General features: G+C 73.5%; 54 protein-coding genes and 1 tRNA gene (1 of these 55 running past the window's edge). 18 read left to right on the forward strand and 37 right to left on the reverse strand.

The features are described 5' to 3' along the window. Both GSY69_RS02655 and GSY69_RS02660 read left to right on the forward strand, forming a co-directional pair. Positions 1–796: endonuclease/exonuclease/phosphatase family protein (locus tag GSY69_RS02655; RefSeq protein ID WP_160952353.1), on the forward strand; the 796-nt coding region annotated here is incomplete at its 5' end. 12 nt (positions 797–808) lie between these two features. After that, positions 809–1,543 (forward strand): class I SAM-dependent methyltransferase, encoded by a 735-nt coding sequence (locus GSY69_RS02660; protein ID WP_160952354.1) that lies wholly within the window; start codon positions 809–811, stop codon positions 1,541–1,543. Between the two features lie 290 nt (positions 1,544–1,833). Here GSY69_RS02660 and GSY69_RS02665 read toward each other — a convergent pair whose 3' ends face one another. Next, positions 1,834–2,307: an Hsp20/alpha crystallin family protein gene (locus GSY69_RS02665; protein ID WP_160952355.1), complete on the reverse strand. Its 474-nt coding sequence runs from the start codon at positions 2,305–2,307 to the stop codon at positions 1,834–1,836. Positions 2,308–2,663: 356 nt separating this feature from the next. Here GSY69_RS02665 and GSY69_RS02670 point away from each other — a divergent pair, with 356 nt between their 5' ends. The 3 genes from GSY69_RS02670 (at position 2,664) to GSY69_RS02680 (ending at position 6,060) form a co-directional block, all read left to right on the forward strand. Further along, on the forward strand, positions 2,664–3,947 hold the full coding sequence (locus GSY69_RS02670) for a Zn-dependent hydrolase (RefSeq protein ID WP_160952356.1): 1,284 nt from the start codon (positions 2,664–2,666) through the stop codon (positions 3,945–3,947). After that, entirely contained in the window at positions 3,944–5,113 is a 1,170-nt protein-coding gene (locus GSY69_RS02675) for a pyridoxal-phosphate dependent enzyme (protein ID WP_160952357.1), read from the forward strand. Before GSY69_RS02670 ends, GSY69_RS02675 begins: the two co-directional genes overlap by 4 nt. 431 nt (positions 5,114–5,544) lie before the next feature. Continuing rightward, complete coding sequence (locus tag GSY69_RS02680; protein ID WP_160952358.1) at positions 5,545–6,060, forward strand: ferritin; 516 nt, start codon at positions 5,545–5,547, stop codon at positions 6,058–6,060. Positions 6,061–6,191: 131 nt separating this feature from the next. Here the strand turns inward: GSY69_RS02680 and GSY69_RS02685 are convergent, their stop codons facing one another. The 3 genes from GSY69_RS02685 to GSY69_RS02695 form a co-directional block, all read right to left on the reverse strand. Then, the gene (locus GSY69_RS02685; RefSeq protein ID WP_328698733.1) at positions 6,192–7,037 is read right to left on the reverse strand and encodes a septal ring lytic transglycosylase RlpA family protein; all 846 of its coding nucleotides are present in this window, start codon (positions 7,035–7,037) and stop codon (positions 6,192–6,194) included. 284 nt (positions 7,038–7,321) lie between these two features. Then, positions 7,322–8,071: a septal ring lytic transglycosylase RlpA family protein gene (locus GSY69_RS15095; protein WP_202410760.1), complete on the reverse strand. Its 750-nt coding sequence runs from the start codon at positions 8,069–8,071 to the stop codon at positions 7,322–7,324. A gap of 493 nt (positions 8,072–8,564) precedes the next feature. Further along, positions 8,565–8,942: a hypothetical protein gene (locus GSY69_RS02695; RefSeq protein ID WP_160952359.1), complete on the reverse strand. Its 378-nt coding sequence runs from the start codon at positions 8,940–8,942 to the stop codon at positions 8,565–8,567. Between the two features lie 82 nt (positions 8,943–9,024). On the opposite strand from GSY69_RS02695, the gene GSY69_RS02700 reads away from it, so the two are divergent. Together GSY69_RS02700 and GSY69_RS02705 are read left to right on the forward strand one after the other, a co-directional pair. After that, complete coding sequence (locus GSY69_RS02700; protein WP_160952360.1) at positions 9,025–9,768, forward strand: glycerophosphodiester phosphodiesterase family protein; 744 nt, start codon at positions 9,025–9,027, stop codon at positions 9,766–9,768. Positions 9,769–10,521: 753 nt separating this feature from the next. Beyond that, complete coding sequence (locus GSY69_RS02705) at positions 10,522–10,863, forward strand: RNA polymerase-binding protein RbpA (protein ID WP_160952361.1); 342 nt, start codon at positions 10,522–10,524, stop codon at positions 10,861–10,863. Between the two features lie 416 nt (positions 10,864–11,279). Here GSY69_RS02705 and GSY69_RS02710 read toward each other — a convergent pair whose 3' ends face one another. Further along, entirely contained in the window at positions 11,280–12,026 is a 747-nt protein-coding gene (locus GSY69_RS02710) for a polyprenol monophosphomannose synthase (protein WP_328698734.1), read from the reverse strand. Between the two features lie 294 nt (positions 12,027–12,320). Beyond that, a complete protein-coding gene (locus GSY69_RS02715; protein WP_202410761.1) occupies positions 12,321–13,310 on the reverse strand; it encodes an amidohydrolase family protein in 990 nt (329 codons plus the stop codon). A gap of 167 nt (positions 13,311–13,477) precedes the next feature. Here GSY69_RS02715 and GSY69_RS02720 point away from each other — a divergent pair, with 167 nt between their 5' ends. Both GSY69_RS02720 and secA2 read left to right on the forward strand, forming a co-directional pair. Next, positions 13,478–15,616 carry an exonuclease domain-containing protein gene (locus tag GSY69_RS02720; RefSeq protein WP_160952362.1) on the forward strand — a complete coding sequence of 713 codons (2,139 nt, stop codon included), beginning with the start codon at positions 13,478–13,480 and terminating at the stop codon, positions 15,614–15,616. Between the two features lie 171 nt (positions 15,617–15,787). Then, positions 15,788–18,049, forward strand: a complete 2,262-nt coding sequence (gene secA2 / locus GSY69_RS02725) for an accessory Sec system translocase SecA2 (protein ID WP_160952363.1) — start codon at positions 15,788–15,790, stop codon at positions 18,047–18,049. Between the two features lie 30 nt (positions 18,050–18,079). On the opposite strand, the gene GSY69_RS02730 is transcribed toward secA2, so the two are convergent. From GSY69_RS02730 to dop, 10 genes are all read right to left on the reverse strand, one after another. After that, the gene (locus GSY69_RS02730) at positions 18,080–20,764 is read right to left on the reverse strand and encodes a DEAD/DEAH box helicase (RefSeq protein ID WP_160952364.1); all 2,685 of its coding nucleotides are present in this window, start codon (positions 20,762–20,764) and stop codon (positions 18,080–18,082) included. Positions 20,765–20,792: 28 nt separating this feature from the next. Beyond that, the gene (gene tatC, locus GSY69_RS02735; protein WP_328698735.1) at positions 20,793–21,629 is read right to left on the reverse strand and encodes a twin-arginine translocase subunit TatC; all 837 of its coding nucleotides are present in this window, start codon (positions 21,627–21,629) and stop codon (positions 20,793–20,795) included. A gap of 6 nt (positions 21,630–21,635) precedes the next feature. Beyond that, positions 21,636–21,917, reverse strand: a complete 282-nt coding sequence (gene tatA, locus GSY69_RS02740) for a twin-arginine translocase TatA/TatE family subunit (protein WP_235936233.1) — start codon at positions 21,915–21,917, stop codon at positions 21,636–21,638. Between the two features lie 26 nt (positions 21,918–21,943). Continuing rightward, positions 21,944–22,873 carry a WYL domain-containing transcriptional regulator gene (locus GSY69_RS15100; protein ID WP_160952365.1) on the reverse strand — a complete coding sequence of 310 codons (930 nt, stop codon included), beginning with the start codon at positions 22,871–22,873 and terminating at the stop codon, positions 21,944–21,946. Next, entirely contained in the window at positions 22,866–23,912 is a 1,047-nt protein-coding gene (locus GSY69_RS15105; protein WP_160952366.1) for a helix-turn-helix transcriptional regulator, read from the reverse strand. The genes GSY69_RS15100 and GSY69_RS15105 overlap by 8 nt, the downstream gene beginning before the upstream one ends. 25 nt (positions 23,913–23,937) lie before the next feature. Next, positions 23,938–24,312: an FKBP-type peptidyl-prolyl cis-trans isomerase gene (locus GSY69_RS02755; protein ID WP_160952367.1), complete on the reverse strand. Its 375-nt coding sequence runs from the start codon at positions 24,310–24,312 to the stop codon at positions 23,938–23,940. A 53-nt stretch (positions 24,313–24,365) separates the two neighbouring features. Beyond that, positions 24,366–25,325 carry an FKBP-type peptidyl-prolyl cis-trans isomerase gene (locus GSY69_RS15110; protein WP_328698736.1) on the reverse strand — a complete coding sequence of 320 codons (960 nt, stop codon included), beginning with the start codon at positions 25,323–25,325 and terminating at the stop codon, positions 24,366–24,368. 89 nt (positions 25,326–25,414) lie between these two features. Next, complete coding sequence (pafA, locus tag GSY69_RS02765; RefSeq protein WP_160952368.1) at positions 25,415–26,893, reverse strand: Pup--protein ligase; 1,479 nt, start codon at positions 26,891–26,893, stop codon at positions 25,415–25,417. Further along, on the reverse strand, positions 26,890–27,081 hold the full coding sequence (locus GSY69_RS02770; protein WP_160952369.1) for a ubiquitin-like protein Pup: 192 nt from the start codon (positions 27,079–27,081) through the stop codon (positions 26,890–26,892). Before GSY69_RS02770 ends, pafA begins: the two co-directional genes overlap by 4 nt. 1 nt (position 27,082) lies before the next feature. After that, entirely contained in the window at positions 27,083–28,624 is a 1,542-nt protein-coding gene (gene dop / locus GSY69_RS02775) for a depupylase/deamidase Dop (RefSeq protein ID WP_160952418.1), read from the reverse strand. Positions 28,625–28,660: 36 nt separating this feature from the next. Between dop and GSY69_RS02780 the strand changes: the two genes are divergently transcribed. Further along, positions 28,661–29,044 (forward strand): DUF3054 domain-containing protein, encoded by a 384-nt coding sequence (locus GSY69_RS02780; RefSeq protein WP_160952370.1) that lies wholly within the window; start codon positions 28,661–28,663, stop codon positions 29,042–29,044. A 21-nt stretch (positions 29,045–29,065) separates the two neighbouring features. On the opposite strand, the gene arc is transcribed toward GSY69_RS02780, so the two are convergent. The 4 genes from arc to GSY69_RS15115 are packed head-to-tail and all read right to left on the reverse strand — an operon-like array spanning position 29,066 to position 33,074. Continuing rightward, positions 29,066–30,784, reverse strand: a complete 1,719-nt coding sequence (arc, locus tag GSY69_RS02785) for a proteasome ATPase (protein WP_202410762.1) — start codon at positions 30,782–30,784, stop codon at positions 29,066–29,068. Next, the gene (locus GSY69_RS02790; protein ID WP_160952371.1) at positions 30,781–31,863 is read right to left on the reverse strand and encodes a tRNA (adenine-N1)-methyltransferase; all 1,083 of its coding nucleotides are present in this window, start codon (positions 31,861–31,863) and stop codon (positions 30,781–30,783) included. The genes arc and GSY69_RS02790 overlap by 4 nt, the downstream gene beginning before the upstream one ends. Positions 31,864–31,914: 51 nt before the next feature. Then, positions 31,915–32,571, reverse strand: coding sequence for a zinc metalloprotease (locus GSY69_RS02795; protein WP_328698741.1), 657 nt, complete (start codon positions 32,569–32,571; stop codon positions 31,915–31,917). Beyond that, the gene (locus GSY69_RS15115) at positions 32,568–33,074 is read right to left on the reverse strand and encodes a zinc metalloprotease (RefSeq protein ID WP_328698737.1); all 507 of its coding nucleotides are present in this window, start codon (positions 33,072–33,074) and stop codon (positions 32,568–32,570) included. Before GSY69_RS15115 ends, GSY69_RS02795 begins: the two co-directional genes overlap by 4 nt. 43 nt (positions 33,075–33,117) lie before the next feature. Between GSY69_RS15115 and GSY69_RS02800 the strand changes: the two genes are divergently transcribed. Next, a complete protein-coding gene (locus tag GSY69_RS02800) occupies positions 33,118–33,942 on the forward strand; it encodes a RecB family exonuclease (protein ID WP_160952372.1) in 825 nt (274 codons plus the stop codon). On the opposite strand, the gene GSY69_RS02805 is transcribed toward GSY69_RS02800, so the two are convergent. Continuing rightward, entirely contained in the window at positions 33,905–34,588 is a 684-nt protein-coding gene (locus GSY69_RS02805) for an HAD family hydrolase (protein WP_160952373.1), read from the reverse strand. The genes GSY69_RS02800 and GSY69_RS02805 overlap by 38 nt on opposite strands. A gap of 22 nt (positions 34,589–34,610) precedes the next feature. Here GSY69_RS02805 and GSY69_RS02810 point away from each other — a divergent pair, with 22 nt between their 5' ends. Beyond that, positions 34,611–35,450, forward strand: a complete 840-nt coding sequence (locus tag GSY69_RS02810; protein WP_160952374.1) for a proteasome assembly chaperone family protein — start codon at positions 34,611–34,613, stop codon at positions 35,448–35,450. Between the two features lie 6 nt (positions 35,451–35,456). On the opposite strand, the gene mshC is transcribed toward GSY69_RS02810, so the two are convergent. The 3 genes from mshC to GSY69_RS02825 are packed head-to-tail and all read right to left on the reverse strand — an operon-like array spanning position 35,457 to position 38,145. Further along, on the reverse strand, positions 35,457–36,713 hold the full coding sequence (mshC, locus tag GSY69_RS02815; RefSeq protein ID WP_160952375.1) for a cysteine--1-D-myo-inosityl 2-amino-2-deoxy-alpha-D-glucopyranoside ligase: 1,257 nt from the start codon (positions 36,711–36,713) through the stop codon (positions 35,457–35,459). A gap of 29 nt (positions 36,714–36,742) precedes the next feature. Then, entirely contained in the window at positions 36,743–37,576 is an 834-nt protein-coding gene (locus GSY69_RS02820; protein WP_268527907.1) for an SCO1664 family protein, read from the reverse strand. After that, positions 37,573–38,145, reverse strand: a complete 573-nt coding sequence (locus GSY69_RS02825) for a DUF3090 domain-containing protein (protein ID WP_160952376.1) — start codon at positions 38,143–38,145, stop codon at positions 37,573–37,575. Before GSY69_RS02825 ends, GSY69_RS02820 begins: the two co-directional genes overlap by 4 nt. Positions 38,146–38,184: 39 nt before the next feature. Here GSY69_RS02825 and GSY69_RS02830 point away from each other — a divergent pair, with 39 nt between their 5' ends. Beyond that, positions 38,185–38,502, forward strand: coding sequence for a hypothetical protein (locus GSY69_RS02830; protein ID WP_160952377.1), 318 nt, complete (start codon positions 38,185–38,187; stop codon positions 38,500–38,502). Positions 38,503–38,529: 27 nt separating this feature from the next. Here the strand turns inward: GSY69_RS02830 and GSY69_RS02835 are convergent, their stop codons facing one another. Next, a complete protein-coding gene (locus GSY69_RS02835) occupies positions 38,530–39,444 on the reverse strand; it encodes an aldo/keto reductase (RefSeq protein ID WP_160952378.1) in 915 nt (304 codons plus the stop codon). Positions 39,445–39,526: 82 nt separating this feature from the next. Between GSY69_RS02835 and GSY69_RS02840 the strand changes: the two genes are divergently transcribed. Continuing rightward, on the forward strand, positions 39,527–40,351 hold the full coding sequence (locus tag GSY69_RS02840) for an undecaprenyl-diphosphate phosphatase (RefSeq protein WP_160952379.1): 825 nt from the start codon (positions 39,527–39,529) through the stop codon (positions 40,349–40,351). 194 nt (positions 40,352–40,545) lie between these two features. Here GSY69_RS02840 and GSY69_RS02845 read toward each other — a convergent pair whose 3' ends face one another. After that, the gene (locus GSY69_RS02845; RefSeq protein ID WP_160952380.1) at positions 40,546–41,277 is read right to left on the reverse strand and encodes a histidine phosphatase family protein; all 732 of its coding nucleotides are present in this window, start codon (positions 41,275–41,277) and stop codon (positions 40,546–40,548) included. Between the two features lie 60 nt (positions 41,278–41,337). Between GSY69_RS02845 and GSY69_RS02850 the strand changes: the two genes are divergently transcribed. Beyond that, the gene (locus tag GSY69_RS02850; protein WP_160952381.1) at positions 41,338–41,541 is read left to right on the forward strand and encodes a DUF5703 family protein; all 204 of its coding nucleotides are present in this window, start codon (positions 41,338–41,340) and stop codon (positions 41,539–41,541) included. 7 nt (positions 41,542–41,548) lie between these two features. Then, on the forward strand, positions 41,549–42,523 hold the full coding sequence (locus tag GSY69_RS02855) for a DMT family transporter (protein ID WP_160952382.1): 975 nt from the start codon (positions 41,549–41,551) through the stop codon (positions 42,521–42,523). Between the two features lie 193 nt (positions 42,524–42,716). Here GSY69_RS02855 and GSY69_RS02860 read toward each other — a convergent pair whose 3' ends face one another. The 6 genes from GSY69_RS02860 to GSY69_RS02885 form a co-directional block, all read right to left on the reverse strand. Next, a complete protein-coding gene (locus GSY69_RS02860; RefSeq protein ID WP_160952383.1) occupies positions 42,717–44,036 on the reverse strand; it encodes a M20/M25/M40 family metallo-hydrolase in 1,320 nt (439 codons plus the stop codon). A gap of 35 nt (positions 44,037–44,071) precedes the next feature. Beyond that, positions 44,072–44,710 (reverse strand): hypothetical protein, encoded by a 639-nt coding sequence (locus tag GSY69_RS02865; protein ID WP_160952384.1) that lies wholly within the window; start codon positions 44,708–44,710, stop codon positions 44,072–44,074. A 110-nt stretch (positions 44,711–44,820) separates the two neighbouring features. Then, positions 44,821–44,908: transfer RNA gene (locus GSY69_RS02870), tRNA-Leu, on the reverse strand. A 55-nt stretch (positions 44,909–44,963) separates the two neighbouring features. Continuing rightward, positions 44,964–45,842, reverse strand: coding sequence for a MaoC/PaaZ C-terminal domain-containing protein (locus GSY69_RS02875; RefSeq protein ID WP_160952385.1), 879 nt, complete (start codon positions 45,840–45,842; stop codon positions 44,964–44,966). Next, on the reverse strand, positions 45,842–47,224 hold the full coding sequence (locus tag GSY69_RS02880; protein WP_160952386.1) for a 3-oxoacyl-ACP reductase: 1,383 nt from the start codon (positions 47,222–47,224) through the stop codon (positions 45,842–45,844). The genes GSY69_RS02875 and GSY69_RS02880 overlap by 1 nt, the downstream gene beginning before the upstream one ends. Then, complete coding sequence (locus GSY69_RS02885) at positions 47,221–48,504, reverse strand: acetyl-CoA C-acetyltransferase (protein ID WP_160952387.1); 1,284 nt, start codon at positions 48,502–48,504, stop codon at positions 47,221–47,223. Before GSY69_RS02885 ends, GSY69_RS02880 begins: the two co-directional genes overlap by 4 nt. Positions 48,505–48,608: 104 nt before the next feature. Here GSY69_RS02885 and GSY69_RS02890 point away from each other — a divergent pair, with 104 nt between their 5' ends. Together GSY69_RS02890 and GSY69_RS02895 are read left to right on the forward strand one after the other, a co-directional pair. Next, positions 48,609–49,262, forward strand: a complete 654-nt coding sequence (locus tag GSY69_RS02890) for a TetR/AcrR family transcriptional regulator (RefSeq protein ID WP_160952388.1) — start codon at positions 48,609–48,611, stop codon at positions 49,260–49,262. After that, positions 49,259–51,331: an acyl-CoA dehydrogenase family protein gene (locus GSY69_RS02895; RefSeq protein ID WP_160952389.1), complete on the forward strand. Its 2,073-nt coding sequence runs from the start codon at positions 49,259–49,261 to the stop codon at positions 51,329–51,331. Before GSY69_RS02890 ends, GSY69_RS02895 begins: the two co-directional genes overlap by 4 nt. Positions 51,332–51,395: 64 nt before the next feature. Here the strand turns inward: GSY69_RS02895 and metX are convergent, their stop codons facing one another. The 5 genes from metX to GSY69_RS02920 form a co-directional block, all read right to left on the reverse strand. After that, positions 51,396–52,529, reverse strand: a complete 1,134-nt coding sequence (gene metX, locus GSY69_RS02900) for a homoserine O-acetyltransferase MetX (protein ID WP_160952390.1) — start codon at positions 52,527–52,529, stop codon at positions 51,396–51,398. 5 nt (positions 52,530–52,534) lie between these two features. After that, entirely contained in the window at positions 52,535–53,845 is a 1,311-nt protein-coding gene (locus tag GSY69_RS02905) for a bifunctional o-acetylhomoserine/o-acetylserine sulfhydrylase (protein ID WP_160952391.1), read from the reverse strand. A 209-nt stretch (positions 53,846–54,054) separates the two neighbouring features. Further along, positions 54,055–55,014: an AlkA N-terminal domain-containing protein gene (locus tag GSY69_RS02910; RefSeq protein WP_160952392.1), complete on the reverse strand. Its 960-nt coding sequence runs from the start codon at positions 55,012–55,014 to the stop codon at positions 54,055–54,057. Positions 55,015–55,101: 87 nt separating this feature from the next. Beyond that, positions 55,102–55,575, reverse strand: a complete 474-nt coding sequence (locus tag GSY69_RS02915) for a GNAT family N-acetyltransferase (RefSeq protein ID WP_160952393.1) — start codon at positions 55,573–55,575, stop codon at positions 55,102–55,104. An 81-nt stretch (positions 55,576–55,656) separates the two neighbouring features. Beyond that, a protein-coding gene (locus GSY69_RS02920; protein WP_328698738.1) for an error-prone DNA polymerase crosses the window boundary here: on the reverse strand, positions 55,657–56,042 show its final stretch. The gene runs 3,292 nt beyond the window's last position; 386 of the gene's 3,678 nt are visible here — the last part of the coding sequence; the start codon falls outside the window, past its right edge; it ends in the stop codon at positions 55,657–55,659.

Here is a 56,042-nt window from a genome sequence, read left to right on the forward strand (position 1 = left end):
GCGCCGGCGCCGCCAGCTGCGGTGGGCCTCGGCGCTCCTGGCGGGCGGTGTGGGCCTTGCCGTCTTCGCCGCGGCGGTGGGCGCCGCGGTGGCCGCCCGGGGGATGGGCCGCACGGGTGCCACCGGCGCTGTGGCCCGCGAGCGCCTCGTCGTCGTCGATGCCAATGTGCTGCTGAGCAACCGCAGCTACGGCTCCGTCATCGCCGCCGCCCGCCGGGCGGGCGCGGACGCGATCGCCCTGCAGGAGGCACACCGCGGGCAGCTCGAGCGCGAGCTCGCGGCGGTGGGGCTCGGCGCCGAGTTCGCGCTCTCCGCCCCGACCGGGCAGGACCCGGACGCCCCGGACACGATCCTCGCGGTGCGCCGCGGCCTGCACCCGCGCGCCGTCGAGGGGCCCCTGCCCACGGCCGCCGCGGGATTCGCCACGGACGCGGGCACGCTGTTCTCCATCCACACCGCCGCACCGGTGGAGCGGGCGCCCGTCCAACGGGCGTGGGCGCGCACCGTCCGCGCGGCCGTCGGGCTCTGCGCGGCCGGCACGATCGTGGCGGGGGACTTCAACGCCTCAGTCGACAGCGCGGTGCTGCGCGAGCGCAACGGCTGCGCCGACGCGGGCACCCGGCTGCGGATGGGTGGCCTGGGCTCGTGGCCGGCCGATCTGCCGGCGGCCCTGGGCGCGCGCATCGACCACCAGCTCTACGACGGGCGCGCCTTCGCGGCTGTCTCCGGCGAGCTGTTCGACATCGCGGGCAGCGATCACCGGGGGCTCGCGATCGTCTACGACCGGCGCGGCTGATTGAATGGGGGAGTGGACCACCCCCGACTCTCGCCCCAGGCCAAGCGCGCCTACGGCCGCGGCTTCGGTGCGGACGCCGCCGCCTACGATGCCGTGCGCCCGGGCTATCCCGCCGAGGCGCTCACGCGGTTGGTCGACCTGGCCGCGGGCCGTCCGGTGCTCGACGTGGGCGCCGGCACGGGCAAGCTCAGCGCGGGCCTGGCCGCGCGGGGCTGCGAGGTAACGGCCGTGGATCCCGACCGGGCGGCCCTCGCCCGCAATCCTGTGCCGGGGCTGCTCGGCACCGCGGAGGCCCTGCCCGTGGCCTCGGGCGCGTTCGGGCTGGCGACGGCGGCCCAGGCCTGGCACTGGTTCGACGCGCCGAGTGCGGCGGCCGAGCTGCGGCGCGCGTTGGTGCCCGGGGGAGCGACGGCGATCGTCGTCAACCAGCTCGACGTGCGCCTCGACTGGGTGCTGCGCCTGAGCCGCATCATGCACGCGGGCGACGTCTACCGCCCCTCCTGGCGCCCGGAGCTGCCCGGGTTCGGGCCCAGCTCCGTCGAGGTGGTGGAGTTCCGCCAGGAGATGTCGGTGGAGCGCGCCGTGGAGCTGGCCGCGACGCGCTCGTACTGGCTGCGCTCCGACGAGGCCACCCGGGCGCGGGTGGCGGGCAACATCCGCGACTTCCTGGGCCGGGAGCATCCCATGCCCGAGCCCTTCGGGCTGCCGTATCTGTGCCTGCTCGCCGTGGCGCGGCCCCGAAGCTAGCCGGCTGCGGAGCTTCGGGGAGGGATCGCCGCCGGGCTTCGGGTCGGGTGAGCGGGGCAGCTGGGGATGAGTCCGAGTGGCGCCCGGTTTGGGTGCCGCTCGCCGACTGGGCGGTGGTCAGCCTCGTGGGGGATGCGGCCGATTGGGCCTTCTGCCTTCCGGTCCAGCGGAAGCAGCCGGTTCGGAAGGCAGGAGGCCCAATCGCCGGGGCACCCCGGTCGGCGTGGAGTGCCCCGGACGCGACGAGGCCGCAGCTCAAGCGGGCTGCGGCCTCGTTTCGCGGGTGCGGCTCAGGACTCGGTGCCTGATGCGTCCTTGTGCTGCGGTGCGGACGTGGCGGTCGAGCTCACGGAGTTCTCCGTGCGGCCGGCCTGGTGCTGCACGGCGATCTTGCGCGGCTTGGCCTCCTCGGACACCGGGATGGTGAGCGTGAGGACGCCGTCGCTGAAGTCCGCGGAGATCTTGTCGAGCGCGACGCGGCTGCCGAGCGTCAGCTGGCGGGCGAACGTCCCCGTGGGGCGCTCGCGGGTGAGCCACTGGACGCCCTCGGCGCTGACGGGCTGGCGCTCGCTGCGCACCGTGAGGGTGCGGTCCTCGACGTCGACGTCGATGCTCGAGGGATCGACGCCGGGCATGTCGATGCGGGCGATGAACACCTCGCCGTCGCGGTAGAGGTCCATCGGCAGCGCCGCGGACTGCGAGCTGCGGGCCACCTCGGTGATGAAGCGGTCGATGTCGCGCAGGGGCTCGAACTTCGGGGCCATGATGTGTCCTTTCGTCGGAACAGGTCGTTACATTGAGTCCAACACACTCAACTTGGCGATCATTCCCGTTCAGCTGGAAAACGGGTGGAATGAAGCTGGCAGAAAGTTGAGAGTCGGGATCGGGGAGGGCCGGGGAGGAGTGGTCTTCCTCCGCGACGGGGGCGCGGACTCGCGCTGGCCCCTGGGGGCCCTGCACGTCCGCTGGCGCGGGCGGTCGGCGCAGCGCACAGACTGTGTAGTAACGGTGAATGGTTATCGTGAGAAACATTCGCTCGACTTACCGGTCACGGCCTTCGTAATGTGGGTCCCACGACGCTCGGGCACTCGCCCGGCCCGCCTCCCGGAAAGGCCCTCGCATGGACAGCGCCCTCGAACCACCCGTTCTCCGCATCGACGGCGATCGCCTGTGGTCCGACCTCATGGAGCTCGCGCGGATCGGCGCGTATGAGGACGAGCCCACCGGGCTGTGGGGAGTCAACCGGCAGTCGCCGACCGACGAGGACGCGGCCGGCCGCCGCCTCGTGGTCGGGTGGATGGAAGCGGCGGGCCTCGAGGTGTCGATCGACCCCATGGGCTCGATCTTCGGCCGGCGCCCTGGGCGCCGCGACGATCTCGCTCCGGTCATGGCGGGTTCGCACATCGACTCCGTCGGAACCGCCGGCGCGTTCGACGGCTGCCTGGGGGTCCTGTCGGGCATCGAAGCGGTCCGCACCCTCAACGACAGCGGCATCGTCACCGAGCGGCCCATCGTCATCGCCGCCTCCACCGAAGAGGAGGGCGTGCGGTTCGGCACCGACATGCTCGGCTCCGCGGTGGCGGCGGGGCGCATCGAGCTGGCGACCGCGCATGGCCTCACAGACGCGGAGGGGCGCGCGTTCGGCGACGAGCTGCGCCGGATCGGCTTTGCGGGGAAGGGGCCGGCACTCCTTGACCCGCCGCACGCCTACGTCGAGTGCCACATCGAACAGGGCCCCGTCCTCCAGCACAGCGGCGCTGCGCTGGGGGTCGTCACCGGAGTCCAGGCGATTTCGTGGCAGCGGGTGACGATCCACGGGCGCGCGGCCCACGCGGGCACGACACCCACGCAGCTGCGCGCCGACGCAGGGCTCGCCGCCGCCCAGATCGTCGTCAAGGTCCGCGAGATGGTCGATTCCGGCCGGTTCGGCCGCCTGCGGGGCACGGTGGGATGTCTGAGCGCTCACCCCGGGCTGCCGAGCGTCGTCCCCGACTGTGCGGAGCTCACCGTCGACTTGCGCAACCCCGACGATCAGGACGTGGAGGCGGCCGAACGCGAGCTCGCGGGGTTCCTCGACTCCCTGCCGTCTTCACAGCCGGGGCTGGGCGTCGAGACCGCTCGGATGGCCCGGACCTCCCCGGTTCCGTTCTCCGCAGACATTCAGGACACCATCGAGAAGGCCGCCGCCGATCTGGGCCATGCCGCCCCGCGGCTCATGTCCGGCGCGGGCCACGACGCCCAGGAGATCGCTGCACTGGCCCCCACCGCCATGGTCTTCGTACGCGGCCAATACGACGGAATCAGCCACAGTCCGCGCGAGTACTCCACCCCGGAGGACTGCGCGGCCGGGGCCTCCACGCTGCTCAACACGATTGCCCGCCTTGCACAGGAGGGTACGCGATGAGCGCGCAGGACCATCCGCTGCCGGGCGCCGAGACGGAGTTTGCGATCCGCTCGCGCCCCGCCGCCCGAGACTGGCGGAGCGACGAACCGGCCCACGTCCTGGACTTCCACCGCTCGATTCCGGGCTACGCGCCCACCCGCCTCGTCGAACTGCCCGCGCTGGCCCGGGAACTGGGTGCTGCCCGCGTGTGGGTCAAGGAGGAGGCGCACCGGTACGGGCTGCCGGCATTCAAGATGCTCGGGGCCGCGCACGCGGTTGCCCGTGCGCTCTCGGCGCGCCTGGGGGTCGGGGAGAGCGCCCTGCCGCTGAGCGAGATCGCAGCCCGGCTCCCGGAGACGGGGGTGCGCGAGCTCGTGGCGGCCACGGACGGCAACCACGGCCGGGCGGTGGCGCGCACCGGCGCGCTCGTCGGACTGCCCGCGCGCATCTTCCTGCCCGGGGGAGTCTCCGAGGCCGCCGTCGATGGCATCCGCGCGGAGGACGCCGAGATCGTGCCGCTGGGCGGCTCCTACGATGCCGCGGTCGCCCGCGCCGCCGAGGAGAGCCGCGGCAGTGGGTCGCTGCTCATCCAGGACACGTCCTGGGAGGGCTATGAGGAGGTGCCCGCCTGGATCGTGGAGGGCTACGGCTCGGTCCTCGAGGAGGCCGCGGCGCAGCTGCGCGAAGCCGGAGCGCCCGCGCCCACGCTCGTGACCGCGCCCACCGGTGTGGGCGCATTCGCCGAGGCCGTCGTCCGCTTCACCCGCTCCGGGGGGTTCGCCTCGGGCACCGCGGGCGCCTCGGACGCCGCTCCGCATATCCTCGCCGTCGAACCGTCCGCCGCGCCCAGCCTGTTCGCCTCGCTGCTGGCCGGTCAGCCCGTCACGGTGCAGACGGGGAACACGATCATGGCCGGGCTCAACTGCGGGACGGTGGCGGCGGCATCGTGGCCGGCGCTGCGCGACGGCGTGGACCTCAGCGCGGTCGTCCCGGACGCCGCGGTGACGCGGGCCGTCCGCGACCTCGAGGCGCACGGTGTGGACTCCGGCCCGTGCGGCGCGGCATCGCTGGCGGGTGTGCGCCTGCTGCGGGAGCGCGGCATGCTGGCCGACGGTGCGAACATCCTGCTCATCAACACGGAGGGAAGGGCCGCGAACCCACTGCCCGCGGCAGGCATCTCCGTTTAGTTAACATAATGTATATTATCGGCTAAGCGGACAGCATCACCTGGTCCGTCCCATGAGCGGCGCCGAGCACCGCATCGCACCACCGATGCACGCGCGCAAACTGCGCCTCCCGTCTGATGCACGCGTCCCCTGCCTGCGCACCGGCGGCGATCCGCGCTCGGCGTCGGCGCTTTGCAGACTTGCTCGGATTCGCTCGCTCGTCTCGGGGCACGCTCGGTCGCCCCGGGCTACTCACCGTCCGATTCGCACTCACCGGTGCGCCCCTCGCGTGACTTCCGGCCCCCGGTGCGACTCGGCCCCAGTCTTGACTCGTTCCAATCCCAGGCCAGCCTCACCATGCATGCGAACTGGAACGAGTCCAATTAGCATGGGTGGCGACCGCCGGGTCCGCGCACGGCGCGCGGCCCACCCTCTTCCGAAAGGACTCCGACATGCGTCTGTCCGACACCATGGCCAAGGCACTGAGCGACCAGGTCACCCTCGAGCTGACCGCCTCGATGGTCTACCTCCAGCTCGCCATCGAGCTCGAGGACCAGGACCTCAACGGAATGGGCGCGTGGATGCGCGCGCAGTCCGAAGAGGAGCTCGTCCACGCCCACAAGTTCATCGCGCACTGCATCGATCGCGACTCGGCGCCGCAGATCGGCACGATCTCCGTGTCCGACCTGTCCGGCAAGAAGCCGATCGACCTCTTCCGCGCTGCCCTCGCGCACGAGCAGAAGGTCTCGGAGTCTATCCGCGAGCTCTACCGGCTCGCGCAGGCGGAGACGGATCTCGACGTCATTCCGCTGCTCAACTGGTTCGTCGACGAGCAGGTCGAGGAGGAGTCGACGGTCGACGAGATCATCTCGCACCTCGCGCTCGTGGGCGAGGACGGCTCGGGCATCCTGCGCATCGATTCCGAGCTGGGCTCGCGCACTCCGGAGATCGCCGCCGACAGCGAGTGATCCCGGCCCGCGGGGCGCGCGTGTGCGCGTCCCGCGCAGTGCCCCTGGGGCTCCAGCACAGGGAGCCGCAGACAGCTGAGGCCCCCGGCGCATGCCGGGGGCCTCAGTGCTGGGCGAAGAGCAGCGGCGGCTCAGAGGACCTTGTAGGACACCTTCGCCACGCCGTCGCCGCCGATCTTGTTCATGGCGGCGGTGGAGAGATCCAGGCAGCGCCCGCTGATGTAGGGCCCGCGGTCGTTGATGCGCACCGTCACGGTCTTGCCGTTGGACTTGTTCGTCACCTTGACCTTGCTGTTCATCGGCAGGCTCTTGTGCGCCGCCGTCAGCTTGCTGGGGTTGAACCGCTCCCCCGATGCCGTCGGGCCGCCGGCCGTGCCGTCGCCCTCGCCGTAGGTCGACGCCTTGCAGGTGCCGCCCTGGCCGGACGCCTTGGAGTTCTTCTTGTACGACTCGCTCGAGGAGCCGGATGAGGAGGACTTCGACGACTTCTTCTTCGACGACTTCTTCGCCGAGCTGCTCGATGTCCCCTTCGCGGAATCGCTCGCGGCGGACTTCGAGGCGGTGGTCCGGGCAGCCGAGGTGCTCGGGGTCGGCTTGGGCTCCGGCGTGGTGAGCGTGCCGGAGACGCCGGCGGCCTTGCCGCTGTCCTTGGCCTTCTGCTGCGCCTTCTGCGCGGCCGCATCCGCGGTATCCTGCGCTTTCGGAGCCTGCGCGGCGCTCGCGGCGGCCGCCTGCTCCGGCGCAACGGCCGCGGAGTCGTCGCCGCTGGGGGCGGCATTCACGGCGCCAGCCACGCCCAGTGCGGCGATCGCGGCCGTGGGGATTGCGATCGCCGCCATGACCGGGGTGCGGCGGTTCTCGCGGAGAATGGTTGCCGCCGAGGCGTCCTGGTCTGCGTGCCGCCCGGCGCGGCGCCGAGTGAAGAGACCCCCGATGCCGTTGTGCTGGGGATCGTCCTGCGCTGCGTGCTTGCCCACCCGAACTCCTTCACGTTCTTGTGATCATTGTGTAACAGTCGCCCAGCCTAGGTAACGAAACGTTAGATATCTACCCGAATAGCGGTGAGATGACGTCGAATTTGTCACAATCACGGGTACTTCGAGTCTGGGATGGTCGACTGCTCCACGACGCGCCACCACCCCAGAGCTGGGTCCCCGGGCTCTGGAGTGGCCGTGCGCGGGGTGTGCGGAGACAGCAACGGGCCCCAGCCGGTCGGCTGGGGCCCGTGGGGGTGTCGCGGCCGCCGCTGCGGCGGGTGAGGTCAGAGGACCTTGTAGCTCACGTTGATCGTGCCGGCGCTGTAGCCGCCGACGGCCTTCATCGCGGCGACCGAGAGGTCGAGGCAGCGCCCGCTGATGTAGGGGCCGCGGTCGTTGATGCGCACCGTCGCGGACTTGCCGTTCGACTTGTTCGTGACCTTAACGACGCTGCCGAGCGGCAGGGTCTTGTGCGCGGCGGTCATGGCGTTGGCGTGGAAGGTCTCCCCCGAAGCGGTCGGGCCGCCGTCCGTGCCGTCGCCGTTGCCGTACATCGAGGCCTCGCACGTGCCGCCCTGGCCGGATGCCTTCGAGTTCTTCGGACCCGAGTAGCCGGAGTCCTTCGCGGGCTTCGCCGTGGGCTTGGGCTTGGGGGTGGCGAGGTGGCCGGTGAGGTGCGAGGCGCTGCCGCCCTGCTTCTGCGCGGTGCGCAGCGCCTTGGCATCGGCCTGGGCCGCGGGCTGCGCATCGGGCAGGGTCGCGGCGGGGGCGGTGACGGGCGCGGTCTCCGCGGAGACCTCCGCACCGCTGGGCATGTTCACGGCGCCGGCGACCATGACGGCGGCGGCGGCCGCGGTGGGGATCGCGATGGCGGCCATGACCGGTCCGCGCCGGTTGGCCTCGAGGACCTCGGCGGCGGTGGCATGCGGCGCGGCGGCTGCCGAGTGGCGTCCGGCGCTGCGCGTGGTGAGGCCGGCGAGGAGGCCCGCGGCGCTGCGGCGCCCGGAGGCCTTTGGAGAGGAGTGCTTGCCCACAGATGTTTCCTTCACGATCCCGTGACCGACTTGTTATCAGACCACAGCATAGATAACAAACCGGCCGCGCGCCAATTCATTCGGCCCGGTTGTGGACCCGGTTGTGGAGCGGGTGGCACCGCCCACGCGCGCGCGATCACGGCGCGGTCGCGTGCCCCTCGGCCGGGAGGGTCCCACGTGGCCCGGCGCAGTCCTGCGAAAACAGGGCAGTCGTGCGAGGACAGTGCTGCGCGGGCTCAGCGCTGCGAAGCCGGAAAGAACTCACGGGCGGGCAATCCGCGCCTCGGTATGGCGTCCCTCGTCAGGCGGAGCCACCGGACGGCCTGCGCCCCTGGCGGGGTGCTGAGTTACACGAGCGCTGAGTACCAGGGGGCGCTGACCGTCGGGAAGTCGCAACTCCGGGGTGCGCCTGCGCAGCGAGCGAGGGCATCAGCCCCGGTTCGCCAACGGGGGCCGTCGGACTGGAAGCCCAGCGGATCTCCTGAGGAATCGGTCAGCGGCCGCTGCGGCCGCGCAGCAGGCGACGCGTGGCGGCGGCGGAACGGGTCACGCCCGTGCGGATGAACCCGGCAGCCTGCTCGGCGCGACCGTCGATCTGCCGGCTGACGCTCGACAGCGCACCGTTGATGCGCTCCTCGGTGCGGTCGATGGGGCCGCCGGTGCGCGCCGCGTCGGCAGCCACCCGGCTCACCCGCTCCCCCAGCTGGCGACCGTTGGCCCGCAGGCCGCGGGTGCGCTCATCGGCCCGCCGGTACGCGGACTCCGAGTTCGTGCGCAGCCAGGAGGCCGCGCGCCGGGCGCGCTCGCGGGTGCCGGGCCGCGACGCATCGTAGACCTGGGTGGGCTCAACGGGATCCTCGCGCTGTGTCATGCTCCGATTGTCCACGGCGGGGCCGTGACGGGCAACACAGCCGCGCCGCGAAGACCGGCTGGAATTGGGTAGCGTGGCTGCCATGATCCCCTTACCGGCCGCCGCGTCCGCCGCCGTCATCGCGCACCGCGGCGGGCTGTGGCCCGATTGCGAGGAGAATTCGCTCGCGGCGTTCGAGCGCGCCGCGCAGGCCGGTCTTCAGTGGGCCGAGACCGACGTCCACGCGTCCGCCGATGGGGTGCTCTACGCCGTGCACGACCCCTCGCTTAAGCGCACGGCGGGCGTCGCGGCGCGCATCGAGCAGCTCTCCTCGGCCCGCCTTGACCGGCTGCGCCTGCTCGACGGCTCGCGCGTGCCCCGGCTGGTGGACGTGCTCGAGACGGCGCCAACGCTGAGCTTCAACGTCGACGTCAAGGCCGACTCCGGCACGGAGCCCATGATCCGCCTGGCGCGCGAGCCCCGGCTGCGCAAGCGCCTGCGGCTCGCGTCATTCAGCGCCCGGCGCCTGCGCCGCCTGCGCGCGGCCGTGCCCGGCGTCCGGACCTCGGCGGGAACTGGGGAGATCGCGCTGGCCGCAGCCGGTGGGATGCGCGCGCTCGACGAGCGCATCGACTGCCTGCAGGTCCCCGAAGCCCGGGCGGGAATCCGCGTCGTCACGCCCCGCCTCATCGCTGCGGCCCACCGGACCGGTCGCCAGGTGCACGTCTGGACCGTCAACGCTGCCGCCCAGATGGAGCGGCTGGCGGCGCTGGGGGTCGATGCGATCGTCACCGACGATGTCGAGCTGGGACTGCGCGCGTTCGCCCGGGGTCCGCGGCCGCACTGATCATTGCCCGCAGTCCCGCACCCAGAGGCGAATGCCCGACGCTCTCCCACCCTCTCGCGCGCTGCCACTGGCGGGGGAAGTGGCTCTCCACTGCCGTCTGCAGGGCCTCTCCCCCGAGTCTGCGCTCGTGCCGCCCCGGGCGCGTGCGGGGCACGGGACTCGTCAACGCATGAATGCAGGCACAGTTCGTCACAGGCGCGCTCCTTCGTGGCAGGCGCATGCGCGCGCGTGGGCGTGCGCACATCCCGGGCAAGGCACGCGCAAGGGCACATGCGTCAGGCCAGACGCTCAGCCGGCAGCCACCCGAGGGCGTATCCGCAGACCGCAGCGCTGAGACTGCGCAGCCGCGGGCCGAGCCTGAGCGGGAATGAGACGTAGGAGCCCCTTGTTGCGCCGACTGTATAGCCGCCGCCCGCGCTGCCGCTGCCCGGCGTCTCCCCGACCGCAGTCCACACACCGGATCGCCCCAGGCCTGCGCGTCCCCGACGGAGCGGACGGGTTCACTCCACGCGCACTCGGAACCGTGCCGCACGCGCTCAGCGGCGCCGCGGTGGCGCTGAGCGCGTGCGGCGCTGCGGCGCTGGGGCTCGCAAGAGCGGTGGTGGTTGCTCGGTGCCGTGGCATTCGTGCTCGCAGGCGCGGCGTTCGTGCGCGGTGCCGTGGCATTCGCGGGTTCGCCGGGAATGACGGGACCCGATAGACTGTTGTGTCGCCCAGCAGCCCCCAACGTCGACAGTGGAAGGTGGCCCCACCATGAGCGAGCGCAGTCTTCGCGGCACCCAGCTCGGATCCCGCAGCCTCGAATCGGAGGTGGGCGTCGAGCCGGCGCCGCGCCAGCTGGTCGAGTACGCGTGCGAGGACGGCTTCACCTTCACCGTTCCCTTCTCCGTCGAGGCCGAGGTGCCGGCGACGTGGGAGTCGGGCACGCACGGCCTGGGCAAGCGCGTGGGCGGCGGCGAGGCCGCCGAGACGACGGAGAAGCAGGGCCGCACCCACTGGGACATGCTGCTCGAGCGCCGCTCCCTCGAAGAGCTCCAGGTCCTCCTCGATGAGCGCCTGGCCGTGCGCCGCGGCGAGAAGGCCCCGGAGGTCTGAACCGGGCCGAGCAGGCCTACCGGCTCACGCGGACCGGAGCTCTTCCGGGCACCTCGAGCGCGCGACACCCGCGACCACAGCGCTCGGCACCGGCAATCACACAGCGCAGCGGGACATCACGCTGCGCTGTGCTGTTTCAACGGCGGTGTGTCGGTTCAAGGGCGTGGTGTCGTTTCACGGGCGTTGTGTCTTATCGAGACCGCCGTGCCGTTTCAATGCCGCCGCGTCGTTCCCGTTCCAAGGGCGCTGTCCACGGGCGCTGGGCGGTGGACGGGCGCCGTGCGGTTCCCAAGGCGTCGTGCGGTTCCCAAGGCGCCGTGTGGTTTCGGGGGCGCTGTGTGGTTGCAGGGGCGGCGTGCTGACGTGAGGGGCGCCGCACAGGGCCCGGCGTGCCGCGCCGCGATGGCCCCGGCCCCTCAGCTGCGGCGCGCGAGCGCGGCGCGCACGCGGCGTGCCCGCTCAGCGGCGCCCCACTTGGCGACGTTGACGAACGCCTCCTGGATGATGTTGCCCGACATCTTCGACTCGCCGTATTCGCGCTCGACGAAGACGATCGGCACCTCGGCGATGGCGAACCCGGCGCGCGCCGTGCGCAGGGTGAGGTCGATCTGGAACCCGTAGCCCTGCGAGCGCACCGCCTGCAGGTCGATGGCGGAAAGCACCTCCCGCCGATAGGCGCGGAAGCCCGCCGTCGCATCGTGGACGCCCAGGCCGATCGCGGCATTCACATAGACGTTCGCACCGCGCGAGAGCAGCTGGCGGTTGAGCGGCCAGTTCACCACCGCTCCCCCGGGCACCCAGCGCGCGCCGATCGCCAGATCGGCTCCGTCCGCGATGGCCGCCAGCAGCTGGGGCAGGTCGCGGCCGCGGTGCGAGCCGTCGGCATCCATCTCGCAGATGACGGGGTAGTCCCGCTCGAGCGCCCAGGCGAAGCCGGCGAGATACGCCGCACCCAGGCCGTTCTTCTCGGTGCGGCGCAGCAGGTGGATGCGCTCATCGTGCTCGGCCTGCTCCGCAGTCCAGTCGGCGGTGCCGTCCGGCGACCCGTCGTCGACGACGAGGACATGGGCCGCGGGCACGAAGCGGTGCACGGCGGCGATCGTGCGCGGCAGCGATTCGCGCTCGTTGTAGGTCGGAATCACGATGAGGGGGGCGTCAGTCACCCGTCCACCCTAGCCGACGATCGCGGCCGCGGGCCGAGCGCGCGGACCCCGTTCGCGGGCCCGTGAGACGGCAAAGCGCCCCGGGCCGACAGGCTTCGGACCGCGTGCTGACACGCGTTTTCTAAGGCCTGCGCCCGGGGCGCATCCGCTGAGCGGACCGATTGAGAATCTAGCAACGCGGTGTCCCCGCGACAAATCGCCCTCACCAGGGGATCTGTGCATCGTTGCAGGTCACGAGGGTGATTTTCGGACCGGCGCAGCGGTGGGAAAAGTGTGCGCCTCGGCGCGTCGCGCTCAGCCGAGGGCCGCGCTCACCCCGTCGACCCACACCTCGCGCACCGTGGGCAGCCGCTCCGGGTCGCCGAGGTCCGGCAGCCCGGGAGTGCCGGAGCGCGGGTCCGTGCTCCAGGCCGCCACGCGGTCATCGGAGACCTGCACGACCAGCCGATCAGCGCGCCAGCGCACCGCGGTGGCCGCGGCACCCGGTGCGAGCACACCGGCCTCGAAGCGGCCGGCGGCGCGGTGGGCGAACCGCGTCGCGCAGTTGAACGCCGCGCGTCCGGAGATCCCCCCGGCGCGGTCCCAGACGGCCGCGCGGATGCTGCGCCACGGGGCGGCTGGATCGAGTGCGAAGCTCACCTGGGCACCGGCCGCCAGGAGTCCTGCCAGCGGCTGCTCGGCGCTCGGATCGACCGTCAGCGCGATGCCGGCCGCACCCAGCCGCTCGCACAGCGCCTCCGGCACGCGCCGGCCGAAGCGCAGCCGCCAGCCGGAGCGCTGCGCGTGTGCGACGGCTCCCGCATCGTTGAGCAGCGCTGCGAGCGCGGCCTCGTCGGCCTCCGATTCCACGAGCACGCAGAGCGCGCCCGGCGGCCGCTGGCCGTCCGCGAGCTGCGCCGCGCTGCGCGCGGCGGGGCCCTCCTGCGCATCGAGGGCGTAGCCGAGGACCGCCAGCCGCCCGGCTCGCGCCTCGAACGCCGCGAGGGCTGCGGCCGTACCGATCGCGTGCACACCGGCGATCCCGGCGGCCACGAGGGCCTCCGGCTCCGGGGCGGAGACGCGCAGGTCGAGACCCGCATCGACGAACGCGGGGGCGACGAAATCGCCCTCCAGGTCCTGCACGGGCGCGCCCAGCGTGCCCGCCGCCTCGTCGGAGCCCACCCACGACACGATGGGCCCCTCGAAGGCGATCGCGGTGGCGAAGGGATCGGCGCTCGAATAGACATCGCCGCCGGCGAGCACCGTGACGGCGGGATCCTGCTCAGTCTTCTCCGTGGGAATCACGTCGCCCAGTATCCCACTGGTATCCCACCGGAGCGTCCGCGCCCCGCGATAGGGCACGGGGGTGAGTGCGAAGCGGGCGCAGCGGAGCCGGACGGGCGCGCCGCCCGCGCCGGATCGGGGCGCTGCTGCCCGGTGCCGCGTCCGTGCCGCGGTATAGGCTTCCCGGCGTGAGAGAAGCGCTGCTCGTCCTCGACACGCCGGCCCTGTACTACCGGGCCTTCTACGCCCTGCCCACCTCGCTGCGCGATGCCGCCGGCACGCCGGTCAACGCGGTGCGCGGGCTGCTCGACACGGTCGCCGCGCTGTGCGCCGAACTCCCCCGCCCGCGGGTCATCGCCGCCTTCGACGCAGACTGGCGCCCGGCGTTCCGCACGGCCCTCGTGCCGGAGTACAAGGCCCAGCGCGTGCGCGATGAGGCCGCCGGCACGGAGACCCCCGAGGAGCTGGCGCCCCAGCTGCCGATCATCCGGCGCGCGCTCACCGCGGCCGGCATCCCCATCGCTGAGGTGCCGGGCACCGAGGCCGACGACGTCATCGCCTCCCTCGCGGCGCAGGTCCCCGGCCCCGTGACCATCGTCTCCCCCGACCGCGACCTGTTGGCCCTGCTCGACGGTGAGCGCGTGGTGCTGCGCCGGCCCCGCCCCAAGGGCGAGTGGGAGGTCACCGCCGCGGCCGATCTGCCCGCGCTCTACGGGGTTGCGGGCCCGGAGCTCTACCGGGAGCTCGCCGCGCTGCGCGGGGACCCCTCCGACGGACTCGCCGGTGCCCCCGGGATCGGGGAGAAGACCGCCGCGCGCCTGCTCGCGGCCCACGGCAGTCTGGACGGGGTCTTCGCCGCCGCGCGCGCGGGCTCGGCCGACGGCGGCCTGACGCCTAAGCGCCGGGCCGCCCTGCTCGAGTCCGAGGAGGCGGTGCGCGCGAATGCGGCGGTCATGGCCTGCCTGGAGGACCTGCCCGTGGGCGACTGGCTCGCCGCCGCCGACCACGTGCCCGAGCGCCTGGATCGCGCGGCGCTCGCGGAGCTGGGCCGCGCCCACAGTGTCGTTGCCGCCGCGGACCGGCTCAGCGCTGCCCTGGGCGGTTGGTCCGCGGCCGGCCGGGAGCACGGTGCGCGCGGCGGCGCAGCCGCGGGCGCCGGCGCCTCATCCGACGTCGAAGGGCCTGGGTCGGGAGCGGCCCCCTCCCCCGCCGCTGGGCTTCCGGCTGCACCTGAGGACGGAGTAGCAGGCGGCGCTCCCGGTGGGCCTGGGCACGCAACCGCCGACGGATCACCGGGCAGCGCCGCTGCGGCCGGCACAGTGGGCCGCGGCAAGACGGACACCGCCGCTGCGGACGGCACGACGGATAGCGCCGCTGCCGGCTCAGCGGGCACGGGGACCGTGGGTGTGCCCGCGGCCGGCACGACGGATGGCGCCGCTGCCGGTTCGGCGGGCACGGAAACCGGGGGCGTGTCTGCGGCAAGCACTGCGGAGGTCGACGCTGCCAGCCCTGTGGGCGCGGGGACCGCGGGCGAGCCTGCGCCCGGCACTGCGGAGGCCGGCGCTGCGGATATCGGCACTGCGGGCACCGGGAGAGGCGGCGCAGCTGCGAACGAGGCTGAGGACGGGACCGAACCCGGCTGGCCCGCGGGGCCCGTGTGGGGCTTCGACCTCGAGACGACGGGTGTCGATCCCCGCACCGCGCGCATCGTCACGGCCGCCCTCGTCGAGTTCGACCGGGGCGCCAGGCGCGAGGCCTACACGTGGCTGGCCGATCCCGGGGTGGAGATCCCGGCGGCCGCCGCCGCGGTGCACGGGATCAGCACCGAACGCGCCCGCACCGAGGGCATGGACCGGCGGGCCGTGGTCGAGCAGCTGTGCGCGGCCATCGCCGATATCACTGCCGCGGGCGGGGTGCTCGCCGGCCACAACATCGCCTACGACCTCACCGTGCTCCAGGCCGAATGCGAGCGCCTGGGCATCAGCCCCGCCGTCCGCGAGGTCCATCCGCCCATCGTCGACACGCTCGTGCTCGACCGGCGCGCGGAGAAGTACCGGCGCGGGCCCCGCATCCTGCAGGCACTCGCCGAGCGCTGGGGGGTCGAGCTCGTCGACGCCCACTCGGCCGATGCCGATGCGGCCGCCGCGGCGGCCATCGCCCTGGCCATCGGCGCGGCGAGCGCGGAGATCGGCGGGCTCAGCCCGGCGGCGGTCCACGCAGCCCAGATCGCCTGGAAGGCCGAGCAGGCCGCCGATCTCGAGGCCTATCTGCGCGCCAAGCGCGACCCGCAGGCGCGCGTGAGCCGCGCATGGCCGTTCGAGGAGTGACCACCGGGTCCCGGGCAGCGAGCACCGGACCGGCCGCAGCGAGCGCGCGCCTTCGAGCGGGCTGACCGCGGAGCCCGGGGCGCCGTCGTAGACTGGGCGGCGCCCCGGGCTCGCACGCCGTGCGTGCGGCGCGCGGCTTCGCCACGCAGCATCGACAGTGAGGACGGACGCATGGGCATCTTCGCCCGCCTGCTCAACCGACCCGGCGCGCAGGCCGCCGGCCGCACCGGCTGGCTCGAGCGCTCGCGCAGCGCCATCGACGAGAAGTCGCAGGACTACGCGGCGCTGGCCGACGAGGACATCGCCGCCACCGCCGCGGAGATCTTCACGACCGGCCAGCGGCGCGAGCAGCAGATCGCCTTCGCCGCGCTCGTGCGGGAGGCCGCCGAGCGCGCGCTGGGCGAGCGCCCCTTCGACTCCCAGCTCACCGGGCTCGTCGGCCTCCTCGACGGCCACGTCGTCCAGATGCTCACCGGCGAGGGCAAGACCCTCGTGGGCGCCATGGCCGCCGCCGGCTACGCCCTGCAGGGCCGCCGCGTCCACGTGGTCAGCGTGAATGACTACCTCGCGGTGCGCGACCGCGATTGGATGGCGCCGCTGTTCGAGCTGCTCGGCGTCGAATCGGCCGCCGTCAGCGAGTCCGACGACGAGGCCGCGCGGCAGTCCGCCTACGCCACCGAGGTCGTCTACGCCTCCGTGCAGGAGGTGGGCTTCGACGTGCTGCGCGACCGCTTCGCCGCCGATGACGCGCAGCTGCGCGTGGGCGAGAGGGACGTCGTGATCGTCGACGAGGCGGACTCCGTGCTCATCGACGAGGCGCGCGTGCCCCTCGTGCTGGCCGGCTCCACCAGCGTCGAGGAGGCCGATGCGAAGATCGCTGCGCTCGTCGCCGACCTCGACCCGAACGCCGACTACGAGGTCAGCCAGGACCGCAAGGCCGTCTCGCTCACCGACGCGGGGGCCGATCGGGTCGAGCGCGAGCTGGACGTCGACCTCTACGGCGCGGATGCGGACGTGCTCGCCGCCGTCAACCTCGCGCTCTACGCCCGCGCGCTCATCAAGCGCGATGTCGACTACCTCGTGGTGGACGGCGTCATCAAGCTCATCTCCGACTCCCGCGGCCGGGTGGCAGACCTCCAGCGCTGGCCCGACGGCCTGCAGGCGGCCGTCGAGGCCAAGGAGCACCTGACGGCCAGCGAATCGGGTGAGATCCTCGACCAGATGACCGTCGAGGAGCTCATCCACGGCTACCGGACGGTCTGCGGGATGACGGGCACCGCGCTGGCGGTGGGCGATGATCTGCGCGAGTTCTACGAGCTCGAGATCCTCCCCATCGAGCCCAACGAGGCGGTGGTGCGCGTCGACGAGCCCGACCGCCTGTACACCTATCAGGAGTCCAAGGAGCGCGCGATCGTCGAGGAGGTCGCCGCCCAGCACGCCTCCGGGCGCCCGATCCTCATCGGCACGCGCTCGGTGTCCGAATCGGAGAGTTTGGCCGAGCGGCTGCGCGAGCGCGGCATCCGCGCCGAGGTGCTCAACGCCAAGGACGACACCCACGAGGCCGGGATCATCGCGGCCGCCGGCGCCGCAGGCGCGGTCACCGTGTCGACCCAGATGGCCGGCCGCGGCACGGACATCCGCCTGGGCGAGGGCGCCGCGGAGGCCGGCGGGCTCCTCGTCATCGGCGCGGGCCGCTACCAGTCCTCCCGGCTCGATGACCAGCTGCGCGGCCGGGCAGGGCGCCAGGGCGACCCGGGCACCTCGGTCTTCTTCACCTCGCTCGAAGACGAGCTCATGACCCGCGTGCCGGAGGCCCAGCGCTTCATCGAGGAGGGCGACGAGCACGGGCGGATCGCCGCGCGCCGCGCGGCCCAGCTCGTCGAGCACGCGCAGCGCATGGCGGAGGGCGAGAACACCGCGGTCCACCGCGACACGTGGCGGTTCAACGAGCTCATGGCCAAGCAGCGCGAGCTCGTGCTGCGCCGCCGCGACGCCATCCGGCGGGAGTCCACCGGGGTCGACGAGCTGCGGGCCGAGGCCGCCGAGGCGGTGGCCGCTGCCGATGAGAAGCTGGGCGCCGAGGTCGTCGACGCCGCCCTGCGCGAGGTGCTGCTGTTCGAGCTCGACTCCCGCTGGGTGGACCACCTCGCCTACCTCAACGACCTGCGCGAGGGCATCCACCTGCGCACCCTGGCGAAGGAGAAGCCCCACGAGGCGTTCAACGCGGAGTCCATCCGCGCCTTCGAGTCGTTCTGGCCCGATGTGCTGGCTGACTCCGCGGAGGTCGTGCGGGAGGCGGAGTTCACCCCGACGGGCATCGACCTGCGGGCCCACGGCCTCAAGCGGCCGTCGTCGACGTGGACCTACCTGTCGACCGAGTCGACGTTCGGCTCCGATATCGAGGCCGTCGTCAAGCGGGTTGCCAAGCGCTGACGGCCGAGCGCTGACAGCCCCGCCGCGGGGTTATTCGAGCACGACCCCGCGGCGGATCGCGTTGGCCGCCCGCCGGATGACCTCGGCCGTCTGCGGCTGCGCGACGTGGGCGACCTGGCCCAACAGGTCGAGGGTCTGCTTGGCCCACCGGACGAAGTCGCCGGCCGCGATGTCCGAGCGCCCCAGCGCCGCGCTCAGGCTCCGGCCCTGCGTCCAGCGGTAGATCTGCACCGCGATCCCCAGCTCCGGCTCCGGGGTCAGCGGCAGGCGGGCATCGGCCTCGATGCGGTCGAGGCCGCGCCACAGCTCCCCGAGCTCGGCCAGCCGCTCGCCGAGGCGCTCGGTGGGCACGGTGACGGCGCCGCCCACCTCCCGGCGGGCCTGGTAGACGAGCGTCGAGGCGAACGCGGCCACCTCCGGCTCGTCGAGCCCGTCCCAGAGCCCCTCCCGGACGCTCAGCGCCGTCAGCAGGTCGCGCTCACCGTAGATGCGGCGCAGGATCGCCATCCCGTCGGGCAGGAACCCCAGCGTCTCGAGGACCTGGCACACGCGGGTGAAGACGTGGGCGATCGACGCGGTGCGCCCCTCGATCTGGGCCGCGACGGCGCTGTTCTTGCGCTCGAGCGCCTGCGCCCGCTCCGCCCACCGCGCGTGGGCCTCGCGATCCGGGCACGCGTGGCACGGGTGCTCGCGCAGCTGGCGGCGCACCGCGGCGATCTCCTCGCGCTCCGGTTCCGCGCCGTCGTCCGCCGGCTGCGCAGCGGCCGGGTCGCGGACCTTGCCCGCGGCGATCGCCTCGGAGAGCACGTCGAGCAGCCGGCGGCGCTCGGCCGGGCTGCGGTGGTTGAACTTCTTGGGCGTGCGGACGTGGCCGAGCTCGAGCGCGGGCTCGGTCACCTCGTGGGGGCGCAGGTGCCACACCTTGCCCGACTGCGTGAGCACGGTGGGCAGGCGGGTGCCGTCCTCCTCGCCGCGCAGCGGGGTGAGGACCACGCAGGCGCCGAACGAGCGCCGCGAGGGCAGCAGCACGACGTCGCCGACCTCGAGGTCGGACAGGGAGGCGAGCACCTGGCGCTGGCGCTGCTTCGAGCGCGCCTTGCCCGCCCGCTTCTCGAGCTCGCTCAGGCTCCGGCGCAGGCCGAAGTACTCCCCGAAGTCGCCCCGGTCGCACTGCATGGCGGTCTCGTAGCCGGCCAGCGCCTCGTCGTTGCGGCGGGCCCGCTTCGCCAGCCCGACCACGGAGGCGTCGGCCTGGAACTGGGCGAACGAGGTCTCGAGCACCTTCGCGGCGTCCTCGCGGGTCATGCGCGCCAGCAGGTTGGCGGCCATGTTGTACGTGGGGGCGAAGCGGCTGGAGAGCGCGTACATCCGCTTCGAGGCGAGGGCCGCGATGTCGGCGGGCTCGACGTCCGGCGACCACACGGTCACCGCGTGGCCCTCGACGTCGATGCCGCGGCGGCCGGCGCGCCCGGTCAGCTGCGTGTACTCCCCCGGCGTGATCTGGACGTGCGATTCGCCGTTGAACTTCGTGAGCTTCTCCAGCACGACCGTGCGGGCGGGCATGTTGATGCCCAGCGCGAGCGTCTCCGTGGAGAAGACGACGCGCAGGAAGCCGCCGGCGAAGAGCTCCTCCACGAGCTCCTTGAACTGCGGGATGAGGCCGGCGTGGTGCGCCCCGAAGCCGTTGACGAGGCCCGCGGCGAAGCTGCCGAAGCCCAGCACCCCGAGGTCCTCCGAGCCCAGCTGCTCCTGCAGCTCGTCGAGGCGGGCCATGATGTGGCGCTTCTGCTCGCGGTCGGTGAGGTCGAGGCCCGCCGCGAGGCACTGCTCGACGGCGTCGTCGCAGGCGTTGCGGGAGAAGATGAAGTAGATGGCCGGCAGCAGGCCGTCGGCGTCGAGCTCGCGGATGATGGCCGCGCGCCCGGGGCGGTGGAAGCGCGGCGGCCGGCCCCCGCGCCGCCCCCCGCGGCCCCGGCGCGCCTGGTAGGGCCGCACCGCCTGCTGGAGGTCGCGGTCGACCTCGAAGCCGCGCGGAGCGAAGAGCGGGTAGAGGTCCGTGCCGACGGCCACGTGGTTGTACAGCGGCACGGGGCGGTGCTCGGAGACGATGACGTCGGTCGAACCGCGGACCTCGGCGAGCCAGTCGCCGAACTCCTCCGCGTTGGACACGGTGGCCGACAGGCACACGAGCAGCACGTGGGGCGGGAGGTGGATGATGACCTCTTCCCACACCGGCCCGCGGAACCGGTCGCCCAGGAAGTGCACCTCGTCGAGCACGACGTAGCGCAGGGTGCTCAGGTCGGCGCCCGAGTAGATCATGTTGCGCAGCACCTCGGTCGTCATGACGACGATCTGCGCATCCCGGTTGATCGAGGTGTCGCCGGTGAGCAGGCCCACGCGGTCCTCCCCGTAGGCCGCGCACAGCTCCTGGTACTTCTGGTTGCTCAGCGCCTTGATGGGGGTCGTGTAGAACACGCGGACGTCCTGGGCCACGGCGAGCATGACGGCGAACTGGGCGAGCACGGTCTTGCCGGCCCCGGTGGGCGCCGCGACGAGCACGGAGCGGCCCTCCTGGAGAGCCGCGCAGCCCTCGCGCTGGAAGTCGTCGAGCGGGTACGGCAGCGCCGCCTCGAAGGCGCCCAGCTCGCCGGCGTCGAGTGCGGCGCGGCGGCGGGAGGCGGCATAGGCCTGTGCGGGTGAGGGATCGGCTGGCATCGGGCCAGTCTATCGGCCGGCCCGGGGGTCAGTCGTCGTCGTCGACGACGGCGGGCTCGACCCACGTGCCCGCCGCGATCGCCCGCGCTTTGCGGCGCCGGTCGCCGAGCGCGCAGATCGCCCAGGCGAGGACGAACATGACGAGCATCGGCACGACGAGGTAGAACATCGAGATCGCATCCGGCGAGGGCGTGGCCACGGCGGCGAACGCGAAGACGAGGACCACCAGCCAGCGCCAGGAGCGGCGCAGCGTCGCAGCGGAGAGCAGGCCAAGCATGTTGAGGCCCACCATGAGCACCGGCAGCACGAACGCGATCCCGAACACCACGATGATGAGCATGACGAACGTCAGGTAGTCCTGGGCGGGCACGATGTACGAGGCCCCCGAGGGGATGAGCTCGCCGAGTGCGGCCACGGCGTTGGGCAGCGCGAAGAACGCGCACGCCGCCCCGGCGAGGAACAGCGGCAGCGCGGTGAGCAGGAAGCCCAGGCTGTAGCGCACCTCGGTGCGGGTGAGGCCCGGGACGATGAACGCCCAGAGCTGGTAGAGCCAGATGGGCAGCGTGAGGAAGATGCCGATGAAGACCGAGACCTTCAGCCGGATGTCGAAGGGCGAGGCGATGCCCGCGAAGTTCAGCTCCGCGGTGCGGCCCTGGCTGCGGGCGACCTCGTCGATGGGCGCCTGGAGCAGTGCCAGCACCGGGTCGTAGAGGAACCAGCCCACGGCCGAGCCGATGAGCAGCGCGGCACCGACGATGACGACGCGGTTGCGCAGCTCGCGCAGGTGGCCCATGAGCGGCATCCGCCGCTCGCGGTTCTTCTGACGGCGCGGCTTCTTCGCCCGGCCCGGAAGGGAGTCGACCACCGCCGGTCAGGGATTGCGCTGCTCGGAGCCCTGCACATCGGCGCGGCGGGCGGCCTCGGCTGCCGGGTCGGCCTGCGGAGCGGAGGCGGGCGCCGCGGGCGGCGCGTCCGTGATCTCCGCGGAGCGCTTGGCATCCGCATCGTCGCTGCGCATGTCCTTGACCTCGTCCTTGAAGACCTTCATCGACTTGCCGAGGTTCTTCGCCACCGACGGCAGCTTGGCGGCGCCGAAGATGAGCACGATGACGAGCACGACGATCATGACGTGCATGGCGGAGGGGTGAAACATGTGCGGCTCCTAAGGTTGATCCGCCCCTAGTCTACGCGCCCGGCCGCCTGGGCCGCGATCCGCGCGGCATCCGCGGCGAGTCCCGGCGGCTCGACGGCGAGCACGTGGCGGCCGTGGGCCAGGAGGAGGCGGGTGAGCCACTCGCGGGAGTGCACCCGCAGCTGCGCCCGGACCGTGCCGGGCCCGGCCGCGTCGTAGTCGACGGCCGTGGTCTCGAGCTCGTCGGCCAGCCACGCGGCCTCCGGGGCGAAGGTGAGCGCGACCCCGAGTCCCTCGTCGCGCGGGCCGCCCGCCCCCGCAGCGGCGCCGGCGGGCACCTCGGGAACGGGGGCTGAGGCGAAGCCGCGGATGGCGGAGACGGCGAAGGTGCGCGGGCCGCCGGAGGTGTGGCACCACGCGTCGAGGTACCAGGCGCCGGCCAGGCGCAGCCGCTTGGGGGTCACGAGGCGGTGGGTGAGCTCATCGCGGGCGGCCACGTAGTAGTCGAGGGCGAGGCCCTCGCCGCGGGCGCGCGCCTGCGCCAGCGCCGCCTGCAGCGCGGCCGGGCGCTCCGGCACGCGCACGTCCACGGCACCGCCGGCGGGGCTCAGGGCGGCAGCGGCCGACACCTTCGCCCGCACCCGCGCGATCGTGGCGGGCTCGACGTCGTCGACCTCGGCGAGGTAGTCGAGCGCGATGAGCAGCGCCCGCGCCTCCCGCGAGCTCAGCCGCACGGGGACGGAGACCTCGTCCGCGTTCGCCACGTAGATCCGGTCGCCCTCCCAGTTGGCCTCGATGAGGTCATCGGGCATGTGGCCGGGCCGGCCGGAGACGAAGAGGAGCTCGAGGTCGTCGATGAGCTGGGCGGGGGTGATGCCGAAGACGTTCGCGGTCGTCGCGATGCCCGTGCCGGGGTTGCGGGTGAGGTAGGGCACAAGGCCCAGCAGGCGGGCGAGCCGCTCGGATGCGTCAGCCACGGTCGGCTCCCTGGGGCGCGGCGATCGCCACCAGTGCCGCGGCGGTCTCCCGCAGGCGCGCCGCGTAGGCGGTGCGCAGGGCCGCGGGCGCGAGCGGCTCGACCGCTGGGGCGAAGCCCAGCAGGCGGGCTGTGAGCGATTCCGCGTCGTCGAAGTCGAGCTCGAGGCCGTCCCAGTCCTCGCGGCCGGCACCGGGGGCGGGCACCCCGGCGTCCTGGGCCGCCGCGGCGGCGGCGCCGAGCGCGCGGCCCTCGCGGCGCAGGGGGTCGGCCCGCCCGGGCTCGAGCGCGAGCAGCGCCGTGCGCGCGCCCTCGGGCGCCCGCTCCGGGGCGAAGTAGTCCTCCGCGCGGAAATCCGTGGGGATCGCGTAGTCGCCCGCGGCGCGCGAGCGCAGCGGCCTCACGGGGCCCGCGATCCGGCTGAGGCGGAACGTGCGCACCGCATCGCGGTCGATGTCACGGCCCACGGCGTAGACCCGGTCGCCGCGGGTGAGCAGCGCATAGGGCTCGAAGCGGCGGCGGTGCAGCCGGTCGCCCGGTCGGCGGTAGTCGAACTCGACCGGGCGCCGGTCGCCGAGCGCCGCGACGAAGGTGGCGAACAGCCCGGAGGCCATGCGCGCCGGGGGCACCTCGCGGTCGGCTCCCCCGCCGATGTCGAGGCCGAGCCCGCGCAGCTTCGTCACCGCACGCGCCGTGTCGGCGGCGAGCTCGGAGCCCTCGAAGACCGTCTGGGCAACCGATAGCACACCCGCCTCCTCCGGGGTCAGGACGATGGGCGGCAGCGCGTAGTCGCCCTCCGTGATGCGGTAGCCGTACGCCGTCTCACCGGTGTCCGCATCGGACCAGTCCGTCGTGGAGATCTCGATGCCCAGGCGCCGCAGGAGGTCCTTGTCCCGGCTGAACATGCGGTCGAATGCCGCGTTGTCCGGCTGCGCGCGGTAGTCGTCCAGCGCTGCGCGCAGCGAATCGCGGTCGATCCAGCCGCGCGCCGAGCGCAGCGCGATGAGCAGGTTGAGCAGCCGCTCGGTCTGCTTCCTCACCCGGTCCATGGACGGCCTGCGGAGCTCAGACCGCGTCGACGAGGTCGCAGACGAAGACGAGGGCCTCACCGGGGGCGATGACGCCCGGGACGCCGCGCTCACCGTAGGCCAGGGCCGCCGGGATGCGCAGGGTGCGCCGGCCGCCCACGCGCATGCCCAGCAGGCCGCGGTCCCAGCCCTCGATGACCTTGCCGGTGCCGACGGTGAAGCGCAGCGGCTCCCCGCGGTCCCAGCTTGCGTCGAACTGCTCGCCGGTGGACTGCGCGACGCCCACGTAGTGGACGGCGACGGCATCGCCGGGCTGAGCCTCGCGGCCCTCGCCGACGATGTCGTCGATGATCTCCAGTTCGGTGGGCGGGGTCTCGCCGGGGAAGTCGACCTCGGGCTTCGTGCGGTCCATGGTGTGCTCCTTGGGTGGGCGGTTGGGTGCGGGGGGGGTAGGCGCGGGCCGGGTCAGCCGGCGGCGGAGAGGATGTCGACGACGAAGACGAGGGTGGAGTTCGCCGGGATCGAGCCGCTCTCCTGAGCACCGTAGCCCTTGTCCGGCGGCACGACGAGGAGGATCTGCGAGCCTACCTTCTTGCCGACGACGCCCTCGTCCCAGCCGGCGATGACCTCGCCGCCGCCGGTGGTGAAGCTGAACGGCTGGCCCTTGTCCCAGCTGGAGTCGAAGGTCTTCGTGTTGTCGGTCCACAGCCAGCCGGAGTACTGGACGCTGACCTTCTGGCCCTTCTTCACCTCGGCGCCCTTGCCCTCGATCACGTAGTCCGACACGAGGGAGGTCGGCGCCTTGCCCTGGGGTTTCGCGATGGAGGGCTTGCCCTTGGCGTCGCGGGTGACCTTCGGCATCCCCTTCGCGGGGGCGACGGCCTTGCCCTCGGCCTTCGTGTAGGTCTTGGGCGCGTTCTCCTGCTTGACGATGTCGATGATGTAGACGAGCGTCTGGGCGGCTTCGCCCTGCTGCGCGCTGCCCTGCATCGCGACCGCGATGCGCGAGCCGACGGGCTGGCCCTCGAGCGCGGAGTAGAGGTCCTCGCTGATGCCGTTCTCCTTGTCCATGGGGAACGTGGCGGGCTTGCCCTGGTCGTAGGTCGAATTGGCGACCTTGCCGGTGGTGCCGGAGACCATGGTGATGTTCGCGCTCACCTGCTTGCCGGCGGCGAGCTTCTCCCCCGAGCCCGTCACGAGCGTCTTGTGCGCCGGCTTGGCGATGACGAGGGGGGTGGGGAACTCCACGGAGGGCTTGGCGTCGGGCTTGCCCGTGACCTTGACGGCGTCGAGCGAGTCGGCCGCCGCGGACTGGGAGCCGCTGGCCTGGGGCGTCTCGCCCCCGCCCTCGTCGTCCCCGTTCCCACCGCAGCCGGTGAGGGCGAGCACGGTGACGGCACACGCGGCGAGGATTCTTCTGCGCACGGATTTCCTTCCTGAGGCGGTCAGCTGCGGGCCGCCGGGCATGAGGGGGCTGAAGGGGCGGGCGTTGGCCTGTGGGCGCGGCCTGACGGTCATGGCGCGGGCGGGCCACTGGGCGCGGTGTCGGCGCGCAGTGCGGCGATGAGGGCCGTCGCGGGCTCGCTGGCGTGGGCGAAGGGGTCCTTGAGCACGACGGCGCGCTGGGCGTGGTCGTTGAGGCGCAGGTGCACCCAGTCCACCGTGTAGTCCCGCCGCGCGTCGTGGGCGGCGGCCACGAAGTCGCCGCGGATCGCGGCGCGGGTGGTGGCGGGGGCACAGTCCTTGGCAGCCTCGATCGCAGCGGCGTCGACCACCCGGGCCGCGAGGCCCGCGGCCTCGAGCCGGGGGAAGAGCCCGCTGCCGGGGGTGAGGTCGTGGTAGGCGACATCGAGGCGCTGGACTCGCGGATCGGCGAGCCCGGCCTCGGAGCGCTCGAGGTAGCGGTCGATGAGCTTCTTCTTGATGACCCAGTCGATCTCCGTGTCCACGGCGGAGAAGTCACCGGTCTCGAGGGCTGCGAGCATCCGCTCCCAGCGGTCGATGACCCGTGCCGCGGCCGCGTCGTCGCCCAGGCTGTGGTCGCCGGCGGCCACGAGCGCCGCGGCGCGCTCCAAGTAGCGGCCCAGCAGCTCGCGTGCGGTCAGGGTGGCCCCGGAGCGCAGCTCGAGCACCGTGGAGCCCGTCAGGTCGCGCGCGATGCGGCGGATGTCGCGGATCGGGTTGCGCAGGCTGAGGTCCTCGAGCGGCACGCCGGCCTCGATGAGGTCGAGGACGAGGCCCGCGGAGCCGACCTTGAGCTCGCTCGTCGTCTGCGACATCGAGGAGTCGCCCACGATGACGTGCAGGCGACGGTACTTCTCCGCGTCCGCGTGCGGCTCGTCGCGGGCGTTGATGATGGGCCGCGAACGGGTCGTGGCCGAGGACACGCCCTCCCACATGACGTCCGAGCGGGCGGAGAGGCCGTAGACGAGCTCGCCGGTGCGCACCGGCGGCGCCTGGCCGGCGCTCGGGGCGCGGTTCGCATCCGCGGGGGCGATCTCCGTGCTGATCCCGGCGGGCAGCACCGCACCGGCGCCCACGAGGAGCTGGCGGGCGACGAGGAACGGCAGGAGCACGCCGGTGAGGTGCTTGAAGTCCACGCTGCGCCGGATGAGGAAGTTCTCGTGGCTGCCGTAGGAGTTGCCGGCGGAGTCCTTGTTGTTCTTCACGAGGTGCGCGGTGCCGGCCGCGCCCTCGTCGGCCAGCGCATCCTGGGCGCGGCCCAGGAGGTCGACCATGATGGCCTGGCCCGCGCCGTCCTGGGCGACGAGGTCGGGCAGCCGGTCGCACTCCGCGGTGGCGTACTCCGGGTGCGAGCCCACATCGAGGTAGAGCCGCGCGCCGTTGGGCAGGAAGACGTTGGACGACCGGCCCCAGGCGACGACGGGGCGGAACAGGTAGCGGGCGATCTCCTCGGGGCCCAGCCTGCGGCCGGATTCGGAGGGGGTGAAGGCGATGCCGTATTCGGTCTCAAGGCCGAAGATGCGCTTCACTGGCCGCCCTTCTGGACGAAGTTGCGCACGAAGTCCTCGGCGTTGGTCTCCAGCACCGAGTCGATGTCGTCGAGGACGTCGTCGACGCCCTGCGTGTTCGCCTGCGCCTGCACCTGGCCGAGCTCGGCCGGCTCCTCGCCGTGGCCCGAACCCCCGCGCGGCTGGGCGCGGAACTGCTCCTGGCTCATCTCAGACCTCTCCTTCCGTGGTCGTGTCCCCCAGTCTAGTGACGCCGAGCGCCCGCAGCAGTGACGGGGCGTCGCGGGCCCCGGCGATCCGCTCCTCCAGCAGCGCGCGGGTGCCCTTGAGCGGGTACTTCATGGGCACGCGCACCAGCCCCCCGTCCACGGAGAACACGAGCGAGTCCCAGCTGGCGGAGACGAGCTGCTGGCCGAAGCGCTCCACGGCTGTGCCGCGCAGCCACGCGCGGGTGTCCGCCGGCGGCTCCGCCGCGGCCCGCGCCACCGCGGCGTCGTCGGTGAGGCGCCGGATCCTGCCGGCGGCCTCGAGGCGGTAGAACAGGCCCTTCTCCGGGCGCACATCGGCGTACTGGACGTCGATGAGCGCGAGCTTCGGGTGGTCCCACGCGAGGCCCTCGCGCCGACGGTAGCCCTCGAGGAGCGAGAGCTTGGCCACCCAGTCGACGGAGTCGGCGAGCTCCATGGGATCGGTCTCGAGCGCGGTGAGGAAGCGGCGCCACTCGGCGAGCACCTCGGCGGTGGCGGCGTCCGGCTGCGCGCCGGCGGCGGCCTCGCACGCCTCGAGGTAGGCCCGCTGGACTGCCAGGGCGGTGGTCTGCGTGCCGTCGGCCAGGGCGAGGGGCCTGGCCAGGGTGAGGTCGTGGGAGACATCGCGCAGCGCCTGGACGGGGTCGGCGAGCTCGCAGGCGGGCGCCAGGCCCTCCTCGATGAGGCCGAGCACCAGGGCGGTGGCCCCGAAGCGCACGAGCGTCGCGGGCTCGGCGAGGGTCGCATCGCCCACGATGACGTGGAGGCGGCGGTACCGGGCGGGATCCGCGTGGGGCTCGTCGCGGGTGTTGATGATCGGCCGGCGCAGGGTCGTCTCGAGCCCCACCTCGGCCTCGAAGAAGTCCGCGCGCGAGGACAGCTGGTAGCCGGGCTCCTCGCCGGACATCCCGAGGCCCACGCGCCCGGCGCCGCACAGCACCTGGCGGGTGACGAAGAACGGGGTGAGGCCCGCGACGATGTCGTCGAACTCGACGCTGCGGTCCACGAGGTAGTTCTCGTGCGCGCCGTAGGACGAGCCCTTCGAGTCCGTGTTGTTCTTGTAGAGGTTGACCGGCTCCGGGCTCTGGGCCAGCGCGCGGACCGCCTGGAGCGCCACGAGGTCGCCGGCCCGGTCGTAGAGCACGAGGTCGCGGGGGGCGAGCACCTCCGGGCACGAGTACTCGGGGTGGGCGTGGTCGACGTAGAGCCGTGCGCCGTTCTCCAGCACCACGTTGGCCAGGTACTGCGATTCCGGCTGCGCGTCCGGCAGGTGGGTGAGCTGGGAGGTGTGCGCCTCGGCGACGTTCATGAGGAACCCGCGCGCATCGGCCAGCGGCGACTCGGCGGCGAAGTCCCAGAAGCTCTGCGAGGACTTCAGTCCGCGAGGGCCGGCATAGGCGTCGACGACGCGCGCCGAATCGCGCATCGGATTGGCCCGCGGGTTGCCCTGCTGCCAGATGCCGAACTCCGTCTCCGCGCCCATCACGCGCCGCGCGCTCACCATGGCGTCTCCCCTCATCGGTCCGTCTACACTCTAAGCGTGCCTGCTAAGAGAACCTCGCATCTGCCCGTCGCCCTGCTCGTGGACCTCGTGCTCGTCGCCGTCTTCGCGGTCGTCGGGCACTACACCCACGAGCACAGTCTCGAGGTCGCGGGCCTCGTGCGCACCGCCTGGCCGTTCCTCGCGGCGCTCGCCGCGGCGTGGGTGCTCAACGCGGTCTGGTCCGCACCGCTCGCGCCGCTGCGCACGGGCGCCGGGATCTGGGCGACCACCGTGCTCGTGGGCATGATCATCCGCTTCCTCGCCGGCCAGAGCGGCACCGGGATCCCCGGCACGTTCCTCATCGTCGCGGCCTCGTTCAACCTGCTCACGCTCGTGGGCTGGCGGCTCATCGCCACCGCCGTCGCCGGCCGCTCGCGCTGAGCGGCCGGCGCCGCGCGGGCCTCACAGCACGGTGGGGTCCGGGGTGCCGGTGACGGCCGCGCCCGCCTCCGGCGCCGAGGCGCCGGCCGGGCCGCGCTCGGCCGCGGGCTCGAGCACGACGGGCGCGGCGGGCTCGTGGTCGATCATCCGCAGGTGGGTGACCCGCTCGCCCTTGCGCCCGGAGATCCGGGCCCACTCGTCCGGGTTCGACGAGTTGGGCATGTCCTCGTGCTCGAGGAACTCCTCGCCGATCGCCTGGTCGAGGTGCTCCCAGCGGATGCCCCGCTCGCCGGTGGACAGCAGCGACTTGATCGCGTGCTTCTTCGCCCGGTCGACGACGTTGGCGATCATCGCGCCGGAGGCGAAGTCGGCGAAGTGGAGGAGCTCGCGGCCGCCGTCGGCGTAGGTCAGCTCGACGAACTCGTTGGCGGCACTGGGTTCGAACATGCGCTCGACGCAGCGCTCGATGAGCGACTCGACGGCCCGCTGGCGGGCCTCGGGCCCGTCCGAGCCCGCGAGCACCGAGGGGTGCAGGGGCAGCTCCGGGGTGAGGTACTTCGAGAAGATGTCGACGGCGGCGGCCGCGTCGGGGCGCTCGATGCGGATCTTCACGTCGAGCCGGCCCGGGCGCAGGATCGCGGGGTCGATGAGGTCCTCGCGGTTCGAGGCGCCGATGACGATCACGTTGTCGAGCCGCTCGACGCCGTCGATCTCCGCGAGGAGCTGCGGGACGATCGTCGTCTCCACGTCCGAGGACTTGCCCGTCCCGCGGGTTCTGAACAGCGACTCCATCTCGTCGAAGAACACGACGACGGGCGAGCCGGCGGTGGCCTTCTCCCGGGCGCGCGAGAAGATGAGGCGCAGCTGGCGCTCGGTCTCCCCCACGTACTTGTCGAGCAGCTCGGGGCCCTTGATGTTGAGGAAGTAGGAGCGCTGCGGCTGGCCCGTGCGGCGCTGCGAGATCGAGTTCGCCACGGCCTTCGCGATGAGCGTCTTGCCGCAGCCGGGAGGGCCGTAGAGGAGGATGCCCTTGGGCGGCTTGAGGCCGTGCTCAGTGTAGAGCTCGGGGTGCTCGAACGGCAGCTCGACGGCGTCCTGGATCATGTCGATCTGCGCCTGCAGGCCGCCGATGTCGCTGTAGGAGATGTCCGGGACGGTCTCGAGCAGCAGTGAGGCGACCTCCGGCTTCTCCACCTTCTCCGCGGCGAAGTGGGTGCGGGTGTCCACGAGCACCGCATCGCCGGGCCGGACGCCCTGGGCGGCCAGGGCGCCGGTGAGCCGATAGACCTGCTCGTCGTCGCCGGGAGCGCCCACGAGGATGCGGTCCGAGCCGATCCGCTCGCGCACCGTGGCGACGGCGCCGGCCTGCGGGTAGTCCGCGGCCTCGAGGGCCACGAGGCCCTCGGACAGGCGCACGTCGATGCCGGGCACGAGCGAGGCGAGGTCGAGGTCCGGGGCGATGGCCACGCGCATCCGGCGCCCGGCGTAGAGGACGTCGAGGACGTGCGCGCCCTCGGCGAGCTCGATGACCTCGAGCACGGTGGCGTAGGAGTTCGGCGGCTCGCTGAGCCGCTCGGCCTCGCCGCGGATGCGCACGAGCTCCTCGCGCGCTGTGCGCAGCGTCTTGCTCAGGGCCTCGTTGCGCTGGCCCGCGGTGAACAGCTGCTGGCGCAGCGCCGCGGAGTCCTTGCGCAGCCGGTCGAGCTCGGTGTCCGTGCTCCGGTCCGAGGCCTGTGTCATGCTTCCTCCCGATTCGTGCCTGTAGTGTTCTCTGCGGTGCCGGGGCCCGGTGCGGGCGGGTCGCCCGCTGGCGCGCCGCTGCCGAGGTGGCGCCCGCGCCGGCCGGCGTCCCGGACCGCGCGGCGCAGCTTCTTGGGCGTGGGCTCCCGCTGTCCAAGGGAACGCTCCGTGACCTCGCCGGATTCCCATGCGGCGCGATCGGCCGCGCTGGGCTCGGTGCCCTGGGGCCGCTTGCGCCGCTCGAGCGGCCGCTCACCGGGCGCCAGGAGGCGCGCGGTGAGGAGGAAGCCCGTGTGGGCGATCATGCGGTGCTCCGGCCGCACGGCCAGCCCCTCGAGGTGCCAGTCGCGCACGGTGGACTCGAAGGCGTGGGCCTGGGCGTAGCGGCCCGAGGCGCGGATGGCCTCCGCCGTGCGCGAGAGCTGGGGCACGGTGGCGACGTAGACGATGAGCGTGCCGCCCGGTGCAAGGGCCGTGGAGACCGCGTCGAGGCACTCCCAGGGCGCGAGCATGTCGAGCACGACGCGGTCCACCTCGCCGGGCCCGAAGGCCCGGGGCAGCTCGGCTGCGAGGTCGCCCACCGTGAGGTCCCACGCGGGGTGGGGGCCGGCGAAGAAGTCCTCCACGTTGCCGCGGGCGATCGCGGCGAACTCCTCGCGGCGCTCGAACGAGTGCAGGCGGCCCCCGTCGCCCACGGCGCGCAGCAGCGCGAGCGTGAGCGCGCCCGAGCCCACGCCGGCCTCGACCACGGTGGCCCCGGGGTAGATGTCGCCGAGCGTCACGATGAGGGCGGCGTCCTTGGGGTAGACGACGGCGGCCCCGCGTGGCATGGAGAGGACGAAGTCCTCGTAGCTGGGCCGCAGCGCCTGGTAGGCGATGTCGCCGGAGTTGTGCACGACGATGCCCTCGGGGCGCCCGATGAGGTCGTCGTGGGCGATGATGCCGCGGTGGGTGTGGAACTCCTGGCCCGGGGTGAGGAGGATCGTGTGCATCCGGCCCTTGGGGTCCGTGAGCTGGACCTTGTCGCCGGCGCGCAGCGGGCCGCGGCGGTCGGCGGCCCCAACGGGAGAAGACGTCATTTGGCCTACCTTAGTCGGCCCGCCGCGGTGCCCGGCAGCCGCCCGCCCGGCTCAGTCGGCGAGCAGCTCGTCGTAGAACTCCTGGAGGTCGATGACCCCGGTGAGCGTGCTGCCCTCCATGACGAGGCAGAACGCCGCCTTGGGCCGGTGCGTGAGCGACTCCAGGAGGTGCGGTGCGGTGATGGAGTGCGGCACGCCGATCCAGGCCCCCAGGGGGTGCATGAACTCGTGGACCTGGCGGCCCTCGAGGTCCGGGGCGCGGGAGGCCGCCCGGCGGTCGAGCAGCCCCGAGGGCAGGCCGCGGGCGTCGAGCACGACGACGAGGGTGGCGGTCTGCGAGGGCTGGGCGTCGGCCACGCGCAGCGTCTGGTCGACGTCGGCGTCCCAGGCCGCGGCGATCGCGGGCTGGATGACCCGGTCGAGGTCGTAGGTCTCCATCCGCTGCGCGCGGCGCGCGTGGGCCGCGGCATCGCCGGCGGAGAACCACAGCATGACGGCGATCGCGGTGGTCCAGGCGACGGTGATGAGATCGGGCCGCTGACCGGAGAGGAGGGGCACGACGACCGCGGCGAACACGAAGGCCAGCGCGATGAGCCGGCCCGCCCAGCTGGCGAGGATCGTGCCGCGGTACTGGCTGCCCGTGGCGCGCCAGATAAGCGCCTGGAGCGCCCAGCCGCCGTCCAGGGGGATGCCCGGGAGCAGGTTCATGACGCCCAGGGCCCCGTTGGCGACGGCCACCGCGAGCAGCAGGAGCCAGCCCGCGGTCCACGGCGGCAGCGCATAGAGCCCCCAGACGGCCGCCCCCGCCAGCACGATGTTGACCAGGGGGCCCACGATCGAGACGATGAAGCTCGTCGTCGCCGCGCGGCGGGTGTCCTCCTCCGCGCGCGGGGAGACTGGGTGAAGCCGCCCCAGATGTTGAGCTCGATGCCGGCGACCTGCTGGCCGCTGGCGCGGCCGGCCACCGCGTGCGCGAGCTCGTGGAGGAAGACGGAGGAGAACAGCAGCACCGCGTAGCCGAACGCGATGCCCCACGCCAGCGGCCAGCCCAGGCCCGGGGACATGCGCATGATCCACGGGGCGAAGAAGACGGTGATGACGACCGCGGCGACGAACCAGGACCAGGCGAGCACGATCGGCGCACCGAACACGCGGCCGACGACGAGGCCGCGGGGCGCACCGGGATTGCGCGTCGCGCTGGAGGAAGGCATGGGGGCCATCCTAACGTCCGTGCACCTCGCTAGAGTTGGCGGCATGGCCGAACTCCTCGCGCTCTCGCCCTCGCGGGCCAACGACTTCGTGCAGTGCCCGCTGAAGTTCCGCTTCCGCACCGTCGACCGCCTGCCCGAGCCGCCCTCGCCGGCCGCCTTCAAGGGCACGCTCGTCCACGCCATCCTCGAGCGCCTCTTCGACTTCCCCGCCGCGCAGCGGACCCGCGAGACCGCCGGCGGGCTCATCGCACCCGAGCTCGAGCGCCTGCTCGAGCGCGATGCCGAGGCCGCCGAGCTGTTCCCCGACGAGGCCGCGCGGGTCGCGCTGCGCGCGCAGGCCGACGCCCTCGTGGGCACGTACTTCTCGCTCGAGCTGCCCGACCGCCTGGAGCCGGCGGCCCGGGAGAGCTTCGTGAGCGCGCCCCTGGACAACGGGCTCGTGCTGCGCGGCTTCATCGACCGGGTGGACGTGGCCCCGGGCGGCCAGGTGCGCCTCGTCGACTACAAGACCGGCAAGCAGCCCACGCCGCAGTACTCCCGCGAGGCGGACTTCCAGATGCGCTTCTACGCGCTGCTGCGCTACCGCACGGACGGCGAGCTCGCCCACACGCTCCAGCTCATGTACCTGGGCTCCGGCAGCGTCAAGGCGATGCACCCGCAGCTGGCGGACGTGGAGCGCACCGAGGCGGAGGTCCTCGACATCTGGTCCGACATCACGGCCAGTGCGGAGTCCGGGACGTGGCGCCCGCGCAAGTCCCCGCTGTGCGGCTGGTGCCACTTCAAGCCGCTGTGCCCCGCGTGGGGCGGCACTCCCCCGCCCGCGCCGCCGATCACCCGGATCGCGGGCCGCGACCTGCTGGCCGGCTGAGCTCCTCCAGGCCGCGGGCGTCGAGTCCCGCGAGCGTGGGCACCAGGATGCGGCCGGGCGCGGGCTCGAGCGGCACGAGGTGCGGGATGCCGATGGCCCGCGTGCCCGCCGCCTCGGCGCTCGCGAGGCCCGGCACGGAGTCCTCGAGCGCGATGCACTGGCCGGGCTCGAGCCCCAGCGCGTGGGCGCCGAGCACATAGGGGGCGGGATCGGGCTTGCCGGCAGGCACCTCGTCGCCGGCGATGAGCGCGGCGAACGAACCGGGCGGGCAGGCCGCGACCACGGCCTCGGCGAGCCTGCGGTAGGACATCGTCACGAGCGCGCACGGGACCCCGGCGGCCGCGAGGTCCGCGAGCAGCTCACGGGCGCCGGGCCGGAAGGGCACGTGCGCGCGGACCTGGGCGATGACGGCGTCGAGGAGGTGCTCGACGATCGCCTCGGCCGGCAGCTCCAGGCCGTGCTCGCGCATGATCTGCGCGGAGACCAGCAGCTCGTTGCCCACCATGAGCATCCCCTGCTCGTGCGACCACGGGAGGCCGTGGGCGGCCATGAGCCGGCCCTCCGCGGCCATCCAGTACTGCTCGGTGTCGACGAGCGTGCCGTCCATGTCCCAGAGCACCGCGGCATAGCTTCGGAAGGGATCCATGGCCTCAGCGTAGTCTTGGCCCATGAGCTTTCTGCCCGGTGCCAGCGGCCGCCTCGTCGTCATGAGCTTCCGCGGCTGGAACGATGCCGCGGACGCCGCCTCGGACACCGCCCGCCACCTCGTCGAGGAGTGGGGCCTGGAGCTGGCGGGCATCCTCACGGACGAGGCGTTCTACGACTACACCGTCATGCGCCCGCTGACCGTGCGCGACGAGGACGGCAGGCCCGAGCTCGTGTGGCCGGCCTGCTCGTTCTACCGGGGCACGGTGCCCGGCACAGCGCTCGAGGCGCTCGTCATCATCGGCTTCGAGCCGAACTTCCGGTGGCAGGAGTTCGCCGGCCAGCTGTGCGGTGCGCTCAGCGCCGAGGACAGGGTCGTCCTGCTGGGCGCCCTGCTGGCCGATGTCCCCCACGTGCGCCCGCTGCCGGTCTCCACGACGTCGGAGGACGCGGAGCTGGTCGACGACGAGACGGTCTTCGCCTCCGAGTACGAGGGCCCCTCGGGCATCACGGGGGTGCTCTCGACGATGCTGCTCGAACGCGCGATCCCGACGGTCTCGCAGTGGGTCGCCGTGCCCGCCTACGCCGGCGCCTCGCCCTCGCCCAAGGCGGTGCTCGCGCTGCTGAGCGCGTTCGAGGACGTCACGGGCCTCGTCGTCGCCCAGCGCGCGCTCACGGAGGAAGCCCGCGCCTGGGAGACGGGCACCGACGCGCTCGTCGCCGAGGACGAGGACCTGGCCGAGCACGTCGAGGCGCTCGCCGGTGCGATGGACGCCAGCGAGCTGCCGGAGGCCTCCGGCGAGGTCATCGCCCGCGAGTTCGAGCGCTACCTGGAGCGCCGCCGCCGCGACGGCGGCAAGTAGCCCCCCTCAGGAGCCCGCGAGGTCGACGCCCAGCAGCGCGTCGACAGCCCGGACCACGCGGGCCGCATCCGCGCCCGCGCCCTCGGCATGGGCATCGGCAGGATGGGCCTCGGCGGCCCAGCCGTCCACGGCCGCAAGTGCGGCCGGGGCGTCGAGGTCCGCGGCCAGGGCGGCCCGGATCGCGGCGCTGACCTGCGCCGCGGGGGTGCGCGAGCCGCGCGCGGCGGCGGTGCGCCACGCGGCCAGGCGCTGCTTGGCCGTGGCGAGGACCGCATCGTCGTACATCCAGTCGCTGCGGTAGTGGTGGGCCAGCAGCGCCAGGCGGATCGCCATCGGGTCCTCGCCCGCGGCGCGCAGCTTCGAGACGAGCACGAGGTTGCCCTTCGACTTGCTCATCTTCTCGCCCTCGTAGCCCACCATGCCCGTGTGGACGTAGGCCTGGGCGAACGGGATGCCGGTGAGCGCCTCGGCGTGGGCGGCGCCCATCTCGTGGTGGGGGAAGATGAGGTCCGAGCCGCCGCCCTGGACGCTCAGCGGCAGGCCGGCGTGGTCGCGGGCGATGAGCGCGCACTCGATGTGCCAGCCCGGCCGGCCCGCCCCCAGGCCGCCCCCGGGCCAGCTGGGCTCGTCCGGGCGCGCCGCGCGCCACAGGAGGGCATCGAGCGGATCCTCCTTGCCGGGGGTGTCCGGGTCTCCCCCGCGCTCGGCGAAGGTGCGCGCCATCTCCTGGGCGTCGTAGTGGGACTCGGAGCCGAAGGGCGGCTCGACGGGCGTGGCGACGCGGTAGTAGACGTCCCCGCTGGGCAGCGTGTACGCCGCGCCGGAGGCCAGGAGGGCCTCGACGCCCTCCGCGATCTGGGGGATGGACTCCACCGCGCCCACGAACGCCTGCGGCGGGATGACGCGCAGCGCCTCCATGTCCGTGCGGAAGAGCTCGATCTGGGACTCGGCGAGCTCGCGCCAGTCCACCCCGGTGGCCGCGGCGCGCTCGAGGAGCGGGTCGTCGATGTCCGTCGTGTTCTGCACGTAGACCACGTCGACGCCCGCATCGCGCCAGGCGCGCACGAGGAGGTCGAAGGCGACGTACGTGGCCGCGTGCCCCAGGTGCGTCGCATCGTAGGGGGTGATTCCGCACACGTAGAGGCGGGCGGGCCCGTCCTCCCCCACCGGCTGCACCTCCCCCTGCGCGGAGGTGCTGTAGACGGCGGGCTTGATGCCCGCGTCGTCGAGGGCAGGGACCTGGGGTGCCGACCAATCTCTCACCCGCCCAGCATAGGGGCTGGACTCGGACCCTACAGCGGCGGCCAGGGAATCGGGTAGCGGTGCGCGGGCGGCTCCGGCAGCGCGCCCGCGGCCAGCAGCGCGCGGGCGCGGGCCTGGAGCGCTGCGATCTCCGGGGCCGCCAGCAGCCCTGCGAGCTCACGGGCCGCAGCCCCGTCCGGGTCCGCAGCGCGCTGCGTGGCCGCGGTCTCCGCCGCGCTCAGCGGCGCCCCGGCGAAGCCCCACAGGACGGTGCGCACCTTGTCCTCCGCGTGGAAGCACAGCCCGTTGTCGATCGCCCACAGGCGCGGCTGGGCGGGTGAGAAGGCGAAGTCGCCGGCCACGATGTGGCTGGCCTTGCGGTCGGCGTTGTTGGCCAGCGCGTCGAAGAACGCGAGGGCCCGCAGCCGCTCCCAGGGCGCGTGGGCGACGAGCACCTCGGCGCCGTCCTCGGTCTGCGCGGCGAACACGGGCGCCCACCCGGCTGGCACCTCGGCCGGGGCGAAGACGCCCACGGGCTCGGCGGCGTCCGGGTCCGGCTCCACGTAGGCCTGGAGGGAGCCGGGGCCCAGCGGGGCGTCTGCGCGCAGCACAGTGGGCGGCACGACGTCCGTGCCCAGCTGAGCGTCGAGGACCGCGGCGGCGGCCTCGCGGCCGGCGAGGCTGCCGGCGGGGAAGTCGTGCAGGGGCCGCTCGCCGGCGATGGGCTTGTAGACCGCGCGGCGGACCGTGGGGCCCAGGGCGGCGAGCACGAGGCGGGTGTCGTTGGAGGCGCCGGGGATCCGGCCCAGGTCCGTGAGCTCGCCCCGGGCGAGCAGGTCCCGTGCCGCGCGGGCCCGCTCGCCGGCCGCGGGGGCCCGGCTCACCGCGGAATGCCGTTGGCGCGGGGGCAGAGGTGGCCCTCCGGGTCGAGCGGGAGGGCGCAGAACGGGCAGTCGGCGCGCCCGGCGCTGACGACCTGGTCCGCGCGGCGGGCGAATTCGCGTGCGGCCGGCCCGGTGAGGATGACGCGCAGCGCGGCGCGCTTCTCGTCCTCGGCATCGTCCTCGGGGTCGGCGGTGACCCCGGCCTCGGTGTCCTCGGCGGTGAGCTCGAGGCACTCGACGAGCAGGTGGTCCTCGGCCGTGTCCCAGCCCAGGCTCATGGTGCCCACCCGGAACTCGGGGTCCACGGGCATCTCGAGTCCGGCGTTGTCCGCCAGCTCCGGATCCGCCGCGGCGGGCACCGCCCGGCCGGCACCGCCGCGGGCGCGGACCATGTCGAGGAGCTCGTTCATCCGCTCGCCGAGCATCTCCACCTGCTCCTTCTCCAGGGTCACGGTGACCACGCTGCCGTCGCCGACGGCCTGGAGGAAGAATGTGCGCTTGCCGGGCAGGCCGACGGTGCCGACGACGAAGCGGTCGGGATGGGAGAAGTCGAAGCTGCGGGAGGCCATGGCTCAAGCCTAGCGCCCGAGGCGGGCTACAATGGGGCCATGAGCCAGGATCCGGCAGTCGCACTCGAAGAGTTCCTCAGCGCCGTCCGCCAGCACTTCGCGGCCGCGGCGCACCGCAGCTCCGATACGGACCCGCGCGTCCAGGCGGCCTATATGGCGCTTGCCGATGCGTTCGAGCTCTACGAGGACGCCCTCTACACCGCCTATGACGAGGTCACCCCGTTCGAGCTCTTCGACGATGTCGAGGATGCCCGCGAGGACGGCGACGACGAGGACGACGACGATGAGTTCGACGACCAGGTGGACCTCGGCGAGGACGCTGACGAGGCCGACGAGCAGGACGACGACGAGGACTGAGCCCGCCGGGGCGCTGCCCGATGCAGGCTAGACCAGGCCGTCCGGCGCGGAGATCTGATCGAGGGCATCGCGGATCTCCGGCTCGAGGACGAGCTCGGAGGCGAGGATCTCCTCCAGCTGGGCCGGGGTGCGCGGCGCGACGGCCGAACTCGCCCACCCCATCGACCGGTTCCAGGCCAGCGCCACATCGAGGGGGCTGGCCCCCAGCGCGCTCGCGGCGCGCGCCGCACCCGCGACCACCTGGCCCGGGCCGTCCTCGAGGTAGGGCTCGACATAGGCGCGGGCGGCCCCGGCTGCCCGCGAGTTCTGCGGCGTGCCCGAGTCGTACTTCCCCGTGAGCACCCCGCGGCCCAGGGCCGCGCCCGCGAACACGCCCAGCCCCAGGTACTCCGCTGCCGGTGCGAGCTCGGCCTCCGCGTCGCGGGCCAGCAGCGAGGCCTCGGCCCACGCGGCGACGAGCGGGGCGCCCGCGCCGCACAGGGCGGCGAGCTGCCAGCCCGTGCAGTGGGCCGCCGCGGCGTAGTGCGCCCGGCCGGACTCCACGAGGCGGGTCAGGGCCCCGGCGGTCTCCGCGAGCGGGGTAACGGGATCGAAGGCGTCGAGGATGACGAGGTCGAGCGCGTCGCGGCCCAGGCGGTCGAGCACCTGGGAAGCCTGGTCGAGCAGGGTGGCGCGCCCGGCGCTGATGCGCACGTCGTCGCCCCGCCCGGCGATCCCGATGCGCGCGGCGATGCCCACGCCCTTGGGGATGGTGAGGGAGCCCAGGACCTCGGCGGCCGGGGACTGGAAGGCGGGGATCTCGATGAGCGTGCCGCCGGCCCGGGCATAGCCGTCCACCAGCTCCTGCGCGGTGCCGGCAGCGACGCCGCGGCCCCAGTCGAACGCGCCCAGGGTGAGCTCGGAGGCGAAGAATCCGCTGTGACCGACGCGATTGACCTGCATGTCTGTTGAGGTTACCCGATTCGAGGCCCTACGCTGGCCTACGGCCGCGCGACCGCCGGCCGCGGGCACGGAAGAGGAGACTATGGACTGGCTCGTAGCGGGCATCTTGGGTGTGGTGCAGGGGCTCACGGAGTTCCTGCCGATCTCTTCGTCGGCGCACCTGCGCATCATCGGCGAGTTCCTCATGCCCGGCCGCGAGCCCGGGGCCTTCTTCACCGCGATCATCCAGATCGGCACCGAGGCGGCGGTGCTCGTCTACTTCTGGGACGACATCGTCGCGATCATCACGAAGTGGTGCCGGGCGCTCGTGGGCCGGCACGACCGGCGCGACCCCGAGGTGCGCATGGGCTGGCTCATCATCGCCGGGTCGATCCCGATCGGCGTGCTGGGCCTGCTGTTCCAGGACGCGATCGAGACGACGCTGCGCAGCCTGTGGGTCGTCGCCTCGATGCTCATCGTCTTCGGCATCATCCTGGGCCTGGCCGACCGGTTCGGCCGCCAGGACCGCACGCTCGGGCAGATGACGTGGGGCCAGGGCGTCGCGTTCGGCCTGTTCCAGGCGCTCGCGCTCATCCCGGGCGTCTCCCGCTCCGGCGGCACCATCACCGGCGGCAGGCTCATGGGCTTCACCCGGGAGTCCGCTGCCCGCTACTCGTTCCTCCTCGCGATCCCCGCGGTGCTCTCCTCCGGCCTCTACAGCGTGTACAAGGCGATCGGCGAGCCCTCGTCGCTGGGCTGGGGCCCCACCGCGTTCGCCACGATCGTGTCGTTCGCCGTGGGCTACGCCGTGATCGTGGGCTTCCTGCGCTTCATCGAGACGAAGTCGTTCGCGATCTTCGTGTGGTACCGGGTGGCCCTGGGCCTGCTGCTCTTCCTGCTGCTCGGCACCGGCGTCCTCACCGCCTGAGCCGCGCCCGCGCCGGCTGCTCGGCCGGCAGTTCGGGTGCGTGGGCGGGGGCGTGAGCGCACGGGGCCGGTACCCCGGGCACACTGGGCCCGCGCCCTGGGCCCGTTCGGCCGGCGCTGCGGGCTCTCCGTGCGTGCCCCAGCGGGCGTTCGGCCCTCACCCCGCGCGGGGCGCCGCCCGGATGCGCTGCGGTGCTACGCGCCGTCCCCGCCGCCCAGCTGGGCGCTGCCGGCCGTGCCCGAGGCGGTCACGGACATCGCCGCGACGGTCGGGTGGGCATGGGGCACGGAGGGATCGTCGGGGTAGTCGATGATGCTGTAGGAGCCCGGCGCGACCGCGATGCGCTGGAAGTCGTCGAGGTCCATGCCGAGCGCATCGGCGAGGATCGCCTTGATGATGTCACCGTGGCTCACGACGATGCCGACCGCGCCGCCCGCTCCCCCGCCGCCGCCGCTGCCATTCGGGGCGCCGTTCGCACCGCTCTCATCGCCGGCCCGCAGGTCGCGCAGCTCGGCCGCGAGCGCCGCGACGCCGGCCCGCGCCCGGGCGGCGGCGACGGCCAGCGCCTCGCCGCCCGGGAACACGACTCTGGAGGGCTGACGGGCGACCAGCCGCCACTCGTCGAGCGCCCCGAGCTCGGCCAGCGTGCGCCCCGACCAGGCGCCGTAGTCGACCTCGTCGAAGGCGGGCTCGGCGCGCACCTGCGCGGCGCTGACGGACTCGAGGAGCAGCCCGGACGTCACGGCGCAGCGCTCCACCGTCGAATGCGCGAGGATCGCCGCGGAGGACACCGGGAAGCGGCGGCCGAGTGCGAGCACATCGGCCCGTCCCGCGGCGGTGAGCTCGACGCCGGGCAGCCGGCCGGCCAGCACTCCCGCGACGTTCGCACCGGTCTGGCCGTGGCGCACGGCGATGATTCGGACCATGGGCCCAGGCTAGCCGACCGGCTGGTAGAGTGCTCGGGTTCATCCGATCGAGGAGGCCGTATGAAGCGGACCCGCGCCGCCATGGAGTACGAGTTCAGGACCGTGCGCTTCACCCGCGACACCCCGCGCGGCGAGGCCAAGCAGGCGCTCACCGAGGCCGCGGAATACGGCCGCTGGGAGCTGGCCCGGACCCGCATCGGCATGGGCGGTGTGCGCACGCACTGGCTGCGCCGGCGCATCGTGCGCGTCGAGCGCACCGCCTGAGCCGCCCGTGAGCGCCGCTCCCGTCCGCGACTCCCCCCTCGCCGCCGTCCTCGCGGCCGCCGCCGCCATGATCGCCGGCTCGGCCATGGCCGTGCAGGGCCACTCGAACGGCGTGCTCGCCGGGATCGTCGGCTCGGGCATCCTCGCCGCCACCGTCTCGTTCGCCGGGGGCCTCGCCGTCCTCAGCGTCGTGTGCGCGGCATGGCCGAGCGCGCGCCGCGGGATCGGGCGCGCCCGGCGCCTCGTGGCCGCCGGGCAGTTCCCCTGGTTCATGCTGCTGGGCGGGGTGGGCGGCTCGCTCATCGTCATCTCGCAGTCGCTCACCGTCCCCCTCTTCGGGGTCTCGATCTTCACGATGGCGTTCGTGTGCGGCCAGCTGGGCGGGGCGCTGCTGGTCGACAACACGGACCTGCCCCCGGGCGGGCGCCGGCATCCGACGCTGCCACGCCTGGCCGGGACGGGGATCGTGCTGGCCGGTGTGGTCGTCTCCTCCGCGGGGGTCTTCGGGCAGGGCATCGCCTGGTGGGCGCCCCTGCTGCCCCTCATCGCCGGCGTCGGTACCGCATTCCAACAGGCGTTCAACGGGCGGCTCAAGGCGGCGGCGAACTCCGCCGCCGCGGCGACGTTCACGAACTTCCTCGTGGGCACGGTCTTCCTGGCCGTGTGCTCGGCGCTCGTGCTCGCGACCGGCACTCCCGTGCGGGGCGCGCCCGAGCTGCCCGCGCAGTGGTGGACGCTCATCGGCGGCGTACTCGGCGTCGTCTTCATCGGCGTGTCGACCCTCACGGTCGCGCGGCTGGGCGTCCTGCTGCTCAGCCTTACGACGCTCTTCGGCAATCTCGCCGGCTCGCTCGTCACGGACGTCATCACCGGCAGCGCCGCGACGGCGCTGGCCCCCTCCACGCTCATCGCGATGGGTCTCGTGCTCGTGGGCGTGTGCGTGGCCTCCGTGCCCGGCCGCCCCCTGGGCCGCCTGCGCTGAGCCGCAGGAGGGGCGAACCGAGCCGCTGAGGCGCCGCCCGAAGTGCGGTCGGAGCCCCCGGTCGGCCGCAGCCGCCGGATGGGCGGCCCGACTGCCCGGGCGATGGCCCCGCCCGCACCGAAGCGCCGGTCCCCTCCCGGGCCGGGCCCGAGGCGCAGGGCGGCGGCCTGCCCGCCCCCGCCTCGGGCGCGGCTCAGGCCTCGCGCATGAACCGGCCGAGCACCCGGGTGCCGAAGTCCAGCGCGTCGAGCGGGACGCGCTCATCGACGCCGTGGAACATCGCCGGGAAGTCGAGCTCGGCGGGCAGGCGCAGCGGCGCGAAGCCGTAGCCGGTGATGCCCAGGCGGGCCAGCTGCTTGTTGTCCGTGCCGCCGGACAGGGCGTAGGGCATGACGTCGGCGCCGGGATCCTCGGCCTTGAGCGCCGCGATCATCTGGTTGACGAGCGAGCCCTCGAAGGGCGTCTCGAGCGCGATGCCGCTGAGCAGCGGCACGACGTCGACGTTCTCCCCCGCCAGCTCCTTGAGCGTGAGCAGCGCGTCCTCGGACCGGCCCGGCAGCGTGCGGCAGTCCACAAGCGCCTCGGCGGTGCCGGGGATGACGTTGTGCTTGTAGCCGGCGTCGAGCACCGTGGGGTTGGCCGAGGTCGCGAACGTCGCCCCGACGAACTTCTGCACCGAGCCCAGCTCGTCGAGCAGCGCCTGGTAGTTCTCCGGGGCGAAGTCGATCCCCGTGAGCTCGGCGACGCCGCGCAGCAGGTCCTGGGTGGCCCGCGGCAGCTCGACCGGCCATTCGTGGGCGCCGATGCGCGCGATCGCCGCGGCGAGCGTGACGACGGGGTTGTCGCGGTTGACCTGGGAGCCGTGCCCGGCGGTGCCGTGGGCGACGAGCTTGACCCACTCGATGCCCTTCTCGGCGGTCTGGACGAGGTAGATGCGCTGGCCGCGCACCTCCACGGAGTACCCGCCCACCTCGGAGATCGCCTCCGTGGCACCGGCGAACAGCTCCGGGTGGTGCTCGACCATGTAGCGCGAGCCGTACGTCGAGCCGGCCTCCTCGTCGGCGAAGAACGCGATGATGAGGTCGCGCCGGGGCACAATGTCCTCGCGCATCATCGCGCGCACGTTCGCGATGATCATCGCGTCCATGTCCTTCATGTCTACCGCGCCGCGGCCCCACAGCATGCCGTCGCGGATCTCACCCGCGAAGGGGTCAACGCTCCAGTCCTCGGCGGCGGCCGGCACCACATCGGTGTGGCCGTGGACGACGAGGGCGGGGGCGCTCCGATCGCTGCCGGGGATGCGGGCGACGAGGTTGGCCCGGCCGGGGGCGGACTCCTCGATGACGGATTCGAGGCCCACCTCGGCGAAGAGCCGCTGGATGTAGTCGGCCGCAGGGCGCTCGGGATTGGCCCGGTTGTCGCCCCAGTTCTGGGTGTCGATGCGGATGAGCTCCTGCGCGATGCGCACGACCTCGTCCTGCGCGGCCGGGTGGGTCTGCGTCTGCTCTGCCATGGCTGCCTTCCGTCGGTGGGGATCCCCCCGGCAGTCTAGCGAGGCGCGCCCGCCGCCTTCGCAGCCGACCACGAGCCGAACTGCTTGCGCACGGCGGCGCCCGAGGGGCGGGGCCGGCCCGCGCTCGCCTCGCCCTTGGCCCAGGGGGCATAGGCCGCGAACGGCGCGCTGGACCCCGCCGCTGCGAGGAAGTCGTGCATCGCCTCGGCGTAGTCCGCGGCGGAGAAGCGGGTGTTGCCCCGCTGCCGGCCGCGCCCGGAGGCCGGCAGGCCCACCGCGGTCATCGCATCGTTCCAGTACTGGGCGCCCAACAGGGCCCGGACGGTCTGCGAGGTGGGCGGCCAGGTCCGCAGACCCGAGCGCGCGCTCATGCCGTGGGCGGTCAGCCAGGCAGCGCGCGCGGCATCGTAGGCCTCGGCGCTCAGCGGGCTCGCCTCGCCCGCCGCGATGACCTCGGCCGCGGCGGCGGCGCCGGCGGCGAGCTCGCTCAGCAGCGCCTCGGCCTGCGCCTGGTCCGCGCCCTGGCGCACGAGTGCCGCGCGGATGACGCGCGCCTCGGCCTCCGGCAGCGCGGCCCCAGCCGCCTCCGGGCCGGCGGAGGGCAGCCCCGCCCCGGCGGCGTAGAGGAACCGCACGGCGGTGGCGGCGGCGGGCACGGTCTGCGGGCTGGGCATGGGCCAAGCCTAACTGCGCTGTCCACGGGCTCCCTGACAGGAGACAGGGCCCCGACAGGAGACAGGGCCCCGGCGAATCAATCGATTCGCCGGGGCCCTTCGCCGTCCTGTGCGCGGAGGGGGACTTGAACCCCCACGCCCGCTAATTGGGGCACTAGCACCTCAAGCTAGCGCGTCTACCTATTCCGCCACCCGCGCAGGCAACGGATAGAACAATACACGCCCGCTGGCCGGGTGCCAAATCCGTGCCTGATCAGCGCTTTTGCACGCGGGTGAGGACGTGCGGCTTGCCCTTGGACGGGCTGAAGACGGCGGTCGAGAACCCCGCGGCGTCCCGGTCGAACTGCGCGTAGCCGGCGGTGCCGGGCAGCGTGAGCGGGCTGGCGAACTGCACCGTCCAGTCGAAGGCGTCCAGGCGCGGGTCCGCGGCGGCGAAGGCGCGCGCGGCCGTGTACATCCCGTGCGCGATCGTCGAGCGGAAGCCGAACGCCTTAGCGGCCAGCACGCTCACGTGAATGGGGTTGTAGTCCCCGGACACGCGGGCGTAGGCGGGCCCGATGCCCCGCGGCAGCCGCCACAGCGCGGTGGCCGTCAGCCCGTCGGGCATCGCCATCCGCTCGGCGGGCTGCCCCGCGGCCGCCCCGGGCACCGTCTTGCCCCGCGCCAGGTACGTGGAGGACTCGGTGAAGACGGGCTCGCCGTCCACGCTGCCGGCCACGAGGATGTCGACCTCGGTGCCGTTGTGCACCGCGCGCAGGGGCGACAGGCTCACCTCCGCGCGGACCTCCTCACCCACGCGCACCGGCCGCAGCTGGGCGAACGCGTTGCGCACGTGGACCATGCCGAGCACGGGCAGCCCGAAGCCGGGGTCCGTCATGAGCTCCAGGCTCGGCGCGAACCCGAGCGTGTGGAGGTAGGCCGGTGAGACGGTGTCGCGCACCGGCGCGTCCACGACGGTGTCGAACCGTGAGACGGCCAGCGGGTCGAGCACGGTGTCGGCCACGATCGTGCGCGCGGGGACGTGGGCGCTCGGCGCGCCCCGCCCGGGCAGCAGCCCGCGCAGGGCACGCGCGTAGGTTGCGCCCGCCGAGGCGCGGGCCGGGGTGCGCTCGTTCGCGCCCTGCCCGCCCATCAGGCGCCCACCATGTTCTGGCCGCACACGCGCAGCGTGCGCCCGTTGATCCCGGCGGCGGCGTCCGAGGCGAGGAATGCGATCGCCTCCGCGACGTCGCGCGGCAGCCCGCCCTGGGCGAGGCTCGACAGGCGACGGGCCACCTGGCGGGTGAGCACGGGCATCTTCTTCGTCATCTCCGTCTCGATGAAGCCCGGGGCCACGGCGTTGATGCTGCCCGAGCGGCGCGCGAACGAGTCCGCGGCGGCCGCGGCCATCCCGATGACGCCGGCCTTGGAGGCCGCGTAGTTCGTCTGCCCGCGGTTGCCCGCGATCCCGGAGGTGGAGGCCAGGGAGACGACGTGGGGGGCATCGCCCCACGCGCCCAGCTCGTCGAGCCGGTCGTCCATGCGCAGCTGGGAGAGAACGTTGACGCCCAGCACGGAGGACCAGCGCCCGGCGTCCATGTTCGCAAGCATCTTGTCGCGCGTGATCCCCGCGTTGTGGATGAGGATGTCGATGGGCCGGCCGACGGCGGCGGCGATCGTGTCCGCGGCGTCGGGGGCGGTGATGTCGGCCTGGATGGCCGTGCCCCGCACCCGGTTCATCGTGTCGGCCAGCGCCTGGCCCGCGGCCGGGACGTCGACGCCGTAGACCTGGGCGCCGTCGCGGCGCAGCACCTCGACGATCGCGGCGCCGATGCCCCGGGCCGCGCCCGTGACGACGGCGACGCGCCCGGCCAGCGGCGCGGCCGCGGAGTCGCCGGTGGCGGCGAAGTCGGCGGCGCCGATGCGCCGGCCGCGCTCGGAGTCGACCGTGAGGAACTGGCCGGAGACGTAGGCGGACTTCGCCGAGAGCAGGAACCACAGCGCCGCGGCGACGGAGGGCGCCTCGGGGCCGACGCCGTCGAGCAGGATGCCGTTGGCGGTGCTGCCCGAGCGCATCTCGTGGGCCGCGGAGCGCAGGATGCCGGTCACGCCGCCGCGCGCGGCGTTGAGGGCCGGGTCGACGGGCGCCACGGCGGCCTCATCGGCCGTTGCCGGGGCATCGGAGAGCGTGATGACGCGACCGCAGGTGACGAGCCCGCGCAGGGCGGTGCCGACGGCGAGCGTCGCATCCTGCAGGTCGGCCGGGGTCTGCGCGCCGTCGTAGGCGGCGATGATCGCGCTGTAGCGCTGGCCGGGATCGGCGGCGCGCTGGACGGAGAAGCCCGCGTCGACGAGCAGGCCGGCCAGCGCCTCGGCGCCGGGGGTGGAGCCCGCCACGAGGACGGGCTCGGCCAGGTAGCCGTGCTGCGGGTCGTCGGCGCTGAAGCGGCGCAGCGGCACGGGCGCGGGCAGGCCGAGCTTCTTCGCGATCCCGCGCAGGGGTCCGTTGACGAGGTCGAGGTACGTATCGCTCACTTGGCTGCCTCCACGATCGCTGCGAGTCCTTCTCCGCCGGCGGCGCAGATGGAGATGAGTGCGCGCTGCTTGCCGGTCGCGTGCAGGTACTTGGCGACCTGGGCGACGATGCGCCCGCCGGTCGCGGCGAACGGGTGGCCCGCCGCCAGGGACGAGCCCAGCGGGTTGAGCCTGTCGCGGTCGATCGAGCCCAGGGGGCCGTCGAGGCCGAGCCGCTCGCGGCAGTACTCCTCGCTCTCCCAGGCAGCGAGGTGGCACAGCACGGTTGCGGCGAACGCCTCGTGGATCTCCACGACGTCGAAGTCCGCGAAGGTCAGGCCGTTGCGGGCCAGCAGGCGGGGCACCGCGTAGGCGGGGGCCATGAGGAGGCCCTCGGCGCCGGAGACGAAGTCCACCGCGGCGGCCTCCGCGTCGACGATCTGCGCCAGCGGCGTGAGGCCGTGCTCGGCGGCCCACTCGTCGGAGCCCAGCAGCACGGCCGAGGCGCCGTCGGTCAGCGGCGTGGAGTTGCCGGCGGTCATCGTGGCCTCGCCGTCGAGCTTCGTGCCGAAGACCGGGCTGAGCTTGCCGAGCTTCTCCACGGTGGAGTCGGGGCGCAGGTTCGTGTCGCGCGACACGCCCAGGAACGGGGTGACGAGGTCGGCGAAGAACCCCTCGTCCCACGCCTTGCCGGCGCGCTGGTGGGACAGGGCGGCGAGCTCGTCCTGGGCCTGGCGCGAGATGCCCCACTCGAGGGTCGTCATGGCCTGGTGCTCGCCCATGGACTTGCCGGTGCGCTGCTCGCCGGCGCCGGGGCCCTGGGGCGCGAGGTCGGCCGGGCGCAGGCGGGCGAACGCCTTGAGCTTCTGCGCGGCGGTCTTGGCGCGCATCGCGTCGAGCAGTGCGGTGCGGGCGTTGTCGCCCAGCACGAGGGGGGCGTCCGAGGTGGAGTCCGCACCGCCGCCGATGCCGGACTCGAGCTGGCCCAGGCGGATCTTGTTGCTGATGCCCAGGATCGCCTCGAGGCCGGTGGCGCACGCCATGCCCACGTCGTAGGCGGGGGTGGTGGGCGCGAAGGCGGAGCCGAGCACGGCCTCGCGGGTGAGGTTGATGTCGCGCGGGTGCTTGATGACCGCGCCGCCTGCGACCTCGCCGATGCGCTCGCCGGCCAGGCCGTAGCGGGCGGCGAGGCCGTCGAGCGCGGCGGTGAGGAGATCGCGCTCGGACGCGTGCGAGTATTCCTTGTTCGAGCGGGCGAACGGGGTGCGGTTGCCCCCGAGGATGAGTGCTCTGCGGGTCACGGTGCCTCCAGGTCGATGGGTTTATCTGTGACGAACAGTACCAGCCAGTTCTGCCGGCGTGATGTGCGTCCCGGCCCGCGATTCTTCCTGGTACGGTTCGTAACATGAGTTCGACAGGACGGGACGGCCGCGCCACCCGCTGGGACAGCCATCGCCGCGAGCGCCGGCGCGAGCTGCTCCGCGCCGTGCGCGCGGCTATCGCCGCCTTCGGCGAGGACGTCACGATGGAGCAGATCTCGCAGTACTCGGGCACCTCGAAGCCGGTCCTCTACCGCTACTTCGGCGACCGCCGGGGCCTGCGCCTGGCCATGGGCGAATGGGCGATGAGCACGATCCGCCGCCGCCTCCAGGAGGCCGAGGCGCCCGACAGCAGCCCGCGCGCCGTCCTCTACGCGATGATCAGCGCGTACGCCGAGCTCGCGGCCGCCGGGCCCGACGTCTACCGGTTCTGCAACCCCGCCGTCGCCGCCACGGACGAGCCGCCGTCGGGCGACGAGGCCCCGGGCGGCGGCTTCTTCGCCGACATCACCGGCCTGCTCTGCGAGCGGCTGGGCCTCACCGAGCCCACCGAGGTGCTCTGGGGCTGCGGCGCCATCGGCTTCGTGCGCGCCGCCACCGACCAGTGGCTCCACGCCCCAGCCGACCTGCCCGCCTTCGCCGGCCGGGTCGCCGACTGGCTCGCCGCCTCCGCGCCGGCACCGGCCGGGCGGCCCACGCACGCACACGCAACCGCCACGTCCCCAAGGAGGACACCATGACCGCTGCGAACCACCGGCTCGACCTCGACACGGGCTTCCTCGGCGCGCTCCTCGACGGCCCCCACGCGGACAAGCGCCACCGTGGCCGCGAGGTCGCCGAGCACGCCGACGCGCACCTGCCCGACGACCTCACTCTCGACCAGAAGCGCGAGGCGACGAAGGACGCGCTCCACCACGTCGTCGACTCCGGCATGACGCAGCTGCCGCTGCCCGTGGACGCGGGCGGCAAGAACGACCACGCGGGCTACGTGTCGGGCTTCGAGGAGCTCGTGGCCAGCTCGCCCAGCCTCCAGATCAAGGCCGGCGTGCAGTTCGGGCTCTTCGGCGGCGCCATCCAGCACCTGGGCAACGCCGAGCAGCAGGCGAAGTGGCTGCTCCCCGCCCTCAAGGGCGAGCTGCTCGGCAGCTTCGCGATGACCGAGATCGGCCACGGCTCCGACGTCGCCTCCCTGGGCACCACGGCCCTGTACGATCCCGCGGATGACTCGTTCGTCCTCCACACCCCGTTCCGCGCGGCGACGAAGGAGTACATCGGCAACGCCGCCTGCCACGCCCAGGCCGCCGTCGTCTTCGCCAAGCTCATCGTCGACGGGGTGGACCACGGCGTGCACGTGCTGTTCGTGCCGGTGCGCGATGAGGACGGGGCGCCCATGCCCGGCGTGTCGTTCGAGGACGACGGGTACAAGGGCGGCCTGCCCGGCGTCGACAACGGCCGCATCGCGTTCGACCACGTGCGCGTCCCGCGCACCAACCTGCTCGACCGCTACGGCGCCGTGGACGCGGACGGCGTCTACTCCTCCCCCATCGAGTCCCCCGGCCGCCGGTTCTTCACGATGCTCTCGACCCTTGTCCAGGGCCGCGTGTCGCTGGACGGCGCGGCGACGGTGGCGGAGAAGCTCGCCCTCGACATCGCGATCCGCTACGGGCTCGAGCGCCGCCAGTTCAGCGGCGCGGGCGACGCGGAGACCGTGCTCCTCGACTACGGCCGCCATCAGCGTAGGCTCATGCCGCGCCTGGCCCGCGCCTACGCCGATGCCTTCGCCCACGAGAAGCTGCTGGAGAGCTTCCAGGCCGTCTTCTCCGGCGCCGATGACTCGGAGGCCGCCCAGCAGCGCCTCGAGACCGAGGCCGCGGGCTTCAAGGCGATGACGACGTGGAACGCGCTCGACACGATCCAGGTGTGCCGCGAGGCCTGCGGCGGGGCCGGCTTCATGGCGGAGAACCGCCTCGTCGGCCTCCACGCGGACCTCGATGTCTTCGCGACGTTCGAGGGCGACAACACGGTCCTGCTCCAGCTCGTGGGCAAGCGCCTGCTGGGCGACTACTCGGAGGAGCTGCGCCACATCGACTTCGGCGGCGCGGCGCGCCTCATCGGCTCCCAGGCCGCGGAGTACTCCCTCTACCGCTCCGGCCTGGCCAATGTGGGGCGCACGATCGGCGATCTGTTCACCCCGGCGCTCAACGCCTCGCGGATCCGCTCGGGCAAGATGCAGGAGGCCCTGCTGGCCAGCCGCGTCGAGTCGATGGTCGCGCAGGTCGCCCAGGACCTGCGCCCGGCGGCCAAGGCGGACCCGGCCACAGCGGCCGCGCTGTTCAACGACAACCAGCACGCGCTCATCGAGGCCGCCCAGGCCTACGTCGAGCTGCTCAAGTGGCAGGCGCTCAACGAGGCGATGCACGCGGTGGATGCGAAGGCCCACCCGAGCGAGGCGAAGGTGCTCCGGCGCATCCGCGACCTCTTCGGGCTCAGCCTCATCGAGGAGCACATCGGCTGGCACATCATGTTCGGCCGCCTGTCGATGGCCCGCGCCCGCCAGATCGGCCCGGCGATCGACCGCCTGTGCCGCAAGCTGCGCGACAACGCCGCGGAGCTCGTGGGCGCGTTCGGCTACGGCCCGGCCCAGCGCCGCTCCGCGATCGCCGAGGGCGCCGAGGCCGAGCGCCAGGAGGAGGCGGCGGAGTACCTGCGCCGCGAGCGGGCCAAGGCCGATGCCCCGGTCGACGAGAAGGTCCTCCACCGCCGCCGGAAGGCCGAGGCGAAGGCGGCCAAGGGCGCCCAGAAATCCTGAGCCCCGCTGGCAGTGGTCGCCACCGGAGAGGGTCCGGACGCCGCGCTCCGGCGGGCCGGGCGGCTCAGTGAGCGAGCAGCGCGGCGAGCACCTCGCCCACCGCGTGCGATTCCGTGAGGAAGCCGTCGTGGCCGGCGGCGGTGGCGATGAGCGCGTAGTCCACCCGGCCGGGCAGCGCCTGGGCGAGCTGCTCGACCTGGCCCGGCGGGTAGAGCCGGTCGCTTGACAGGGCGGCCACGGAGAACCGGCAGCGCGCGCCGGCCAGTGCCTCGGCGAGGTCGGCCGAGCGCCCGCGGCGCACATCGTGATCGCGCAGCGCGGCCGTGAGCACCGCGTAGGAGTTCGCATCGAAGCGGGCCACGAGCTTGTTCGCCTGATAGTCGAGATAGCTCTCGATCGCGTAGGCGCCCGGCGCCCCGGCCCCCGCACTCGGAACGGCCCCTGCGCGCGCACCCGCCTCCGCGCTCGCACCGGGCTGGAGGTCGCGACCGAAGCGCTCGTTGAGGTCCGCGTCCGCCCGGTAGGTGAGGTGGGCGATCTGGCGGGCGAGGCCCAGCCCGGCGGCCGGGCACCGGCCGAGCGCCGCGTAGTCCCCGCCGCAGTAGTCGGGGTCCATGCGAATCGCGCGGAGCTGGGCGTGGGCCCAGGCGATCTGGTCGGCCTGCGAGTAGGCGGGTGCGGCGAGGATCCCCGCCCGCGCGACCCGCTGCGGGGCGAGCAGCGCGAGCTCCAGGGCGCGGGCGCCGCCCATCGACCCGCCGATCACCGCGTGCCAGCGCTCGATGCCCAGCGCATCGGACAGGGCGAGCTCCGCGCGCGCCATGTCCCGGATGCCCACGCGGGGAAAGCGCGAACCGTAGGGCAGCCCGTCGGCGGCGGTGCTCGCGGGGCCCGTGCTCCCGGAGCAGCCGCCCAGCGTGTTGGCGCACACGACGAAGAACTCGTCGGTGTCGATCGCGCGGCCGGGGCCCACGACGGCCTCCCACCACCCCGGCGCGAACGCCCCGCTGCCGTCCACGCCCGCCGAGGCCACGTGCGAGTCGCCGGTGAGCGCGTGCTCGACGAGCACGGCGTTCGTGCCCGCCGCATTCAGGCGCCCGTAGGCCTCGTAGGCCAGGTGGACGGCCGGCAGCCGCTGTCCCGATTCGAGGCGGAACGCGCCGAGGTCCACGGCGGAGGTGTGCACACTCAGTGCCATGGAACTCAGCCGCGGGCGGCGGCGAAGCCCTTCTCGAGGTCGGCGATGAGGTCATCGGCCCCCTCGAGGCCCACCGAGAGCCGCACGAGCGCCGGGGTGACCCCGGAGGCCGCCTGCGCCTGCTCCCCCAGCTGGGAGTGGGTGGTGGAGGCGGGGTGGATGACGAGCGAGCGGGTGTCGCCGATGTTCGCGACGTGGGAGTGCAGCTCGAGCGCGTCGACGAAGGCCACCGCGGCGTCGTAGCCGCCGGCGATCTCGAAGGCCAGCACCGAGCCGACGCCGCGGGGCAGGTACTTCTGCGCCAGGCCGTGCCACGGGCTCGAGGCCAGCCCGGCGTAGTTGACGGACTCCACCTGCTCGTGGGCCTCGAGGTAGGCCGCGATGCGCTCGGCGTTGGCGACGTGGCGCTCGATGCGCAGGCTCAGCGTCTCGAGTCCCTGGCTGAGGAGGAACGCGTTGAACGGCGAGGCGGCCGGCCCCAGGTCGCGCAGCAGCTGGACGCGGGCCTTGATCGCGTAGGAGACGTTGGCCCCGAACGCGGAGTCGGCGCCCAGGTCCCGCCCGAAGACGATGCCGTTGTAGGACTCGTCGGGCGTGTTGAAGCCCGGGAACTTCTCCGGCTCGGCCGTGTAGTCGAAGTTGCCCGAGTCCACGATGACCCCGGCGATCGCGGTGCCGTGGCCGCCCAGGTACTTCGTGGCCGAGTGGACGACGACGTCCGCGCCGTGCTCGATGGGCCGCACGAGGTACGGGGTGGCCAGCGTGTTGTCGACGATGAGCGGCACGCCCGCCTCGTGGGCGATCTGGGCGACGCCCGCGATGTCGAGGACGTCGGAGCGCGGGTTGGACACGACCTCGCCGAAGAGCGCACGGGTCTCCGGCCGCAGGGCGTCCCGCCACGCCTCGAGGTCACTGGGGTCTGTCACGAACGTCGTCTCGATGCCGAGCTTGCGCAGCGTGACGTCGAGGAGGTTGTACGTCCCGCCGTAGAGGCTGGGGCTCGCCACCACGTGGTCGCCCGCGCCCAGGACGTTGATGAGGGCGAGGAACTCCGCGGACTGGCCCGAGGCGGTCAGCACGGCGCCCACGCCGCCCTCGAGGTCCGCGATCCGGTTCTCCACCGCCTCGAGCGTCGGGTTGCCCAGCCGGGAGTAGATGGGCCCGAGGTCGGCCAGGGCGAACCGGTCCGCGGCGGTCTGCGCGGAGTCGAAGACGAACGAGGTCGTCTGGTAGATGGGCAGGGCGCGCGCCCCGGTGGCGGAATCGGGCTCCTGGCCCGCGTGGATCTGGCGGGTCTCGAAGGACAGGTCGCTCATGAGGGGCTCCTCGCTGTGGCGGTGTGGCTTGGGCTGCGGCACGCGGATGCGCGTGCCCGACACCACGCACGCTAGGAGAGGCCGCCGAGGCGCCCCGGCGGGTTCGTCATGCGCGCGTCACCGGGCGTCATGGGGCGTCACAGGGGCGGGCGCCGGGTTTGCGCCCTGCCGGGTGCGGTGGAGCTCGGGTGAACCGGCCGGGCGGGGCCTCAGAAGAGCCAGACGAGCATGCCGGCGTAGGAGCGCCAGGGCCGGCAGCCCTCCGCGTCGATGCCGCGCAGGTACATGTCCCCGCCCAGCCACACGTCCGGGTCGCGCAGCAGGCGCATGCGCACGTAGCCGGCGCTCCACTCGCCCACGCCCGCATAGGCGCTCAGCGCGGCGGCCGGGTCGTCCGCGCTCGCGTCCGCTCCTGTCGATCGTGCACCGGACTCCAGGACCAGCCGGCCGGCGGCGAGGTCCGCGGCGAGCGCGCGGATCGCCTCGGTGCTGCGGGCCGGCAGGCGCAGGGGGCGAGCGGGATCGGGCTTGCCGGGCACGGCCGGTGGGATCCCCTCGGCCAGCTGGGCGGCGGTGGGGACGAGCACGCTGAGCCCCTCGAAGGCGCTGGCGGAGCCCCCGGGCCGGTAGGGGGTGCCGAGGTGCTCGGCGGCCTCCCCCAGGTAGCCGACGGCCCGGGCCACGGCGATCTGCTGCCCGCTGATCGCGCGCAGCAGGGCCTCGGGCGCATCCGGGATGCCGGGCACCCTCACGCCCGGCCGCGCGGCGATGGCCTGCGCGGTGAGCGGATTGCCCGCCAGTGCGGCGCCCACCGCCGCCGGGTCCGTGTCGAGGTCGAACAGGGCGCGCACGGTGGCCAGCGCGGCATCCGCGTCGTCCTCGCGGGCCAGCTCCAGGCGGGCGCGGGCGGCCCAGCGCTGGGTGGCCGGTGCCTCGGCGGCCGGCGCGTGCGCTGCCGTCACCTGCGCTGCGGGTGTGCGCGGCGCCGGCGCGAAGGTCACCTCGCAGGCCCCGGGGCCGCCCGGCAGGTGGAGCGTGCGGGCGTAGCGCAGGCGGCCGCCCGGCAGCCGCTGCGCGTGCTCGACACCGCGGATCGCGCGGTGGGACAGGAAGGCGAAGACACCGGGGGCATCGTACGGGGCGGGCAGTGCGAGGTCGCGCTCTTCCATGGGGTGGACCCTAGCGGGTGCCCGCCCACGGGTGCGCGTCCGCGAGCGTCTCGGCCCCGCGGATGGGGGCGGGGCAGGGTGGCGGGTTCAGAGGGGGCGCTTGAATCCCGTGTGGCTGGCCGCGTAGCCCAGTGAGGCGTAGAAGCGGTGGGCCCCGGTGCGCGTGGCATCGGAGGTCAGCTGGGCGAGCACCGCACCGTGCCGGCGGCCCCAGGCGTGTGCCCAGTTCAAGGCGGCGGTGCCCAGGCCCGTGCCGCGGACGCCCGCGGCGAGCCGGACCGCCTCGATCTGCAGCCGCGTGGCGCCGCCGCGCGCCAGACCCGGGATGAGCGTGAGCTGCAGGGTGCCGCAGACGTCCCCGCCCTCGTCGGCGATCACGAGGAGCAGCTGCTGGGGGTCCGCGTCGATCCGATCGAACGCGGCGAGATACTGCTCCCGGTCCGCGGTCTCGCGCTCGCGGCCGAGCGGGTCGTCGGCCAGCAGGGCCACGATGGCCCCCACATCGTCGCGCCGGGCACGGGCAAGGGCGAATGCCCGCCCATCGGCCGTCAGCTGCTCCATGGCCCCATGATCGCAGGCCCCTGATCGCAGCCGCGGAGGCGTTCGGCCCCACCGCGCGGGCTCGGGTGCGCGGCCCGGCGCCTACCGGAAGTTGCGCGAGGCCACGGGCAGTTCGACGTCGAGCGGCACGAGCTTGTGCGCGTAGAGGCTCACGACCTCGCCGGCGCGCTGGAGCAGGCCCGTGACGACGAGCGTGGCGCGGGTGAGCGAGATGGGAGCGAAGCGCTTCATGAGCCCCGGGCTGCACACGACGTTGAGCATCCCGAACTCGTCTTCGATGTTCATGAACGTGATCCCCGAGGCGGTCCCGGGCCGCTGACGGTGCGTGATGATGCCGGCCACGGTGATCCGTTGGCCGTCGGACGCCGCGCGGGCGTCCGCGGTCGAGGCGTACCCCCGGGCCCGCAGCGCCCCGCGCAGCTGCTGTGTGGGGTACCCGTCGACCGTGAGGCCCGTGGCGAAGAGCT

The organism is Brevibacterium rongguiense, assembly GCF_009857845.1.
GTDB lineage: Bacteria > Actinomycetota > Actinomycetes > Actinomycetales > Brevibacteriaceae > Brevibacterium > Brevibacterium rongguiense.

Coding starts and splice junctions, on each gene's coding strand:
- GSY69_RS02875 (WP_160952385.1), bottom strand. CDS start 45,842: ATGGGCGGGCAGGGCGCGAACGAGCGCACCCCGGCCCGCGCCTCGGCG.
- tatA (WP_235936233.1), bottom strand. CDS start 21,917: ATGTTTCACCCCTCCGCCATGCACGTCATGATCGTCGTGCTCGTCATC.
- GSY69_RS02830 (WP_160952377.1), top strand. CDS start 38,185: ATGAGCCAGGATCCGGCAGTCGCACTCGAAGAGTTCCTCAGCGCCGTC.
- GSY69_RS02860 (WP_160952383.1), bottom strand. CDS start 44,036: ATGGCAGAGCAGACGCAGACCCACCCGGCCGCGCAGGACGAGGTCGTG.
- GSY69_RS02845 (WP_160952380.1), bottom strand. CDS start 41,277: ATGGTCCGAATCATCGCCGTGCGCCACGGCCAGACCGGTGCGAACGTC.
- GSY69_RS02835 (WP_160952378.1), bottom strand. CDS start 39,444: ATGCAGGTCAATCGCGTCGGTCACAGCGGATTCTTCGCCTCCGAGCTC.
- GSY69_RS02670 (WP_160952356.1), top strand. CDS start 2,664: ATGGACAGCGCCCTCGAACCACCCGTTCTCCGCATCGACGGCGATCGC.
- GSY69_RS02755 (WP_160952367.1), bottom strand. CDS start 24,312: ATGGACCGCACGAAGCCCGAGGTCGACTTCCCCGGCGAGACCCCGCCC.
- GSY69_RS02795 (WP_328698741.1), bottom strand. CDS start 32,571: ATGAACCTGCTCCCGGGCATCCCCCTGGACGGCGGCTGGGCGCTCCAG.
- metX (WP_160952390.1), bottom strand. CDS start 52,529: ATGGCACTGAGTGTGCACACCTCCGCCGTGGACCTCGGCGCGTTCCGC.
- GSY69_RS02790 (WP_160952371.1), bottom strand. CDS start 31,863: ATGACGTCTTCTCCCGTTGGGGCCGCCGACCGCCGCGGCCCGCTGCGC.
- GSY69_RS02675 (WP_160952357.1), top strand. CDS start 3,944: ATGAGCGCGCAGGACCATCCGCTGCCGGGCGCCGAGACGGAGTTTGCG.
- dop (WP_160952418.1), bottom strand. CDS start 28,624: ATGGTGAGCGCGCGGCGCGTGATGGGCGCGGAGACGGAGTTCGGCATC.
- arc (WP_202410762.1), bottom strand. CDS start 30,784: ATGACACAGGCCTCGGACCGGAGCACGGACACCGAGCTCGACCGGCTG.
- GSY69_RS02850 (WP_160952381.1), top strand. CDS start 41,338: ATGAAGCGGACCCGCGCCGCCATGGAGTACGAGTTCAGGACCGTGCGC.
- GSY69_RS02680 (WP_160952358.1), top strand. CDS start 5,545: ATGCGTCTGTCCGACACCATGGCCAAGGCACTGAGCGACCAGGTCACC.
- secA2 (WP_160952363.1), top strand. CDS start 15,788: ATGGGCATCTTCGCCCGCCTGCTCAACCGACCCGGCGCGCAGGCCGCC.
- GSY69_RS02810 (WP_160952374.1), top strand. CDS start 34,611: ATGAGCTTTCTGCCCGGTGCCAGCGGCCGCCTCGTCGTCATGAGCTTC.
- GSY69_RS02905 (WP_160952391.1), bottom strand. CDS start 53,845: ATGAGCGACCTGTCCTTCGAGACCCGCCAGATCCACGCGGGCCAGGAG.
- GSY69_RS02840 (WP_160952379.1), top strand. CDS start 39,527: ATGGACTGGCTCGTAGCGGGCATCTTGGGTGTGGTGCAGGGGCTCACG.
- GSY69_RS02895 (WP_160952389.1), top strand. CDS start 49,259: ATGACCGCTGCGAACCACCGGCTCGACCTCGACACGGGCTTCCTCGGC.
- GSY69_RS02825 (WP_160952376.1), bottom strand. CDS start 38,145: ATGGCCTCCCGCAGCTTCGACTTCTCCCATCCCGACCGCTTCGTCGTC.
- GSY69_RS02865 (WP_160952384.1), bottom strand. CDS start 44,710: ATGCCCAGCCCGCAGACCGTGCCCGCCGCCGCCACCGCCGTGCGGTTC.
- GSY69_RS02805 (WP_160952373.1), bottom strand. CDS start 34,588: ATGGATCCCTTCCGAAGCTATGCCGCGGTGCTCTGGGACATGGACGGC.
- GSY69_RS02665 (WP_160952355.1), bottom strand. CDS start 2,307: ATGGCCCCGAAGTTCGAGCCCCTGCGCGACATCGACCGCTTCATCACC.
- GSY69_RS02890 (WP_160952388.1), top strand. CDS start 48,609: ATGAGTTCGACAGGACGGGACGGCCGCGCCACCCGCTGGGACAGCCAT.
- GSY69_RS02695 (WP_160952359.1), bottom strand. CDS start 8,942: ATGACACAGCGCGAGGATCCCGTTGAGCCCACCCAGGTCTACGATGCG.
- GSY69_RS02730 (WP_160952364.1), bottom strand. CDS start 20,764: ATGCCAGCCGATCCCTCACCCGCACAGGCCTATGCCGCCTCCCGCCGC.
- GSY69_RS02705 (WP_160952361.1), top strand. CDS start 10,522: ATGAGCGAGCGCAGTCTTCGCGGCACCCAGCTCGGATCCCGCAGCCTC.
- GSY69_RS02770 (WP_160952369.1), bottom strand. CDS start 27,081: ATGAGCCAGGAGCAGTTCCGCGCCCAGCCGCGCGGGGGTTCGGGCCAC.
- GSY69_RS02910 (WP_160952392.1), bottom strand. CDS start 55,014: ATGGAAGAGCGCGACCTCGCACTGCCCGCCCCGTACGATGCCCCCGGT.
- GSY69_RS15115 (WP_328698737.1), bottom strand. CDS start 33,074: ATGCCTTCCTCCAGCGCGACGCGCAATCCCGGTGCGCCCCGCGGCCTC.
- GSY69_RS02915 (WP_160952393.1), bottom strand. CDS start 55,575: ATGGAGCAGCTGACGGCCGATGGGCGGGCATTCGCCCTTGCCCGTGCC.
- GSY69_RS02700 (WP_160952360.1), top strand. CDS start 9,025: ATGATCCCCTTACCGGCCGCCGCGTCCGCCGCCGTCATCGCGCACCGC.
- GSY69_RS02800 (WP_160952372.1), top strand. CDS start 33,118: ATGGCCGAACTCCTCGCGCTCTCGCCCTCGCGGGCCAACGACTTCGTG.